Source organism: Kitasatospora sp. NPDC057500 (assembly GCF_042802195.1).
Lineage (GTDB): Bacteria > Actinomycetota > Actinomycetes > Streptomycetales > Streptomycetaceae > Kitasatospora.
The window spans coordinates 173,014-221,504 of the sequence record NZ_JBHVER010000001.1 but is presented as its reverse complement, the minus strand read 5'-3'; the positions used below and the strand labels follow the sequence as shown (position 1 = coordinate 221,504).

Annotated in this window: 48 protein-coding genes and 1 pseudogene (1 of these 49 running past the window's edge); 29 read left to right on the top strand and 20 right to left on the bottom strand. The window is 73.7% G+C overall.

Annotated elements, in window-relative coordinates; genetic code table 11:
• A partial coding sequence (locus tag ACFU74_RS00540) for a hypothetical protein (protein WP_380749429.1) occupies window positions 1-229 on the bottom strand: 229 nt, incomplete at its 3' end.
• Between the two features lie 263 nt (window positions 230-492).
• Here ACFU74_RS00540 and ACFU74_RS00535 point away from each other — a divergent pair.
• Window positions 493-1,128: a hypothetical protein gene (locus tag ACFU74_RS00535; protein WP_380749426.1), complete on the top strand. Its 636-nt coding sequence runs from the start codon at window positions 493-495 to the stop codon at window positions 1,126-1,128.
• A 6-nt stretch (window positions 1,129-1,134) separates the two neighbouring features.
• On the opposite strand, the gene ACFU74_RS00530 is transcribed toward ACFU74_RS00535, so the two are convergent.
• Window positions 1,135-2,202, bottom strand: a complete 1,068-nt coding sequence (locus ACFU74_RS00530) for a hypothetical protein (protein WP_380749423.1) — start codon at window positions 2,200-2,202, stop codon at window positions 1,135-1,137.
• Window positions 2,199-2,963 carry a Crp/Fnr family transcriptional regulator gene (locus ACFU74_RS00525; protein WP_380749420.1) on the bottom strand — a complete coding sequence of 255 codons (765 nt, stop codon included), beginning with the start codon at window positions 2,961-2,963 and terminating at the stop codon, window positions 2,199-2,201. Before ACFU74_RS00525 ends, ACFU74_RS00530 begins: the two co-directional genes overlap by 4 nt.
• A 224-nt stretch (window positions 2,964-3,187) precedes the next feature.
• Between ACFU74_RS00525 and ACFU74_RS00520 the strand changes: the two genes are divergently transcribed.
• From ACFU74_RS00520 to ACFU74_RS00510, 3 genes are all read left to right on the top strand, one after another.
• Window positions 3,188-4,762: a S8 family serine peptidase gene (locus tag ACFU74_RS00520; RefSeq protein WP_380749417.1), complete on the top strand. Its 1,575-nt coding sequence runs from the start codon at window positions 3,188-3,190 to the stop codon at window positions 4,760-4,762.
• Between the two features lie 677 nt (window positions 4,763-5,439).
• Complete coding sequence (locus ACFU74_RS00515) at window positions 5,440-6,783, top strand: FG-GAP repeat domain-containing protein (protein WP_380749414.1); 1,344 nt, start codon at window positions 5,440-5,442, stop codon at window positions 6,781-6,783.
• Between the two features lie 105 nt (window positions 6,784-6,888).
• On the top strand, window positions 6,889-8,229 hold the full coding sequence (locus tag ACFU74_RS00510; RefSeq protein ID WP_380749411.1) for an FG-GAP repeat domain-containing protein: 1,341 nt from the start codon (window positions 6,889-6,891) through the stop codon (window positions 8,227-8,229).
• A gap of 119 nt (window positions 8,230-8,348) precedes the next feature.
• On the opposite strand, the gene ACFU74_RS00505 is transcribed toward ACFU74_RS00510, so the two are convergent.
• Window positions 8,349-9,347: a LuxR C-terminal-related transcriptional regulator gene (locus ACFU74_RS00505; protein WP_380749408.1), complete on the bottom strand. Its 999-nt coding sequence runs from the start codon at window positions 9,345-9,347 to the stop codon at window positions 8,349-8,351.
• A 164-nt stretch (window positions 9,348-9,511) separates the two neighbouring features.
• On the opposite strand from ACFU74_RS00505, the gene ACFU74_RS00500 reads away from it, so the two are divergent.
• The 7 genes from ACFU74_RS00500 to ACFU74_RS00470 all read left to right on the top strand — a co-directional run bounded on the left by ACFU74_RS00500 (window position 9,512) and on the right by ACFU74_RS00470 (window position 14,872).
• Entirely contained in the window at window positions 9,512-9,868 is a 357-nt protein-coding gene (locus ACFU74_RS00500; protein WP_380749405.1) for a hypothetical protein, read from the top strand.
• A gap of 150 nt (window positions 9,869-10,018) precedes the next feature.
• Window positions 10,019-10,198 carry a hypothetical protein gene (locus ACFU74_RS00495; RefSeq protein WP_380749402.1) on the top strand — a complete coding sequence of 60 codons (180 nt, stop codon included), beginning with the start codon at window positions 10,019-10,021 and terminating at the stop codon, window positions 10,196-10,198.
• Window positions 10,199-10,434: 236 nt separating this feature from the next.
• Complete coding sequence (locus ACFU74_RS00490; protein ID WP_380749399.1) at window positions 10,435-10,668, top strand: hypothetical protein; 234 nt, start codon at window positions 10,435-10,437, stop codon at window positions 10,666-10,668.
• A gap of 307 nt (window positions 10,669-10,975) precedes the next feature.
• Window positions 10,976-11,782, top strand: a complete 807-nt coding sequence (locus tag ACFU74_RS00485; RefSeq protein WP_380749396.1) for a putative protein N(5)-glutamine methyltransferase — start codon at window positions 10,976-10,978, stop codon at window positions 11,780-11,782.
• 112 nt (window positions 11,783-11,894) lie between these two features.
• Window positions 11,895-12,758 (top strand): NmrA family transcriptional regulator, encoded by an 864-nt coding sequence (locus ACFU74_RS00480; protein ID WP_380749393.1) that lies wholly within the window; start codon window positions 11,895-11,897, stop codon window positions 12,756-12,758.
• A 160-nt stretch (window positions 12,759-12,918) separates the two neighbouring features.
• Window positions 12,919-13,689 (top strand): HAD hydrolase family protein, encoded by a 771-nt coding sequence (locus ACFU74_RS00475; RefSeq protein ID WP_380749391.1) that lies wholly within the window; start codon window positions 12,919-12,921, stop codon window positions 13,687-13,689.
• A gap of 58 nt (window positions 13,690-13,747) precedes the next feature.
• Entirely contained in the window at window positions 13,748-14,872 is a 1,125-nt protein-coding gene (locus tag ACFU74_RS00470) for an AraC family transcriptional regulator (RefSeq protein ID WP_380749388.1), read from the top strand.
• A 31-nt stretch (window positions 14,873-14,903) separates the two neighbouring features.
• Here ACFU74_RS00470 and ACFU74_RS00465 read toward each other — a convergent pair whose 3' ends face one another.
• From ACFU74_RS00465 to ACFU74_RS00445, 5 genes are all read right to left on the bottom strand, one after another.
• Entirely contained in the window at window positions 14,904-15,467 is a 564-nt protein-coding gene (locus ACFU74_RS00465) for a DUF1772 domain-containing protein (protein WP_380749385.1), read from the bottom strand.
• A gap of 96 nt (window positions 15,468-15,563) precedes the next feature.
• Window positions 15,564-16,154, bottom strand: coding sequence for a histone deacetylase (locus tag ACFU74_RS00460; protein WP_380749441.1), 591 nt, complete (start codon window positions 16,152-16,154; stop codon window positions 15,564-15,566).
• A gap of 163 nt (window positions 16,155-16,317) precedes the next feature.
• Window positions 16,318-17,283 (bottom strand): NUDIX domain-containing protein, encoded by a 966-nt coding sequence (locus ACFU74_RS00455; protein ID WP_380749382.1) that lies wholly within the window; start codon window positions 17,281-17,283, stop codon window positions 16,318-16,320.
• A 56-nt stretch (window positions 17,284-17,339) separates the two neighbouring features.
• The gene (locus tag ACFU74_RS00450; RefSeq protein WP_380749379.1) at window positions 17,340-17,831 is read right to left on the bottom strand and encodes a GNAT family N-acetyltransferase; all 492 of its coding nucleotides are present in this window, start codon (window positions 17,829-17,831) and stop codon (window positions 17,340-17,342) included.
• A gap of 104 nt (window positions 17,832-17,935) precedes the next feature.
• Window positions 17,936-18,349 (bottom strand): hypothetical protein, encoded by a 414-nt coding sequence (locus tag ACFU74_RS00445; RefSeq protein WP_380749376.1) that lies wholly within the window; start codon window positions 18,347-18,349, stop codon window positions 17,936-17,938.
• A gap of 228 nt (window positions 18,350-18,577) precedes the next feature.
• On the opposite strand from ACFU74_RS00445, the gene ACFU74_RS00440 reads away from it, so the two are divergent.
• Complete coding sequence (locus ACFU74_RS00440) at window positions 18,578-20,230, top strand: serine/threonine-protein kinase (protein WP_380749373.1); 1,653 nt, start codon at window positions 18,578-18,580, stop codon at window positions 20,228-20,230.
• Between the two features lie 569 nt (window positions 20,231-20,799).
• Here the strand turns inward: ACFU74_RS00440 and ACFU74_RS00435 are convergent.
• The gene (locus ACFU74_RS00435; RefSeq protein ID WP_380749370.1) at window positions 20,800-21,576 is read right to left on the bottom strand and encodes a methyltransferase domain-containing protein; all 777 of its coding nucleotides are present in this window, start codon (window positions 21,574-21,576) and stop codon (window positions 20,800-20,802) included.
• Between the two features lie 28 nt (window positions 21,577-21,604).
• On the opposite strand from ACFU74_RS00435, the gene ACFU74_RS00430 reads away from it, so the two are divergent.
• The 5 genes from ACFU74_RS00430 (at window position 21,605) to ACFU74_RS00410 (ending at window position 24,890) form a co-directional block, all read left to right on the top strand.
• The gene (locus ACFU74_RS00430; RefSeq protein WP_380749367.1) at window positions 21,605-22,042 is read left to right on the top strand and encodes a MerR family transcriptional regulator; all 438 of its coding nucleotides are present in this window, start codon (window positions 21,605-21,607) and stop codon (window positions 22,040-22,042) included.
• 215 nt (window positions 22,043-22,257) lie between these two features.
• On the top strand, window positions 22,258-23,022 hold the full coding sequence (locus ACFU74_RS00425; RefSeq protein ID WP_380749364.1) for a hypothetical protein: 765 nt from the start codon (window positions 22,258-22,260) through the stop codon (window positions 23,020-23,022).
• Between the two features lie 128 nt (window positions 23,023-23,150).
• The gene (locus ACFU74_RS00420; protein ID WP_380749361.1) at window positions 23,151-23,459 is read left to right on the top strand and encodes a GNAT family N-acetyltransferase; all 309 of its coding nucleotides are present in this window, start codon (window positions 23,151-23,153) and stop codon (window positions 23,457-23,459) included.
• Window positions 23,456-23,935 (top strand): OsmC family protein, encoded by a 480-nt coding sequence (locus tag ACFU74_RS00415; protein ID WP_380749358.1) that lies wholly within the window; start codon window positions 23,456-23,458, stop codon window positions 23,933-23,935. The genes ACFU74_RS00420 and ACFU74_RS00415 overlap by 4 nt, the downstream gene beginning before the upstream one ends.
• On the top strand, window positions 23,928-24,890 hold the full coding sequence (locus tag ACFU74_RS00410) for a pirin family protein (RefSeq protein WP_380749355.1): 963 nt from the start codon (window positions 23,928-23,930) through the stop codon (window positions 24,888-24,890). Before ACFU74_RS00415 ends, ACFU74_RS00410 begins: the two co-directional genes overlap by 8 nt.
• Window positions 24,891-25,260: 370 nt before the next feature.
• Here ACFU74_RS00410 and ACFU74_RS00405 read toward each other — a convergent pair whose 3' ends face one another.
• The 5 genes from ACFU74_RS00405 to ACFU74_RS00385 form a co-directional block, all read right to left on the bottom strand.
• Window positions 25,261-25,968, bottom strand: coding sequence for a WbqC family protein (locus tag ACFU74_RS00405; protein WP_380749352.1), 708 nt, complete (start codon window positions 25,966-25,968; stop codon window positions 25,261-25,263).
• Window positions 25,969-25,987: 19 nt separating this feature from the next.
• The gene (locus ACFU74_RS00400) at window positions 25,988-26,656 is read right to left on the bottom strand and encodes a YdcF family protein (RefSeq protein WP_380749349.1); all 669 of its coding nucleotides are present in this window, start codon (window positions 26,654-26,656) and stop codon (window positions 25,988-25,990) included.
• A 13-nt stretch (window positions 26,657-26,669) separates the two neighbouring features.
• Window positions 26,670-27,764 carry a hypothetical protein gene (locus ACFU74_RS00395; RefSeq protein WP_380749438.1) on the bottom strand — a complete coding sequence of 365 codons (1,095 nt, stop codon included), beginning with the start codon at window positions 27,762-27,764 and terminating at the stop codon, window positions 26,670-26,672.
• A 542-nt stretch (window positions 27,765-28,306) separates the two neighbouring features.
• Window positions 28,307-29,206 (bottom strand): phosphotransferase family protein, encoded by a 900-nt coding sequence (locus tag ACFU74_RS00390; protein ID WP_380749346.1) that lies wholly within the window; start codon window positions 29,204-29,206, stop codon window positions 28,307-28,309.
• 33 nt (window positions 29,207-29,239) lie between these two features.
• Window positions 29,240-30,628, bottom strand: a complete 1,389-nt coding sequence (locus ACFU74_RS00385; protein WP_380749343.1) for a tol-pal system YbgF family protein — start codon at window positions 30,626-30,628, stop codon at window positions 29,240-29,242.
• A 251-nt stretch (window positions 30,629-30,879) separates the two neighbouring features.
• On the opposite strand from ACFU74_RS00385, the gene ACFU74_RS00380 reads away from it, so the two are divergent.
• From ACFU74_RS00380 to ACFU74_RS00345, 8 genes are all read left to right on the top strand, one after another.
• Window positions 30,880-31,473, top strand: coding sequence for an ATP-binding protein (locus tag ACFU74_RS00380; protein ID WP_380749340.1), 594 nt, complete (start codon window positions 30,880-30,882; stop codon window positions 31,471-31,473).
• A gap of 128 nt (window positions 31,474-31,601) precedes the next feature.
• Window positions 31,602-32,075 (top strand): hypothetical protein, encoded by a 474-nt coding sequence (locus ACFU74_RS00375; RefSeq protein WP_380749338.1) that lies wholly within the window; start codon window positions 31,602-31,604, stop codon window positions 32,073-32,075.
• Window positions 32,076-32,362: 287 nt separating this feature from the next.
• Window positions 32,363-33,580 (top strand): methyltransferase, FxLD system, encoded by a 1,218-nt coding sequence (gene fxlM / locus ACFU74_RS00370; protein ID WP_380749335.1) that lies wholly within the window; start codon window positions 32,363-32,365, stop codon window positions 33,578-33,580.
• Window positions 33,581-33,628: 48 nt separating this feature from the next.
• The gene (locus ACFU74_RS00365) at window positions 33,629-33,808 is read left to right on the top strand and encodes an FxLD family lanthipeptide (protein ID WP_380749332.1); all 180 of its coding nucleotides are present in this window, start codon (window positions 33,629-33,631) and stop codon (window positions 33,806-33,808) included.
• A 98-nt stretch (window positions 33,809-33,906) separates the two neighbouring features.
• On the top strand, window positions 33,907-36,969 hold the full coding sequence (locus ACFU74_RS00360) for a lantibiotic dehydratase (RefSeq protein WP_380749329.1): 3,063 nt from the start codon (window positions 33,907-33,909) through the stop codon (window positions 36,967-36,969).
• Complete coding sequence (locus ACFU74_RS00355) at window positions 36,966-38,171, top strand: lanthionine synthetase C family protein (protein WP_380749326.1); 1,206 nt, start codon at window positions 36,966-36,968, stop codon at window positions 38,169-38,171. Before ACFU74_RS00360 ends, ACFU74_RS00355 begins: the two co-directional genes overlap by 4 nt.
• 15 nt (window positions 38,172-38,186) lie before the next feature.
• Entirely contained in the window at window positions 38,187-39,029 is an 843-nt protein-coding gene (locus tag ACFU74_RS00350; RefSeq protein ID WP_380749324.1) for a thiopeptide-type bacteriocin biosynthesis protein, read from the top strand.
• On the top strand, window positions 39,026-40,171 hold the full coding sequence (locus ACFU74_RS00345) for a hypothetical protein (protein ID WP_380749321.1): 1,146 nt from the start codon (window positions 39,026-39,028) through the stop codon (window positions 40,169-40,171). The genes ACFU74_RS00350 and ACFU74_RS00345 overlap by 4 nt, the downstream gene beginning before the upstream one ends.
• Before the next feature lie 201 nt (window positions 40,172-40,372).
• Here the strand turns inward: ACFU74_RS00345 and ACFU74_RS00340 are convergent, their stop codons facing one another.
• The 3 genes from ACFU74_RS00340 to ACFU74_RS00330 all read right to left on the bottom strand — a co-directional run bounded on the left by ACFU74_RS00340 (window position 40,373) and on the right by ACFU74_RS00330 (window position 42,971).
• Window positions 40,373-40,699: a hypothetical protein gene (locus ACFU74_RS00340; RefSeq protein ID WP_380749318.1), complete on the bottom strand. Its 327-nt coding sequence runs from the start codon at window positions 40,697-40,699 to the stop codon at window positions 40,373-40,375.
• Between the two features lie 84 nt (window positions 40,700-40,783).
• Window positions 40,784-41,386, bottom strand: a complete 603-nt coding sequence (locus ACFU74_RS00335; protein ID WP_380749315.1) for an EF-Tu/IF-2/RF-3 family GTPase — start codon at window positions 41,384-41,386, stop codon at window positions 40,784-40,786.
• Window positions 41,387-41,816: 430 nt separating this feature from the next.
• Window positions 41,817-42,971, bottom strand: a complete 1,155-nt coding sequence (locus ACFU74_RS00330; RefSeq protein ID WP_380749312.1) for a tyrosine-type recombinase/integrase — start codon at window positions 42,969-42,971, stop codon at window positions 41,817-41,819.
• An 89-nt stretch (window positions 42,972-43,060) separates the two neighbouring features.
• Between ACFU74_RS00330 and ACFU74_RS00325 the strand changes: the two are divergent.
• Window positions 43,061-43,225 (top strand): annotated as a pseudogene (locus tag ACFU74_RS00325) (pirin family protein); the annotation flags it as partial.
• Between the two features lie 92 nt (window positions 43,226-43,317).
• On the opposite strand, the gene ACFU74_RS00320 reads toward ACFU74_RS00325, so the two are convergent.
• Entirely contained in the window at window positions 43,318-43,518 is a 201-nt protein-coding gene (locus ACFU74_RS00320) for a hypothetical protein (RefSeq protein ID WP_380749310.1), read from the bottom strand.
• A gap of 559 nt (window positions 43,519-44,077) precedes the next feature.
• Here ACFU74_RS00320 and ACFU74_RS00315 point away from each other — a divergent pair.
• Both ACFU74_RS00315 and ACFU74_RS00310 read left to right on the top strand, forming a co-directional pair.
• The gene (locus ACFU74_RS00315) at window positions 44,078-44,296 is read left to right on the top strand and encodes a ferredoxin (protein ID WP_380749307.1); all 219 of its coding nucleotides are present in this window, start codon (window positions 44,078-44,080) and stop codon (window positions 44,294-44,296) included.
• Window positions 44,297-44,386: 90 nt separating this feature from the next.
• Complete coding sequence (locus ACFU74_RS00310; RefSeq protein ID WP_380749304.1) at window positions 44,387-45,592, top strand: cytochrome P450; 1,206 nt, start codon at window positions 44,387-44,389, stop codon at window positions 45,590-45,592.
• Between the two features lie 221 nt (window positions 45,593-45,813).
• On the opposite strand, the gene ACFU74_RS00305 is transcribed toward ACFU74_RS00310, so the two are convergent.
• Complete coding sequence (locus ACFU74_RS00305) at window positions 45,814-48,081, bottom strand: MMPL family transporter (protein WP_380749302.1); 2,268 nt, start codon at window positions 48,079-48,081, stop codon at window positions 45,814-45,816.
• A gap of 175 nt (window positions 48,082-48,256) precedes the next feature.
• Between ACFU74_RS00305 and ACFU74_RS00300 the strand changes: the two genes are divergently transcribed.
• A protein-coding gene (locus tag ACFU74_RS00300; RefSeq protein ID WP_380749300.1) for a sensor histidine kinase crosses the window boundary here: on the top strand, window positions 48,257-48,491 show its start. Its footprint extends 938 nt past the window's final position; 235 of the gene's 1,173 nt are visible here — the first part of the coding sequence; its start codon is at window positions 48,257-48,259; the stop codon falls past the right edge of the window.

The following is a 48,491-nucleotide window of genomic DNA, read 5'->3' as shown; positions in this document are numbered from 1 at the left end:
CTCCGGCGCCGAGCCGCGCCGCGAGGGCGGCGGAGGCGGCGCCGACGGCCAGCAGCGCGGCCGGGAGCAGCCAGCCGGCCGTGCCGTGCACGTACCGGCTGAGGGCCTCGCTCACCAGGTCGTAGCCGGGGTTGAGCACCTCCACCGCGGCCATCGCCAGGGCCCCGCCGCCGGCCAGGGCGAGCGGCACCCGTGCACCCGCTGCCGCAGCCGTGTTCGTCACCGTCATGTCGTCCTCCTCGATGTCGTTTCCGGTGATCCGGAATCTACGGAGGGGGAGGGAGCGGCCGCGTCGTCCCGATGCGGGCATCCGGCCGTACACCGAACGGTGTTGCCGTCCGGTCCGGCTGCACCGTCCGGTGTATGCGCCTGACCTCGGCCGGGACCCGTCTCGCGGGGGCCGAAGGGCCGGCCGGGTCGGGGCGTCGGGCATGATGGGTGCCGTACGAAGCGTCCGGACGGGGCGCGGGGCGGGCTGGGGAGGGCTGGCTGATGAGGCGTCTGGCGGGGGCGGTGGCCGTGGGTGTGCTGGCGGTGGCGGTGGCGGTGACCGGTTGCGGGAGCGTACGGGTCACCGAGGCCGGTGGTGGGGGCGGGGGGACGGTCGCCGAGACCACGGTGCCCGCCGAGCCGGATCCCGTCACCGACGCGGTGCGGCAGGGCGTCGCCGACCACGACCGGCTCTTTCCCGGGGTGGCGGCGCTGGGTTGCGCGTCGGTGACACCGAGCCCCTCCGCGGGCGGCACGGGCACCGCCGCCCCCGCCGCCCCGGCCGATCCGTGGGCGGCCAAGCACGCCGAGAACTCGATGTACAAGCAGATGGCGCCCCTCAGCGCGGTGGACCGCTGCCGGGGCGAGGCGCACAGCAAGCGGATCTCCGAGGCCGTGAAGGCCCGCGCCGCCCTGGGGCCGCTGACCGGGGACGACCTCCGCGGCATCCTGGAGTCGCTCGGCTATCCGCGCAACAGCGCGCAGTTCCAACTCGCGGGCGGTCAGGTGTCGTTCGATCTGACCATTCCCGGTGCCGGCCCCTGCGTCGGCGGTCGGGTGGCCGGTGGCTCCGTCTCCGTCGAGGCCCACGGGAACTACCTGGACGGCGGTTGCACCGAGCCGAAGGGCGGTCACTGACCCGGGTCAGTGGTGGGGCCCGTGCCACCAGTGGTCCGACGTTCCGTCGTTGGGTTCGTGGCCGTGGTGGCTCTCGTGGTGCTGCTGGTCGTCGTACGGGGTGCCGGGGTCCTCGCGGTGCGGGTCGTGGGGGTGCTGGTCGGCGGCCCAGGCGTCGGTGTCGTAGCCGTCGTGGTGGTGGTGCCAGTGGTCGGCGTCAGGTTGGTGGTCCGCGGGGTCGCCCGCGTGGTGCCCGTCGTGGCTGTGGTGGCCGTCGTGCCCGTCGTACCCGTCGTGGCCGTGGTGCCCGTGCCGGTCGTCCCCGTCCACGTCCGCGTTGCCGCCGTTGTGGTGGTGCGCAGGGTCGTCGTCGTGCTGGTGGTGCAGCGGGGTGGCGCCCAGGGCGGCGCCGGCCAGGGCGTCGCCGAGGCCGCGCAGCACTGCCGAGCCCGCCGTCCGGCGGCGGGAGCCGGCCGGGGCGGGCGGGGGCAGGGCCACCAGCGCGCCCGAGCGCGGCGTGGCCATCCAGGCGCGCGCCTCGAAGCGCTTGGCCGGGATCGCCACGGTGATCCTGGTGAACTCCTCCACCGGCACGCCGTCGCCGCCCGCCGCGAAGGCGTCGGTGAACAGGTCGTCGGCGACCACCAGCGCCAGGTCGGTGTCCCGCGTGCCCTCGAGGGCGGCGCGCGCCTCCTGGCAGTCCAGCAGCCGGCAGGCAGTCTCCACCGAGCGGGCCACGTAGCCGAGCGCCGCCCGCTGCACCCCGCCCTGGGCGAGGGCCGCGCGCACCCGTAGCCGCCCGGCGGTCCCGGGCGCCCGGTTGAGCGTGTACAGCGCGTCGCGCAGGCCGAGGACCAGGCCCGGCAGCGCCTTCGCCTCGTCGGCGTCGGGCGGCAGCAGGAGCAGCTGTCCGTCGCCCCGGTCCTGGGCCTCGCAGCGAGAGCGGTCGATGCCGGCCCGGCCGCAGGCGTGGTCCAGCGCGCGGTCCAGTCGTTCCTGGACCTTCTGCTGCACCGGGTACGGCCGGCCGCTGTACGCCTCGATGTCGACGACCAGGCAGATCCGGCGCAGCCGGGGGGCGACCTCGCCGCTCATGCCCGGCCACCGCCGTCCGGCGGGAGCGGAACGCCGGCCGCCCTGGCGAGCAACACCCGGTCACGGATGACGAGTTCGCGGTAGCTGGTGCGGACGGCGCCCTGGTCGCGCAGGGTGCGCAGCGAGCGTTCGACGCTGGCGGCGGAGAGCCGGGCGAGCGCGGCGAGGTCGGCGTGGCTGAGCGGGATGTCGATCCGCAGGCCGTCGTCGACGGGGGTGCCGTAGGAGCCGAGCAGGGTGTGCAGCGTGCGGGCGAGGCGGGCCAGGCCGGTGCCGTGGCCGGCGTCGACCCGGTGGCGGGTGGCCGAGCGGAGCTTGCGGGTGACCGAGCGCTGGACGGCGAGGGCGGCGGCCGGCCGGTCGGCGAGGAAGTCGAGGAAGGCCGGGCCGCCGATCTCGCGGGTGGTGCTGGTGCGGACGGCCAGGACGCTGGCCGAGCGCGGTTCACCGTCCAGCACGGCCAGTTCGCCGAGGAGTTCACCCGGCATCCGGACGGCGAGCAGGGCCTCTCCGCCGTCCTCGGTGGAGGCGACCACCTTGACGCAGCCGGTCAGCAGCACGGCGGTCCGGTCGCCCGGTTCGCCCTCCATCATCAGGGCCTCGCCCGGCGCGTAGACCCGCCGGGTGCCGAGCCGCCCGAGTGCCCGCAGGTCTTCGGCGTCGAGCCCGGCGAACGGCCCGCGTACGAAGGGGGCGGGCGCGGTGCCGCCGGGTCTGCCCGCCCCCTTGTCCGGTCCGGTGACGCGCTGCGCGCTCTGCATGGTGCCTGCCCCCCACCCGGTCGGCAACCCGCCCCAACGGGGCGATTCCGTACGGAAGATAGCGCACCGCCGGGTGCGGTGTCAGTCCCGGCGCGCCGCGTACCGCCGGTCCGCGCGGGCGCCGGGTCGGTCGTCGGCGAATCACAACAGCCGCTGGTTGTCAGGGATCTGACGATCAGTCAGGCTTTGGTGAGTCGATACCGACACCGGAAGGGGGCTGGATCATGGGTCCGGGGCAGTGGCTGCGCAGGGCCTGCGCGGTGCTCGGCACGGTCGCCGTGCTGTCGATCGGCGCCGGCGGGGCGTTCCCCGCCTCGGCGGCGGTCCCGGAGGGGGTCGTGCAGGGCGAGGGCTCGCCCGCCGCCGTCCCCGGAAGCTATCTGGTGGTGCTCGAACCCGCTGCGGCGAAGGCGGGTTCGGTGGCGGACGGCGCGGCGGCGCTGGCCCGCGCCTACGGCGGCACGGTGCGCCGCAGCTACGACGCCACGCTGCGCGGCTTCTCCGCCGACCTCACCGCGAAGCAGGCCCGCCGGCTCGCCGCCGACCCGTCGGTGGCACTCGTCTCGCAGAACCGCCGGGTGCGGGCCGACGGCGTGCAGACGGCGCCGGAGACCTGGGGGCTGGACCGGGTCGACCAGCGCCGCTTCCCCTACGACGACCGCTACGCCTACCCGGACACGGCGGGTGCCGGGGTGACGGCGTACATCGTGGACACCGGCGTGCGGATCACCTCGGAGGAGTTCGCCGGGCGGGCCTCCTACGGCTACGACGCCATCGACGGGGACACGGTCGCCGAGGACGGCCACGGCCACGGCACCCACGTCGCGGGAACGGTCGCCAGCAGCAGTTTCGGCGTCGCCAAGGCCGCGAAGATCGTCGCCGTGCGGGTGCTGAACGACGAGGGCGAGGGCACCACGGAGCAGGTGGTCGCGGGCATCGACTGGGTGACCCGGCACGCCGTGCGCCCGGCGGTGGTCAACATGAGCCTGGGCAGCGAGCCGGACCCGGTGCTGGACGCGGCGGTCGCGGGCTCCGTCGCCGCGGGCCTGACGTACACGGTCGCGGCCGGCAACCAGGGCATCGACGCGAGCGGGCACTCCCCGGCACGGGTGCCGAGCGCGATCACCGTCGGCGCGACCGACCGGGCCGACGTCCAGGCCTCGTTCTCCAACTACGGTCCCCTGGTGGACCTCTACGCCCCGGGCGTGGACATCACCTCGGTCTGGCATGTGATCGATTACGGCGGCATCGGGATCGACATGTCGGGCACCTCGATGGCCGCCCCGCACGCGGCGGGCGCCGTCGCGCTGTACCTGGCCTCGCACCCGTCCGCGACCCCCGCCCAGGTGTCCTCGGCGCTGACCTCGGCGGCGACCGCCGGCTCGCTGTACGGCCTCGGCCCGGGCTCCCCGGACCGCCTGCTGTACACCGGCACGGTGCCGAACCGGCCGCGCGGCCCGCTGTTCGCCGCGCCCGGCCCGGTGCCGTTCGACGGGGTCGGCACGGTGGAGTCGCCGCTCACCGTCACCGGGGTCTCCGGCAAGGCACCCCGCGACCTCGACATCGCCCTGGACATCTCCTACTGGTGGTCCGGCGACCTGAAGGTCGAACTGGTCGCCCCGGACGGCGCGGTGTTCCTGCTGCACGGCACCGACCCCGGGGAGATCCGGACGGACGTCGTCGGCGTCTACGGCGTGGACGCCTCCGCGCACACCGCGGCCGGGGTCTGGCGGCTGCGGGTGACCGACGTCGGCGGGTACTTCCCGGGCACGGTCAACGGGTGGTCGCTCCGGTTCTGAGCGTCCGCGCGGATCAGCGGCCCTCCGGTCGCCGGCCGGCATCCTCCTCCGCCTGCGGGCGGGGTCGGTGCCGGCCTTCGCGTTCCCGGGGTTCCCGCGCCCGTCCTCGCGGGGGCCTCCTGGCGCTTCGCGCCCCGCGCCCGGCGGGGCCTGGTATCGGCAGCCGACCACGGTGGACGGACCTGGCCAAGGACGGTTCGGGCCAGTGCCGGCCCCTGGTCCGGCCACCGGGCGGCAGGCAGGCTCTTACCCGACGGCAGCGACGAGCGGCCGTGAGGAACCGGGCGGCGTCACCGCGGGACGCACCGGGTCCGGACAAGACCCGTGTTGTGCACGCGCCCCGAAGGAGCCCCGCCATGTCCCGCTCTCGCAGTACGAAGGCCGCCGCGGTCGTCGCCCCGCTCGCGCGCCGGGTGGGCGCCGGCACCACCGCCCGCTAGCAGCGGCCCACTCCGGGCCCGGGCCCGGACGCCACCGGACCGGGGCGTCCCCGCGCTGCTACCGCTCCGTTCCCACCCCGCACCCCACGCGTGCCCGCCTGGGCCTGCCCGTGCCCGTCCGGCGGGCGGCCCACGGCGGTTGCCCCAGCACGTCCGAAACCGGTCGTGGCCCGACTCCCCGGCCACGGCACATCCGACCCGGCGAGCGAAGCCGCCAACGAAGGAAGCGTTTCTCCCATGACGAAGACCCTGCGCAAGGCCCTGCAACTCCTCGCGGTGAGCGTGGTCCTGGCCGGCGGGACGGTGGCCGCGGCCGGCCCCTCGTACGCGGCCCTGCCCGATGTGTCCTGCGGTACGGTCACCTCCGCCGACGCCACCGCCGCCGCCCAGCTGAACCAGCAGCTCACCGGCACCCTGCGGAACGCGATGACCGCGTACCGGGTGTCCTGCGCCCGGGCCATCGTCAACACCGTGCGGGCCATCGGAGTGCCGCAGCAGGCCGAGGTCATCGCGATCACCACGGCGATCGTGGAATCCACCCTGCGGAACAACCCGAACATGGAGGACCACGACAGCGTCGGCCTGTTCCAGCAGCGGGCGTCGTGGGGCAGCACCGCGCAGAGGCTCGACCCGGCGACGACGACCCGCAAGTTCATCAACGCGCTGCTCTCGACCTACCCGAACAACTCCTGGCTGAGCAAGCCGATCGGCGAGGTCTGCCAGGGTGTGCAGCGCTCGGCCTATCCCGACCGCTACCAGCCCCAGGTGGCCGACGCGCAGCGGATCGTCAACGCCCTCGGACAGGCCCCCGCGGCTCCGGTGGGGATGACGGGCTTCGCGTCGGCCGACTTCAACGGTGACGGAAGGACCGACCTGGTCGCAGTGGAAGCGGCCTCGGGGAAGATGTTCCTGTACCCGGGCACCGGTGTCGGCACCTTCGCCCAGCGGAGCCTGATCGGAACCGGGTGGGACACTCTCGGCAACGTGACGCCGGGCGACTTCAACGGCGACGGGAAGACCGACCTGGCCGCGGTCGCCGAGGGCAACGGGAACCTGTACGTCTACCCGGGCACCGGCACCGGCGTGTTCGGCACCCCGTGGTCGGCCGGGACCGGTTGGAACAGTCTGGACAACTTCTCCGCCGGCGACTTCAACGGTGACGGCAAGGCGGACATCGCGGCGGTCGGCACGGGTGACGGGAACCTCTACGTCTACCCGGGCACCGGGACCGGGGTGTTCGCGGCTCCGATCAACGCGGGCAACGGTTGGAACAACCTGGACCGCTTCATCGGCGGGGACTTCAACGCCGACGGCAAGGCCGACATCGCCGCGGTCGGCAAGGGCGACGGGAACCTCTACATCTACCCGGGCACCGCCACCGGCTGGTTCGCCGCCCCGGTCAGCGCCGGTACGGGCTGGAACATCATGCGCGACCTGATCGGCGGCGACTTCAACACCGACGGGAAGACCGACATCGCCGCCGTCCAGGCCCCCCGGGGCGCCGCCGGAAACATGTACCTCTACCCCGGCACCGGCCAGAACACCTTCGGCAGCCGCATCAACATCGGCACCGACTGGTAGCCGCTTCCCTCCACGCTTCCCCGCACACCATCCCGCACACCATCCCGCACGGGTCCCCGCACACCTCTCCGACAGCCACCATTCAGCAGATCGAGGTAGTCAGTCATGTCCAAGACCAGCCGCTTCCGCCGCGCGTCCCTGCTCGCCCCGCTGCTCGCCGCCATGGCCGCCGCCGGCCTGGGCGTGCCGCAGGCCCAGGCCGGATCCTCCCTCGGAGGCTCCATCAACCGGTCCGAGATCCTGCCGCGCGCCCAGTACTGGGACGCCCACGACGTCCAGTACAACCAGGGTGCGACCTACGGGGACGGCGACGGCCACTCCTACCGCACCGACTGCTCGGGGTTCATCTCGATGGCCTGGCACCTGTCGGCCACCGGACTCGGCTCGGCGACCACCCAGACGCTCGACAGCCGGTCGCTGACCACGCGCATCAACAAGAGCGACCTGCGTCCCGGCGACGCGCTGGACAACATCAGCGACCACGTCGTGCTCTTCGTGCGGTGGAACAACCAGGCGACCGGGGACTTCACCTACCTCCACCAGTCGAACTCGCGGACCGACATGACCTACGGGAGCGGGAACGTCTACAGCGGGAACATATCGAGCTACCCGGCGAGCAGTTACGTGGCCCTGCGGTACAACAAGGTGGTCGAGGACAACAGCACCCCGCCGCCGGCCACTCCGGTGGGGATGACGGGCTTCGCGTCGGCGGACTTCAACGGCGACGGGCGGATGGACCTGGCCTCGGTGGACGCGGCGACGGGGAAGATGTTCCTGTACCCGGGCACCGGTGTCGGCACCTTCGCCGAGCGGAGCCTGATCGGTACCGGCTGGGGCTCGCTGACCGACATGACGCCGGGTGACTTCAACGGTGACGGCAAGGCCGACCTGGCCGCGGTCGGCAAGAGCGACGGCAAGCTGTACGTCTACCCGGGCACCGGCACCGGCGTGTTCGGCAGCCCGTGGTCGGCCGGGACCGGTTGGAACAACCTGGACAACTTCTCCGGCGGTGACTTCAACGGTGACGGCAAGGCGGACATCGCGGCGGTCGGCACGGGTGACGGGAACCTGTACGTCTACCCGGGGACCGGGACCGGGGTGTTCGCGGCTCCGATCAACGCGGGCAACGGTTGGAACAACCTGGACCGTTTCACCGGCGGGGACTTCAACGGTGACGGCAAGGCGGACATCGCAGCGGTGGGCAAGGGCGACGGGAACCTGTACGTCTACCCGGGTACCGCCACCGGCTGGTTCGCCGCCCCGGTCAGCGCCGGTACGGGCTGGAACATCATGCGCGACCTGATCGGCGGCGACTTCAACGCCGACGGCAGGGCGGACGTCGCCGCCGTCCAGGCGCCCCGGGGCTCGACCGGGGACATGTACCTCTACCCCGGCACCGGCCAGAACACCTTCGGCAGCCGCATCAACATCGGCACCGACTGGTAGGCCTCGACGCGACACCCGCCGTGAGGGCGGGAACCCGCCGGTCCCCGGGACCGGCGGGTTCTCCCGTTCTCCCGTTCTCCCGTTCCCCCGCCGGACGACCGCGGGCGGCGGTCGGCCGGTCAGGTGCGGTGGGCGGGGAGCCAGCCGTTCTGGACGGCGCGGACGCCGGCCTCGAAACGGCTGCGGGCGCCGAGGCGTTCCATGAGGTCGGTGGCGAGGCGGCGTGCGGTGCGGGGGGAGACGCCCAGGCGCTTGGCGATGGCCTCGTCGGTGTGGCCCTCGGCGAGGAGGCGGATGCAGGCCGACTCCTGGGCGTTGAGCCCGTGCTCGTCGCGGCTGGCCTGCTCGCCGAGTGGCTGGGCGCCGGCCCAGACGCTCTCGAACAGCGCGCACAGGGCGACGAGGGTGCCGTGGCCGGTCAGGACCACGGCGCCGGCGGCGGTGTCGTCGCTGCGCACGGGGATGACGGCGGTGGCACGGTCGACCAGGATCATCCGGGTCGGCAGCGAGGGCACCGTGCGGACCCGGCCGCCGCGCTCGGCGAGCCAGTTCACGTACTCCACCGTGTGCGGGCTGTTGCGCACGCTGTCCAGGTAGACGGTGCGCATCCGGATCCCGCGGTCCAGCAGGTCCGTGTCCAGCGGCTTGGCGGCCTCGATGTTGTCCGGCTGCTGGGCTCCGTCCGGGGCGAAGGTCATCACCTCCTCGCGCACCTCGCGGGTGAGGGTGGCGAGGCGGTCGCGGATCCGGTCGAGCCCCACCAGGTGCTCGACACCGGGGTGGCCGGCGGCGGGGCGCAGCTGCGCGTACTCGGCGATGAGTTCGGCGGCGGCGGCGCGGGAGGCTTCGACGCGCATCTGCTGGGCGGCGAGCTCCGCCTGCTGGCGGGCCATCAGGATCTCCATGCCGATGTCGGGGGACACGGCGCGCAGTTCGCCCTGCCGTTCCGCGGAGGGGCGCAGCAGGGCGAGTTCGCTGAGTCGGTCGAGTGCGCTCCTGACCTGGTGCTCGTCCTGGCCGAGGCGGTGCGCGACGGCGGTCACGCCGTCGTCGGGATGAGCGAGCATCACGCGGTAGACGGCCTCCGCGGCGGTGTCCAATCCCAGTGCGGTCAGCACTTGTCCCCCCCCAGGGATGTTTCGTACACGCGTCCAGCGAATCATGTCACAGCGCGCTCCTCGGACGGACGGGTTACGGCAGGGACCGGACGCTTCCGGCCGGGGCCCGAACCGTCCAGGTCTGCCCCCTGCACGGGAATTGCCCGATTCGGCACGCTCGTTCCATGTACCTGGTCCATGTCTCCCTGCATGCCCCCGCCGGCCCTGCCGAGCTGCCCGAGGGCGCCCGCGAGCTGCTGCTGGCCGCCGCCGTCGCCGAGGAGGGGATCGAGCACGTCAGCGTCCACGCCGGCGCCGTGCCCCGTCCCGTGCTGGGGGTGTTCGTGCTCGCCGACGGCCTGGAGGACGCCGAGGAGCGTGCGCGGGCGTTCTGCCGGCGTGCGGTGGCCCTGGCGCCGGGCCTCGCCGGCTGGCGGGTGCAGGGTGCGCAGGCGCCCCTGGTCGCCGCCTTCTACGAGCGGCTGCTGGCCGGACCCGGCCCCGCTGGCCGGAACGGTCCAGGGACGATTCCGTCCACCTGAACCCTCTTTCACCCGTCCTGAGCTGCGGGGGAAGCTTATGACTGCCGCCGGGGAGCACCGCTTCCGGGCGGCGGACCGGACGAAGCGTCACCGCGGGACGCGAGCCGGATCCACATCGCCGTCACCCCTCCTCTTCCGAAGGACACCGTCATGCTTCGTACCGCCTTCGCCAAGGCCGCCGCGGTCACCGTCCTCGTCCTCGCTGCCGCCGCCGCGGTCTGCTCCCCGGCACTGGCCTCCGACAGCGACGGTGCCACGCCGACCGCTGTCACCACCGTCACCACCCCGCAGCCCACCACCACCCCGTCGGACAACATGATCTGGGGCTGACCGCCCGCAGCACCGTCCCCGGTGGAGGAGTGCGCGCCCGGCCGGAGCGCCGGTCAGGCCGACCGGCTCAGCGGTCCCGGACCGCGCGGGGCCGCCGCGCGCGGGCACCGGCGCGCGGCGCGGGGCCCGGACCGTCCGGGACACGCTCACCAACGGCGCAGCGTCCGGCCGGCGGCGCGGCGCGTGCGGTAGTCAGTGGCTGGTCCCGTCCCCCACCCGACAAGGGGTCCGCCCTCATGACATTCGCCAGATCCGCCGCCCGCGCGATCGGGTCCGCCCTGCTGCTCGCCGCCGCGCTGCTCGCCGTGCCCCTGGCCGCCGCCCAGCCGGCCGCCGCCCAGGGGCCGCGCAACGAGAAGGAGGCGGCGGTGTGCCGCCACGTCCTCGGGAGCCTGCTCGGCTTCGCCGGGCGCCACACGACCGCGGCCTGCGCCGTCCAGCCGCGGACCGCCGCCCCCGTGACCGGCTGAGCCGCCGCGCGCAACGGCGCCGCCCCGCTCCACCCGAGGACGGAGCGGGGCGGCAGATCCACGGCAGGTGCGGTATGGTGACGGACGCCGCAGTAGTACGCGTAGAAACGGGGAGGTGAGAACCCATGACCGCAGTGCCGGAACGGGTGCTCCCCGGCCGCGACCGCGACACCCTCGTGCAGGACCACGCCAGGCCTTAGCGCCGGCCTCCGTCCGGGCGCGCGGGACCGTCCGCCGTCCGGCGACGTATGCGCGGGGAGCCCCGGGTCGGACGACGTCCTCCCGAATCGTGCTCCGAGGGGTTCCCTTGCCTGTCCACCCGTCCGTCTCCCTCCGCTCCGCCGTCACCACCCGGCTGCGCGCCGCCGGCTGCGTCTTCGCCGAGGACGAGGCGCGCATCCTGCTCGCCGCCGCCGCGACGCCCGCCGTCCTCGCCGCCATGGTCCGCGACCGCGCCGCCGGCCGGCCGCTCGAACACGTCGCCGGCTGGGCCGAGTTCGCCGGCCTGCGGATCGCCGTCGACCCCGGCGTCTTCGTGCCCCGCCGGCGCAGCGAGTTCCTGGCCCGCTCCGCCGCCGCGCTCGCGCACCAGGACGCGCTGGTGGTCGACCTCTGCTGCGGCACCGGCGCCCTCGGCGCGGCGCTCGCCGCCACCGCCGCCCACCCCGTCCGGCTGTACGCCGCCGACCTCGACCCGGCCGCCGTCCGCTGCGCCCGCCGCAACCTCGCGGCGACCGGCGCCGAGGTGTCCGAGGGCGACCTCTTCGACGCCCTGCCGGCCGGTCTGCGCGGCCGGGTGGAGGTGCTGATCGCCAACGTTCCGTACGTGCCGACCGCCGACATCGCCCTGCTGCCGGCCGAGGCCCGGCTGCACGAGGCCCGCCCGGCACTGGACGGCGGCGCCGACGGCCTCGACGTGCTGCGCCGGGTGGCCGCCGACGCCCCGCACTGGCTGGCCCCGGGCGGCGCGCTGCTCTTCGAGACCAGCGACCAGCAGGCGGCCGCCGCGCTCGACGTGGTCACCGCCGCGGGCCTCACCGCCGCGCTCGGCTACGACGACGACCTCGACGCCACCGTGGTCACCGCCACCCGCACGCGACACGCCGTGTCGTAGCGGTACGGCGGTAGCCGTCGCAGCCGTGGCCGTCGCCGCCGTAGACGCGCGCACATGCGGCTGAGTGTGACGACCATGTCCGGGCGGCGGCGCGCGGAGTTGACTGGGGCCCATGAACGAGAACACCGACAGCGTCCAGCAGCCCAGCGCCTCCGCCAGCACCGCCGCCGCCCGGACCGTCCTGGTCACCGGCGGGACCGGCAAGACCGGCCGGCGGGTGGCCGAGCGCCTCACCGCGCTCGGCCGCACCGCCCGGATCGGCTCCCGCACCGCACCGGTCCCCTTCGACTGGGCCGACGACACCACCTGGGACGCCGCCCTCGACGGCGTCGGCGCCGCCTACCTCGCCTACTACCCCGACCTCGCCTTCCCCGGCGCCGTGGAGACCGTCGAGGCCTTCGCCCGCCGCGCCGCCAAGGCCGGGGTCGGGCGCCTGGTGCTGCTCTCCGGGCGCGGCGAGGACGCCGCGCAGGCGGCCGAGGCGGCGGTCGCCGGGGCCGGCACCGGCTGGACGGTCGTCCGCTGCTCCTGGTTCTCGCAGAACTTCTCCGAGAGCTTCTTCCTGGAGTCGGTGCTCTCGGGTGAGCTCGCGCTGCCGACCGGCGTCGCCGTTGAACCGTTCGTCGACGCGGACGACATCGCGGACGTCGCGGTGGCCGCGCTCACCGAGGACGGCCACGACGGCGAGGTCTACGAGCTGACCGGCCCGCGCCTGCTCTCCTTCGCGGACGCCGCCGCCGAGCTGTCCGCGGCGACCGGGCGGGAGATCCGCTTCACGGCGGTCACCGTCGAGGAGTACCGCGCGGTGCTGGCGACCGCCGGCCTGCCGGGCGAGTTCGCCGACCTGTTCACGACGATCCTCGACGGCCGCAACGCCCGTCCGGCGGACGGCGTCCAGCGGGCCCTGGGCCGGGAGCCGCGCGACTTCGCCGACTACGCCCGCGACGCCGCCGCGTCCGGCGTCTGGAACGTCTGAAGGCTTCCTGGAGCTACGCACGAAGCCCGGGGGCCCGCGTGCCGCACGCGGGCCCCGGCCCGGCCGCCGGGCCGCCCGGACGCCTCCCGGAGCCCTGCGCACGCGTACCGCCGCACTGCCCGCCGAACAGCCGTGCGACCAGGGCCGATAGGATCCGATGATGATCATTTCCAGCGCCCGCACCACGGTCTTCGACATCGACGGCACACTCTGCTTCGACGGAAGGACGATCGACGGCCGGATCCTCGCCGCCCTGGCGGCCTGCGAACGTGCCGGCCACCGGCTGGTCTTCGCCTCCGCCCGCCCGGTCCGCGACCTGCTGCCCGTCCTGGACGGCGCATTCGCCACCGCCACCCTCATCGGCGGCAACGGCAGCCTCGTCTCCGTCGGCGGCCAGGTCCGGGCACGGGCCGCGTTCGACGCCGACGACCTCGGCAAGCTGCTGGTCGAGGCCGAGCGGTTCGAGGCCGGCTACCTCGCCGACGGCCCGTGGGACTACGCCTACACCGGGCCCGCCGACCACCCGATCCTCGGCCGCGTCGACCAGGGCCGCCTCGCCCGCCGGGTCGACCTCGCCGACCTCCCCGCCGTCGTCAAGTTCCTGGTCGTCGACGCGACCGACATGGCGGCCCTCGCCGAGGCCGGCCGCGTGCTCGGGATGACCGTCAACCACCACCTCGACGAGTCGATCATCGACTTCGCCCCGGGCGCCACGAACAAGTGGGAGGCGCTGGCCTCGCTGGGCATCGAGCGGTACGACGCCTTCGGCAACGACATCAACGACCTCGACCTGCTGCGCCACGCGCGGCACGGCGTCCGGGTCGGCGCCCATCCGGGCCTGGACGGCGTCGCCGCCGTCACCGTCGCCCCCGAGCCGGGCGCCGTCGCCGCCGAGATCGCCCGGCTGGCCGCGGCGACACCCGCGGAGTGAGGCCGGGCCCGGTCAACTGCTCAAGGCACCCCGGGAGAACGGCTTAGGCTGACCGGTCATGGACACCCTGACGGGATTGCTCGACGGCCCCAAGGCCCGCGGCGCGTTCGTGCTGCGCTCCGTGCTCAGCACACCGTGGGCGCTGCGGATCGAGGACCGCGCACCGCTGACGCTGCTCACCATGCTGGACGGCGAGGCGTGGATCCTGCCCGACGGCGGGCAGCCGGTGCCGGTGCGGCCGGGGGACCTGGCACTGCTGCGCGGACCGGACGCGTACACGGTCGCGGACGACCCGCGCAGCGAGGCGGACATCGTCGTCGGCCCCGGGCAGATCTGCTCCCGGGACGGCGTCAGCGTCGCCACCTCGATGGCGCTCGGGGTGCGGACCTGGGGCGAGACCCGGCCGGGCGACGAGCGGCCGTCGGTGATGCTGACCGGCACCTACGCGGCCGAGCACGAGATCGGCCGCCGGCTGCTGGCCCACCTGCCGACCGTGCTGGTGCAGCGCGCCGGGGTGAACACCACCGAGGACACCCTGGTCCGGCTGCTCGGCACCGAGGCCACCCGGGCCGACCCGGGCCAGGAGGTCGTGCTGGACCGGCTGTTGGACCTGCTGGTGGTCGGCGTGCTGCGCGGCTGGCTCGCCGCTCCGGACGCCGAAGCGCCCGGCTGGCTGCGGGCCCAGGGGGACGAGGTGGTCGGCCCGGCGCTGCGGCTGCTGCACGACGATCCGGCCCGGCCGTGGACGGTGGCCGCGCTCGCCGCCGAGGTCGGGGTCTCCCGGGCCGGGCTGGCCCGCCGGTTCACCGCGCTGGTCGGCGAGCCGCCGATGGCCTATCTGGCGAACTGGCGGCTGACGGTGGCCGCCGACCTGCTGCGCGATCCGGGGCTCACCATCGCGGCGGTGGCCCGCCGGGTGGGCTACGGCGACGCGTTCGCGCTCAGCACCGCGTTCAAGCGGGTGCGCGGGCTCACCCCGCAGGAGCACCGCCGACCGGCCGCCTCGGCCGACGGCGCGTCGGAACCCGGTGGGCCGGAGACCGGCGCGCCCCGACCGGGAGATCCGGCGGAAGAGGCGGTGGAAGGGGCGGTGGAAGGGGCGGCGACGCACTCGGCGGCGACGGACGCGATGGCCCGGCCGTCCCGCCCGGAGCCGACCACGGTGGTACTGGCGGCCGGCTGAGCGGAGCGCGCCAACCGCCCTGCCGCGCCGCTCAGTTCGGCCCGATGTCGCAGTGCATCACCAGCGCCCAGCAGAGGAAGCCGAGCGCCGCCGTGGACAGCAGCGCCCGCGCCGCGCTCCACCGCACCCGGCGCGCGCCGGAGGGGTCGAACGGGTCCGAGTACCCGGCCCGGCCGGGGTCGCCGGCCTCCGCCAGCGCCTGGCTGAGCGGCAGGTTGACCGCCCTGGTCGCCACCAGCGAGCCGGTGTAGCAGACCAGTGCCCCGACCGCCGCCGGCAGCACCCGGTGCCCGTCGCTCGGCAGGTGCAGCACCACGGCGACGCCGGTGAACACCAGCGTGCCGACGAAGCCGAGCAGGTACCACCCGTTCAGGACGGCCACGTTGAGCCGCTGCATCACCTGGACGACCGCGAGGTTGTCGGCGGTGCGCAGGCCCGGTGTCACCGAGGCGTAGGTGTAGAAGAGTCCGGAGGTCAGTCCGGTGGTGATGGTCGCCGCCACCAGTGCGAAGACCCGCATCGCCTCCATGTCGCCCTGCCCCCGTTCCAGTCGGCCCGGCACCCGCTCGGTCGAAGCGGCCCGCCCGCCGATCATCCGTCATCGAACGGCCTTTTGCCCACTGAATTCGCCGACAGCGCAGCGATGATGACGAATGGTCATGTCTTGGCGGCCGGATCCCGCCGTGGAGGCTCAGGCTCCGCTCCGCCCGGTGAGCGCGGCGAGCAGGGCGTCGACGGTCCAGTGGCCGGCGGCGCCCGGGCGGGTGCTCAGATAGGCGGCGGTGCGGCGCGCCGACCAGCCGTGCGCGTCGGCCAGTCCGGCGGCGAGGTTGCGCAGGTAGCGGGCGCGCGGGGCGTTCAGGGTGGCTTCGGCGAGCGTCCAGGGGGCGGTGAAGGTCAGCACGGGGACGCCGTCCAGCGTGCCCGGGCACACCAGGGTCTGGTAGCGGCCCGGCCCCTGCGGGTCGCGCCCGGTCCGCAGCACGGTGGCCAGGTCGAGGTCGGCGCCCGGCCCGCCGCCCATCTCCTGGGCGGCGATGTCGCTGAACTGCCCGGCGGTCAGCAGGTAGGCGCGGGCGGGCGCGGTGCCGCGCCGGCGGGGATCGTAGAAGGCCATGCCGCCGCCCCAGGTGCGCGACTCCAGGGCGAAGTAGAGCAGCCCGGGCAGGCGCACCGGCAGAGCGCGCTCGGGCGGCCGGGCGTCGCGGCAGCCGGGGTAGTCCCGCTCGCCCTCGGGCGGTCGCCCGCCGCGCAGGTAGCAGGCGAGCCGCTCGGCGTGCATGTTCGAGCCGTACGCGGCGTACCAGATCAGCGGCGGCACGGCCGGCACCAGGCCGGGCCGCGGGCTGACGAGCGGTCGGATCTCCTCCACGGCCGGTGACGCTACCCGACCGGCCCGCCCGCGTCGGCCGGACACCCGGATACCCGGGCACCCGCCGGTCCGCTCAGTCCGTGGCCCCCGATGCTCCCGATGCACCCGACGGCCCCGACGGCCCCGACGGCCCCGACGGCCCCGACAGTCCCGGCGGGCAGGCGGCGGTGACGGTGCGGCCGGCCGCGCGGGCCGCCAGCGCCCGCCGTGCCGCGTAGCCCCGCTCCGCACCGGCGGCGGCGTCCAGCTCCCCGTCCGGGCGGAACCAGGCCCAGTCGGTGATCTCCCCGTCCGGGCAGCCGAGTCGGACGGCGGCGGGGTCGGCGGTGCCGAAGTCGTGGAAGAACTGGACGATGGGGTGGTCGGCGCCCGGCGCCGGATGCTGCCAGACCACCGCGAGCAGCGGCCCGGGCGGCCGGTCGAGCCCGGTCTCCTCGCGCAGCTCTCGGGCGGCCCCGGTCGGCGAGTCCTCGTGGGTGTCGAGCACCCCGCCCGGGAAGTTCCACCGCCCGGCGTCCGGCCGCCGGTCCGGCTCCCGGACCCGCGGTTTCACCATCAGCAGCCGCCCGTCCGGCGCGGTCACCACGGCGGCCGTGCACAGCCACGCGCGCGGCGTGGTGGCGAGCCACTGGGAGCGCGGCAGGTGCGGGCGGGCCGGGGCGTGCGCGCGCAGGAACCGCACGGCGGCGGGGGAGAGGCCGGGCAGGTTGTCGGTGAAGAACCAGGCGTGCGTCGCGTGTCGGCGGAGCACGAGCCGGTCCAGCGCGCCGGGCGCGTGCGCCACCGGCGCGAACACGTGCCGCCGCGCCGGCTCCGTTCCCTCCCCGAACGTCCCGACCGGCCGCAGCACGCCGGCGGCCACCCCGCACGCCTCGGCCAGCGCGCGCACGGCCGCCGCCTCCGGCTCCTCGGCCGGGCGGACGGCGGTGGCCGGCAACTCCCAGCCCCCGTCCGGCCGGCGCAGCAGCAGGACCCGGCCCAGCGGGTCGGTGACGAGCACGGCGGCGAGCGGGGCGAGGTCGGACGGACGGTGCTCCACCTGGAGCCTCCTTCGGTGAGGGGAACGACGGGGCTCCACGGCGCCGGGCTGCCGGGTCAGTGGCCGGGGCCGAGGTTCAGCCGCATGTACCCGTCCACCGGGCCGAAGCCGAGCGTCCGGTAGAGCGGCGCGCCCGCCTCGGTGGCCCGCAGCTCGACCGACCCGCAGCCGCGTGCGCCGAGCGCCTCGACCAGCGCCGCCGTGACGGCCCTGGCGTGGCCGCGCCGCCGGTGCGCCGGGTCGGTGACCACCGCGTGGATCCGCCCCCACCGCCCGGTCGGATGGCTCGGGCCCCGGTAGCCCCGGTGGACGATGCCGATCGCGCAGGCGGCGAGCCCGCCGCCGTCGGCCGGCACCACGTGGGCGAGCAGGTCGGGGTCGCGGCCCAGCCGCTCGCGCAGGTCGTCGCGGAAGGTGGTGCGCCACTGCTCGTCCAGCGGCCCGCCGTCCAGCACCGCGACCCGCAGCCGCAGCAACTCGTCCGCGTCCCCAGGCCCGGCCGGCCGCACTCCGGCACCCGGCCCGGCACCCGCCCCGTCCCCACCCACCCGGGCCACCTCCGTCCGTCCCCGCGCCGCCCCGACGTCGCTGCGAGCCCCTACCCGCCCGCACCCGCCCCGGAACCCCCGGCCCCGCCCCGCGCGGCGCACCCTCACACCTCCTGGGCGTCCGGCGGGGCGTCCGGCGGCGGGGTGGGGCAGGGGCGGGCGGGGCCGCCGGGCGGGGCGGGGTGGTCGAGCAGGGACCACAGGACCCAGCCCGTCAGCCCGCCGGGCACCACCACGATCCGGCTCCAGCGGGTGCCCAGCGGCGAGATCCAGGTGTCGACGATCTCGGCCCGCTCGCCGCACCGGGCCAGGCCCAGCACCACGCCGTCCATCGAGTGCTCGCGCCGTACGTTGGCCGCGCTCGCGGCGACCACCCAGCCCTGCGGGGGTTCCGGAGGCGGCGGGCCGGGGTGCCGCTCGGGAGGCGGACGGTGGCCGATCCCCACGGCCACCGCCAGGAGGACGAGGACCAGCAGGGACAGCGCGGCCCAGGAGGCCCTTCCGACGTGTGCAGACATACCGGGCACAACGAGCCGGCCGGGCGGGCGCGGTCGACGGCCCGCCCACGGCCACCCGGAAGGCCCTCCCGCCTCGCCCGGGAGAGTGCACCCGCCCCCGCAGACCGTAACCCGGACCTCGCCGGCCGCCGCTCGCCCAACTCCGGTACGGACAGGGCGTCCACGGAGCAACCGGCCGCCCGGGGCGGTCGCCGGACCCCCGCACGGCGGCCCCTACGATGGGGCGGCATGAACACTGGGGGGCCGGAGACACGGCTCATCGACAACCGCTTCGAACTGCTGGAACGCCTCGGCGGCGGAGGCATGGGCCTGGTCTGGCGCGCGCGTGACACCATGCTGCACCGCGAGGTCGCGCTCAAGGAGGTCCGCCCGCCGGACCCGGCCATGGCCGCGGCCGACCCCGCCGCCGCGCACGAGCTGCGCGAGCGCGTGCTCCGCGAGGCCCGCGCGCTCGCCCGCCTCCAGCACCCCAACGTCGCGGTGATCCACCACATCGTCGACACCCCCGGGCACCCCCACCCCTGGCTGGTCATGGAGCTGGTCGGCGGCGGCAGCCTCGCCGACCGGATCGCCCGCGGCCCGCTGAGCATCCCCGAGGCCGCCCGGATCGGCCGCGGCGTGCTCGCCGCGCTGTGCGCCGCGCACGGGGCCGGCATCCAGCACCGCGACGTCAAGCCCGGCAACGTCCTGCTGCGCCCCGACGGCACCCCCGTCCTCACCGACTTCGGCATCGCCGCGATGCAGGACTCCACCGCGCTCACCGCCACCGGCGCGCTGATCGGCTCGCCCGAGTACATCGCGCCGGAGCGGATCCGCGGCGAGGAGGGCAACCCGTCCTCCGACCTGTGGTCGCTCGGCATGCTGCTCTACGTCGCCGTCGAGGGCCACCACCCGCTGCGCCGCGCCACCTCGCTGGCCACGCTCGCGGCCGTCCTCGACGAGCCGCTGCCGCCGCCGACCCGCTGCGGGCCGCTGGGGCCGGTGCTGGCCGCGCTGCTGGCCCGCGACCCGGCGGTGCGGCCGGACGCCGCGCAGCTCGACCAGGCGCTCGCGGCCGCCGACACCGGTGCCCTACCCCTTCCGGTGGCCACGCAGCAGTACTGGCCGCCCGCGCCCCCGGTCGGTGCGCAGCCGGTCGGTGCGCCCCAGGTCGGTGCGCACCCGTCCACCGGCTCCGTGGACGTCACCGGGACCCAGTACCTGGGTGCGACCGACCCCGGCACGCCGCTCCCGCCGCCCGCCCGCCGCCGCACCGGCGCCGCGGTCACCCTCGCCGTCACCGGGGTCGCCCTGGCGGGCGTGCTCGCCTGGATGCTGCGCCCGGAGGGGACGGACGGCACGGCCGGCCCGGCCGCCGCGCCGACGGGCCCGGCGTCCGCCGCGCCCCCGGCGGCGGGCACCGCCTCCGCCGTCACCTCGCCCGCCAAGCCGCCGTCGAACGCCTCCAAGGACCTGCTGACCCCCGACGGCATCCGCACCGTCGTCGCGGCGATCACCGCGCAGAGCGGCGGCACCAAGGTCAAGCAGCTCGCCGTCTACCCGGGCTACGCGATCGCCCAGGTCCCCACCGCCGACGGCCGTGGCTACGACTCGTACGACTACCGGGACGGCAAGACCACCAAGCGCGTCGGCGGGCCGATGGGCACGGCCAAGCCGGTGGACCTCGCGCAGTACGACTGGGACGTCGTCCCGGCGCTGCTGAAGAAGGCCGATGAGACCCTCAACGTGAAGGACCCGACCAGCCGCTACCTGCTCATCGACACCTGGACGGGCGACGGCGTGGCGAGCATCCGGGTGTACCTCTCCGACGCCTACCACAACGGCGGCTACCTGCTCGCGGACAGCAAGGGCAAGGTGCGCCGCACCGTCGCCGCCGACTGACCCGCCGCGTCGTCGGCGGCGGGCCGCCCGGTCCTGGACCGAGCGGGATCGGTCCCGTCGACCGGTCCACCATCGCTCCGTCGACCGACCCGCCGCCGAGCGGGGAGCCGTCGAGCGAGGAGCCGTCGCGACCGGATGCGGGAACCGCCACGTCCTGCTGCTCGGCTTCACCGCCCACGCCGCCTGCCGGGCCGCCGCGTCGCCGGGCCGCCTTCGACGGGGCCGCGCACCTGCCGGGCCTGCGCCGGTCCGCGATCGTCGAGCGGCCGGCCGACGGCGCCCCTGGAGTCCCGGCCGGTGAGGTGTGCGCGGCGGGCGCGCCGACCGTCGGCGCGGGCGTGGTCGGGGGCCGGCACGGCCCTCGGCACCGCCGCCGAGGCCCGCCGCGACCACGAGGGCGGCGTCGGCCTGATCGTGCTCAACGAGGAGGGCGGCGGGGGCCACAGCCTGCTGACGACTCGGTCTCGCCGGGACCTCCCCGGCCCCCACCGACGACCTCGCCGCTCGCCACGGCACCACCCCCGCCGCCGCATCCCCGCCGCCGAGCAGTCGGGGAAGTCCGGGGAGGCTCAGCAGGGCGCGGTCGCCGAGGCCGTGAACACCGGCAGGGCGAGGAAGAGGCGGTCGGTCGCGGCGCGCTCGCGCTGTTCGGAGATCCAGCGGCCCGCCCGCTCGCGGGGGAGTGCGCCGGCGGCGGCCGTGGTCTCGGCGAGAGCGGTGACCAGGGGGAGCGCCGTCGGGCCGGTCAGGACGGCGGTGTGCACCTCGACCGCGACGTCCGCGAACCCGGCGTCCAGCAGCAGGGCGCGGTAGCCGCGGGCGGCCCGCGGGCGGGTGGTCAGGTCTGCGCGGGCGTGCACCAGGGCGCGGGTGAACGCCGGGTCGTCGGAGTCGACGACGACGGTGTCCCAGTCCTGGCCCAGCAGGACGATCCGCCCGCCGCCCACCAGGACCCGGCGGGCCTCGGCCAGCGCGCGCCGCGGGTCAGCCAGCTCGTGGAACACCTTGTCGGCGCGGTAGCCGTCCACCGAGCCGTCCGGCAACGGCAGTTCACCGGCATCCCCGACCCGCAGGTCCGCCGCCGGCCACCGCCGCCGCGCGACGGCGATCATGCGCGCGCTCGCGTCCACCCCGATCGCCCGGGCACCGCGCTCCGTCAGCTCCGCCACCGCCCGCCCGGCGCCGCAGCCGACGTCCAGCACGGTGCTGCCGGGTCCGGCGCCGAGCAGCGCGTAGGACCGGCAACGGAGCTGCTCGGCGCCGGGGAGGCGGTCGGCGGCGTCGAGGCGCGCGAGGAGTTCGTCGTCCGGCGTCGCGGAGGGGGAAGGGCTCGTCTCACTGGTCATGCACGCCATGCTGGGACTTAATGTCGACATGAAGTCAAACGAGCCCCGCACACCGGAGCCCGGCGAGGACACGCCGATGAGCATCGGCGCCCTCGCCGAACGCTTCGGCCTCGCCACGCACGTCCTGCGGCACTGGGAGTCGGTCGGCCTGCTCGCCCCGGCCCGCGACACCGCCGGCCGCCGCCGCTACGGCGCCGCCGACCGCACCCGCGTGGCCGTGATCCTGCGGGCCAAGGAGGCGGGGCTCTCCCTCGACGCCATCCGCGCCCTGACCGCCGCCACCACGGACGCGGCCCGGCGCCGGGACCTGCTGCACGCCGAGGCCGAGGCGCTCCGGGCCCGCATGGCGGCGGCCCAGGCCTCGCTCGACATCCTGGAGTGCGCGCTCACCTGCGACCACGAGGACGTCACCGGCTGCGCCCGGTTCCGGCACGTGGTGGCCCCGCACGCGGCGCCCCAGGGGTGAACCGCGCCGAGCAGGACCCGGCCCGCCGGGGCGCGGTGGTACAGCACCGAGCGGCCCGCCGCGCGGCGGCGAGGTCCATCGGCTCCGGACCGCCACCTCGCGGTCGCCACCGCGCTGCTCGCGCCGGCCTGCGGCGCGGCGCTGGGCGCGGGACTGACGGTGCGTCCTGCTAGCATCCGCGCAATCCGAACGAAGATCGATCAGGGTGGGGCACGGTGCAGGAAGACCAACTGCGGAAGCAGGACCAGCCGCAGGAGCAGGAACAGGCGCAGGAACCGGACGGGAGATCCGCGCTCCGGCGCCGCCGGATCGCCATCGGCATGGCGGCGGGCATGTGCACGCTCGCCCTGGTGGGTGCGAGCGCCTGGGCGATGAGCGGACCGGACGCCGCGGAGCCGGCGTCGACGGGCACACCGACCGCCTCGCCGTCGTCGGCGGCCCCGACGACCCCGGCGCCGGAGGTCCCGACGCCCACCGCCCCGGAACCGGCCCCGTCGACCGAGGCCCCGGTCGCCCAGCCCGTCCCGGCTGCGCCGGAGACCCCGCCCGCCGAGCCCGCCGCGCCCGCCGCGCCCGCCCCCGAGGCGGCGGCCCCGACGACGCCCGCCCGGCCCGCCTCGCGCCCGCCGGTCCCGGCGACCCCGCGTCCGACCACCCCGCCGAAGACGGCTCCGACCACGCCTCCGAAGGCCGTCCAGCCCACCCAGCCGCCGGCTCCGCCGGCCCCGCCCGCCCAGCCGCCCGTTCAACCGCCCGCTCCGCCGGCCCCGCCCGCCGAGCCGCCCGCCCCGCCCAAGCCGGCCCCCAAGCCGACCGTCGAGCCGCCCGCCGACCCGCCGGAGGGCCCCGGCCCGGGGGAGTGGACGGTCCCGCCGCGCCCGGTTCCCACCCTGCCGTCCCGCCCGGCCTCCTGCCCGCCCGGCCAGATCGCGTCCTGGGACGGCTGCCACCCGCTGCCTCCGCCGATCACGCTCTCCTGACCGTCCCGCCCCTCCTCCGGTCCCCTTGTGACCCAAGACCGCCCGGTTCGCGCCGGGCGGTCTTGATCTACGATTAGTTGAATGATAAATTACTTCCGATGCCAGGGCCCGACCCCCAGGAGGACGAGATGACGACGACCGCCGTTGCCGACAACCCCGAGAAGTCCCGCTACGAGATCACCTCCGACGGTGAACTCGCCGGCTTCGCCGAGTATCACCGCCATGGGGGCGAGATCGCCTTCATCCACACCGAGATCGACCCGCGATTCGGCGGACAGGGCCTCGGCGGCATCCTCGCCCGCGCCGTGCTCGACGACGCCCGGGCCGGCGACCTCGCCGTGCTCCCGTACTGCCCGTTCATCCGCGGCTGGCTGACCAAGCACCCGGAGTACCACGACCTCGTCCCGGCCGCCCAGCACGAGCGGTTCGGCCTGTGACCGCCGCGCCCGCCGGGGGAGTCCCGGACGCCGAGGCCGGCTTCGTCCGCGCCGCGGCCGCCGTCGCCACCAGCACCGCCGACGACTACCGCGTCGACATCCGCTCCGGCCGCCACCGACTGACCGCCGACGAGCCCGAGTCGGCCGGCGGCGCCGACACCGCCACCACCCCGGTCGGCCTGCTGCTCTCCGCGCTCGGCTCCTGCACCGCGATCACCCTGCGGATGTACGCCCAGCGCAAGCAGTGGCCGCTGACCACCGTGCGCGTCCACCTCGGCTACGAGAAGGGCCCCGAGAAGGCCGTCCGCATCACCCGGCGGATCGACCTGGTCGGCGACCTCGACGACGCCCAGCGCGCCCGCCTGCTCGACATCGCCGAACGGACCCCGGTCACCCGCGCCGTCTCCGCCGGCACCCCCATCGTCCCGGCCGCCCCGCGCGCCTCGACCCACGGAAACGGTGCCCACCATGGCTGAACCCGACCTCGCCACCCCGACCGTGCGCGGCGGCCGCGCCGACACCCCGGGCGGCCCCGTCCACGAACTCCTCGCCCCGCGCGAGACCGCCCTCGGCGGCAGCACCGTGGTTCGCCGGCTGCTTCCCAATCTGGGTCGTCGGATGGTGGGCGCGTGGTGCTTCGTGGACCATTACGGGCCGGACGACATCGCGGACGAGCCGGGCATGCAGGTGCCGCCGCATCCGCACATGGGCCTGCAGACGGTCAGCTGGCTGCACGCCGGCGAGGTCCTGCACCGCGACAGCCTCGGCAGCCTCCGGACCATCCGCCCCCGCGAACTGGGCCTGATGACCTCCGGCCGGGCGATCTCCCACTCCGAGGAGTCCCCCCGCCCCCACGCCCGCTACCTCCACGGCGCCCAGCTCTGGGTCGCCCTCCCCGACGCCCACCGCCACCGCGACCCCGCCTTCGAACACCACCCCGACCTGCCCACCGTCACCGCCCCCGGCCTGTCCGCCACCGTCATCCTCGGCACCCTCGACGGGGCCACCTCCCCCGGCACCACCCACACCCCCCTCGTCGGCGCCGACCTCACCCTCACCGCCGGCACCGCCCACCGCCTGCCCCTCGACCCCGACTTCGAGTACGCCGTCCTCACCATGTCCGGCACCCTCACCGCCGACGGCGTCCCCCTCGACCCCGGCGCCATGCTCTACCTCGGCACCGGCCGCCGCGACCTCCCCCTCCACGCCACCACCGACGCCGCCTTCCTCCTCCTCGGCGGCGAGCCCTTCGCCGAGAAGCTCGTCATGTGGTGGAACTTCATCGGCCGATCCGGCGAGGAGATCCTCCAGGCCCGCAACGACTGGGAGGCCGGCACCCGCTTCGGTGAGGTTCACGGCTACGACGGCGCCCGACTCCATGCCCCGGCCCTCCCCGACATCCCGCTGAAGGCCCGTGGGCGGGTGCGCTGACCTGCGAAGATGATTCGATGGTCGCCTTCGTGCTCGCCGCTTCCGGCAGGACTGTGTGGGCATCTGAAGGCCCATGGCAGAACGATTTCCGCTTCGCTTACTCGCCCCCTTGGGAGGCAAGGTGCAAAGCCTGTTGATTCTCAGGTCTACGCGCCTGTCGCAAGGTTTGCTCGTATCGATGCTGACCTTTTGCTGACTTTTCTGATTGCCCATCAGCTTGAAGCTGATTGCGGAGGAGAGGGACAGGGCCTCCGGCGGTTGGTGCTCGGCGAAGGGTCCCGCCAGGCGGCGCCGACCGGCTGATCAGGACATGGCCGGGGTCGCTCGGATTACCGGCGGCCAGTACCGGTGTCCGCCTTCCTCACCGCCCTCACCGCCAGGCGTCAGGTCCACGCCGCGCTGCGACACGGTGCCGGACAGCCGCCGCGCCGTGCACCATCAATGGGTGCACGGCGCTGACCGACCGCGCGTCCTCCCACACCCCCGAGGCCGGCACGGAGAACGGGCGGAGCTCGATCCCGGCATCTGCGAACAGCAACGGCTCCACGTACCTTGCCCCGCCGGTGCCGCACAGGTAGGAGGCGGCACCCACAGCCCGGCACAGGTCCACGAGCCGCCGGGTTCGCCCTGTGCCGGCCGCGAGTGTGCTGCTGCGCACCACGCGTCCCCTCCACCCGAGCACGTCGAGCAGCAGTCGGGTGGTCGCCTCCGCGATCTCCGCGAGTCGGTCGGTGCTCTCGAACAGCTCCAGGACCGGCTGGAGCCGCTCGGAGAGCAGCGGCCAGGCCGGGCTGGCCCGGTACCGCTCGTGGAGAACCCCTTCGACTCGGCGACGGCAGAGGTCCGCGTCGACTACCCGCGCTTCGCGGATCACCGTCGAGCGGCCGTCCGGCAGGTGGGTGGGGACGGTCAGCCAGCTGGCCCGGCTGCTGTCGGCGAGGGAGCCGAGCCGGGCCCGGTGCTGGTAGTCGCGGCGGGCGAACTGCACATTGTCCAGGACCACCCACACATCCGCGCCGGCCAGCTTGGCCACGGTGGACAGGCGCGGGAAGAAGTTGGGCTGGTGGATCGCGCACACCGGCCGGGCCGGCAGAGAGTCAGGGGAGAAGGCGGCTGGTGAATCCGTCGTCGATGAGCCGCTGGTAGGCATCGTGGACACTCCTGGGTACGTCCTGGGCGACGGCGAAGCCGAGCTTCGGGTATTCGATGACCCGCTGGAGGTCACCCACCAGGCTGTCGATCACGAGCCGGTCGTCGCCGATCGATTTCGCGTAGTCGTGCAGGTCCATCGCGCTGGAGGTGCACACCACGTCCACCTCCGGCCACACCCGGCGGCAGGTGGCGTACGCCCGCCGCTCCATGTAGGGCATCGAGACGAGCAGCACCGAGGACAACCGGACGCCTGCCTCGGCCAGGACCTTGCGGCTGAACTCGATGTTCTGCCCGGTGTTGCGGGCGTTCGGCTCCCGCAGGATCGCGGACTCCGGAACGCCGAGGGCCACGGCGTGCTCGGCGAAGTGCACGGCCTCACCGCGCGGGAACGCCTCCGGCCGGCTCGGGTTCGGCCCGCCGGTGAAGACGATCCGCTTCACCAGGCCGCGCAGGTACAGTCGGGCTGTCTCGGCGGCCACCCCGAGGTCGTGGGATCCCAGGCCGATCGCGACATCGCAGGGCCGAAGCTCGTGGCCCATCTGCTGGTAGTCCCACAGCAGCGCGGTGTCCGCCCACTGCTGGTCGGTGATCTCGCGCCGGGAAGTGCTCGTCACGTGCTTCTCCTGGTTACCTGAACGGGACTGCCGCACCTCCGCGGTCGAGGCTTCCTCGGATGCGTTCGATGGCGCGCAGCTGGTGGCTCATACCGTACGTGGCCGCCTGGGTGGCGGCCTCGTGCAGCAGGGCCAGCCCTTCGCCGACGCTCGCCGGGTCGGACAGCAGGATGTGGCCGCGCGCAGTACCCAGCCGCACCTGCTGCATGGGGGAGGACCCGCCGCCGGCCGACTGCGCGACCTCGATCATCCGGGCAGCCTCCCCGAGATCACCCGCGCCGCGGTGCAACAGCGCCAGCTTCTGGTGCGCGGTGCCCCAGTCCTCCGGCTCGGTCAAGGCGTCGAACCCCCGGATCGCCGCACGCATCAGCGGCACGGCCTCCTCGTGCAGCCCCTGCTTGTCCAAAGACGTGCCGACCCACAGCCCGGCCCGATGCCGATCGCGCAGACTCAGCCGGACGTCGCCGGCCAACTGCCCGTACGCCTCGGCCGCACCCGCCAGGTCACCGGACATCTCCCGGACCACCGCCAGCGACAGGTCCAACTGTGCCACCCGGCGCGGAACACCGAGCTGGTCGAACACCGACCGGGCCGCCGCGTACGACCGCGACGCCGAGAGCGGGCCGAGCAGCACCCCGCGGTCCCGCAGCAGATCGCCCGCGAGCGTCGTCGTCCGCGCGAACAGGTACAGGCCCCGGTCGTCCAACTCGCGTGCCGGCCAGCGTGTTCGCCACCGCTCCAGCAGGTTCTCCGCGAACGCGAAGTTCTGCCCGGACGCGGCGAGCACAGCCCGCTCGATGTCCTCGGCCCACGTCTCGTACTCCCACAACCTGGGCCCGCCCTTGGCCCGAGCCGCCACCGGCCGACCGCTCCCCGACAGGACCGCCTCGAAACGCAGCACGGCGGCCGAATCGAGGCGGCCCAGAGCCGTGTCCAGAATCGCCTGGGTATCCGGCCGGGGCGTCGTGCTTGCCCCCAGCCGCTCCCAGTTCGACACCGTGCGCACCGCGACACCTAAGTCCGAGGCGAAGTCCCGGACGCTGCGCCGGCTGGCCAGCCGTAGGGCTCTGGCCTCGACCCCGCTCCACTCGCTCACGGTCACGTGCATCACCTCCCGGATCGGCGACCATCGAAGCACTCACCGACCGGCCTGTGCGGCGGAACTGCCACGCAACTGCCACAACCGCTCATTCCCCACGCCGGCTGTACCCGGCACGCTGGAGGAACCGAGGCCCAGACGTGGAGGAGAGCGGCCGATGCTGACCGAACGACTGCCCGTACCGCTTCCCCTGGTTGTCGGACTCCTCAACTCGTCCGTAGCCACCTCCCTTCGTCGGAGACAGGCCCTGTCCGAGGTCCTTCGGAGCTTCTGCAGTGAGCGGGAGTTGGAGCTCGCGACGGTGATCACCGACGACGGAAGCGATCCCGAGGCGATCGTCACGTCCATCACCGGGAAGGGGCTGTACGCCGTGGTCCTGCCGACGGACGCACACCTCGGGACCAGGGGATGCGCGGACCGGCGTCGGCAACGCCTTCAGGCGGCCGGGATACGGCTGATGGTGGTGCGCGGACGGCAGCCGACCCGGCCCCGCCCGGCGCCGGACTTCGGTTCCTCGGACCTCGCGAGACCCCGGGCGATCGCGTAGCGGATCAGAGAATGTTCCACTCGATGTCGACCTGGCCAAGCCGCAGTCCTTCGACGCGGCGCTGGACCTCTTCAAGAGTCGAGCTGCCCGTCGTGGCGCGCTTCGCATTCGTGGTGATCATCCGCAACTCACGAAGGTCGCGCAGGACGGTATAGCCGCTCCAGGTGGTCACGTCGAAGCCGTACAGGTCGGCGAACCGCTGGTAGTGGCTGCGGCCGTAGCCGAACCGGCGGCAGTGGATCTCCACCGTGACGAGATCCAGTTCAGGAGGGCCGAAACAGGCCGTGTCCCAATCGCACAGCACCGCCGCTTCGCCCTGGTGAAGAGCGTTTCGGTGCTGAGGGTCGCCCTGGAGAAGTCCGGGACGCAGGACGAAGTGAACGTCGGCCAGCGCCGATTCGAGGTCGGACAACCGCTGCCGCAGAAACGCCGTGTCCGCAGGTGGCAGAGCCGTGATCGAAGCGATCGACCGACGGATCGCCCCGGCCGTGTCGAGCGGCCGGACCTCGAAGGGAGGAGGTGGGAGTTGATGCAGGGTGCGAAGGGGGACAGCGAGATGCGCGGCCGGCACGGGGTGGTCGGGTTGGGGGAGGTAGTGCCAGAAGGTGACGGCGTGCTCGCCGACGAGGACGGGCTGCTCCACCGGCAGCAGTTCGACGGTCGGGAAGGCGCGCTGGCTGAGCCACCGGACCAGCCGCACGGTGCGCTCGACGTCGCCCACGGGGGTACCCGCACGGGCGATCTTGGCCACCGCTCCGGCGGCCCGGAGCAGGAACACCGCGTTGGTGTGGCCGCGCAGCGTCTCGGCACCTGCAGGGTCTACTCCGATACGACGGCAGGCTTCCTCAAGGACGGCGCGCACCTCGGACTCGGCGAATCCGCCGATGACAACCGGAACAGTCATGCCCATAAGGCTGACGGGCGAGGGCTGTTCCTGTCACATCGTGCCGGTCGGGAGGGCAAGAACCTCGCCGAGATCACGGACCGCGCGGGTGGTACGCACGCGGGCAGGCAGTATGTTGATCACTTCCTGGGCGCGGACACCCAGGATTTCGGTCCGATGTGCCTCAGGGACAGCCAGCACGGTGTGACGGGCCAGTTCGCACGCCTCGGTCACGTCGTGCTCCTGGGCCAGACACATGGCGTGTTCAAGGGCCAGCAGGGCCGGGTCGATGCCGCCGTGGTCCGGGTACAGCGACAGGGCCTCGTCCTGGGCTTGGCGGGCTTCCTGCACGTCACCGAGTGCGGTGTGCGCGCCGGACAGGTAGAGGAGCAGTCGGCGCCGCGGGAACGCCCAGGCATCGTCAGGGGGCGAGGGAGGGCACCGGTCGAACAGGTCGTGGGCCTGCGCGATGGCCGTCCGGGCGCCCTCGATGTCGCCCTGCCGGGCCCGTGCGCGGGCTTCGGCGGCAGCGGCGAATGCTCCGGTGGAAGTTGCCCGGCCGCGGTTGAGCAGACGGGCTTCGCGGGTCAGGCTCACAGCGCGCTCCAGCGGGCCGTAGTAGTACGGCAGCATTGCGGCCTGCACCCGCACGCGGGCCCGAAGCTCCCCGCTTCCGCTGTCGTCGGCCGCCGAGCGCGCCGTTCCGTACCACAGCCGGGCCTGGTCCAACCGGCCCAACTTCATCAAGGCGTCCGCGACCAGGGTCGCCAGTACGGCGATCATCTCGGACAGACGGCTCTGCACCGCGGCCGGCTGCCGGTCAGCGGCAAGAAGCCGGACTTCCTCAAGGAGCTGCACGAGCCGGGCCACCATCTGGCTCGGGGGCGAGGCTACGTATGCCCGACGCAGGTCCATGATCTGCTCGTCCAGGACCTCCAGCTGGGTACCGCTGGCGGTCGTGCTGGCGAGCGTTCCCTCGACCTTACGGCGGTAGGAGTCGACCAGGTCGCGGAAGGGGTCGCTGGGTGCGCTCCAGGTGGCCGGGCGCGGTACCAGGAGGCTGCCGGGCCCTGGAGTCGGTACGGCTGCGTCGACTCCGGTGTGCGGTGTCGGTCGGTAGTCCCCTGCCAGGCCGAGTCCTTGAGCGTTGGACTCATACAGGCGGCAGAGCAGATCGATCGTTCCGCCTCTTGGAGTTCGGCCCGTCTCCCAAGCTCTCAACTGGTCCGGGTCCACGTGAGGCCGAGCCAACCCCCGCGTTTCGCACAGTTGGATCAGCTCATGCACCGCCTGGCGCAGCGTCCACCCCCGGCCAAGGCGATGGGCGCGAAGCCAGCTCGCCTCGCAGCAGTTGACGATCTCCGCCGCTGTGGCCTCGATCGTCCAACCGCTCTCCTGGGCGCGCGTTCTGATCCGCGCTGCGCAGGACGGCTTGTGCACCACTGTCCACCTCCCCAGCCGCTGACGAATCCTAGTCACCTGTTACTGACTGGGAGTGGAAAACCGCAACTAGTCACTGCCTTGCGGTCGCAGAAGCCACCAACCCGTGAGCTCGGCGGAGCACCAGTAACAAGTTCTGTTTGCCGCGTACGCGCCGTCCCGCGAATCTCTGTGGACACGCGACGGACGCGATGCCGTCTCCCATCGACGGCCCGGGAAGCCCTGCCGACACGCACACCCCCGGAGGACCTGCCATGATCCGCGTTGCCAAGTTCAGAGCCACGGTTACCCTCTCCGCAGTTCCCGTCTTTCGGGACCTGCTGGTCCGCAGCATCGCCAACCTTGACGGCTTCACCCTGGATGACGACAGGGCCTATGCGCTCAGGTTGTGCATCTCGGAGCTACTGGCCAACGGCGTCGAGCACGTGGGCCTCGGAGACAAGGCCGAACTGCTGGTTGAAGGCGACCTGGACAAGCCGCGCAGGAGGCTGCGGGTCACCGTCACCGACGGCGGCCTGACCCTCCCCGAGATGGACGGACAGGTTGAGGATCTGGACGCGACCAGCGGTCGTGGCCTCGCGGTCCTCGGCGGCTACGCCGACGACGTCGGCTGGGGCCAGCGCGCCAACGACACCGGCAGACCCATCGGCTTCTCGGTTTGGTTCGAACTCGACGTCCACCTGCCGTCGACGCCCGGCCGCGAGGCCGCGCAGGCGGAGGGGGAAGTTCCCTCATGCCCACTGGCCCGGGCGACGCTGGCACCGGGGCACGTACGGCCGACGAGCCAGCAGCAGGTGACCAGGGCGCGCGGCACCCGCCGGACCGGCAGGGGCCATCTGGCCGCTTGACCAGTCGGCCACTTCCGCCACCTCGCTGGTGACGGCCTCCGGGGCCGAGTGCGCAGACCGAGTACCGCAGTTGTTCCGTCAAGGCAGAAGGGCGAGCAGTCATGGCAGGCCGTGACCGACCTGGAGGGATGTCCGAGGCCGCCGTGCGTGGGGGCTGGTGGCTCGCGCAGGCCAGCGGTGACACCGCCCGCGCTCGACTGCTGTGGAGCCAGGGGCTGCTGGCCGAGATCCCGATCGGAATCCACTTCGACGTCGTCCGACTGCTGTCGCTCCAGCTGGGGCAGGCCGCGGTGGAAGACCTCCGGGCCGCCGGGCGCAGGCCCGGGCCGGTTCTGCTGGACCACGTCCGCCGGCACAGCTTCTGGCTGGTGGCGATCGAGCGCGGGGGGTGGGGCGTCCCGGAGGCGGAGCTGCTGAGCCGCCGTGCGGGCAGGCTCCCGCAGGCGATACCCGTGCCGGGAACCGGTGTGGGCCGGGTCGGCGGCCGGGAGTGGCTGGTCGAGCCGGACGGCACCGGGCTGCTCACCCGCCCCGGAGACCTCGCCGTCGCGATCCGCAGAGCCCGGGCCGCCTCTCGGTCGGCCTCCGGGTTCGTCCCCTGACAGCCGCCTTCAGGTCCGCCAGCTCGGCTCGAACTACCTCAGCAGAGTTGGACGGATCACCGTTCCACCGCTGCCCTACCTCGACGCCGTGGGCTGGGCACTCAGGCCTCCCGAGCCTCGGGCAGGCCAGCCTCCGGCGGCACCCGACTCCGATCGGGCGCCAGCCGCCCCGCCGGCCGACACCAGGTGTTCCCGAGGTGTCATCCGGTACCGGCCGCCGTCGTGTATCTCAGGGATTGACCGCCGCAGCACACGCAACGCGGCCCCTAAAAAGAGGAGTTGCCACCATGTCCACCTTGCCGAAGACCGACGAGCCCGTCGAGGAGCTGCGCTCGGCCATGGTCGAAGCCCTGCGTGCCGACGGGACGATCCGCACGGACCGCGTGGCCGCCGCGCTGCTGGCCGTGCCGCGGCACATCTTCGCCCCCGAGGTGCCGCTTACCGAGGCCTACGAGCCGGTGCGTGCCCTGGTGACCAAGCGAGACGAGCACGGCCTCGTGGTGAGTTCGGTCTCGGCGGCGCAGATCCAGGCCCTGATGCTGGAGCAGGCCGACGTCCGCCCGGGGATGCGGGTGGAGGAGATCGGATCCGGCGGATTCAACGCGGCCCTGCTCGCTGAACTCGTCGGTCCGGAGGGGGAGGTGACGACGGTCGACATCGACCCGTTCGTCACGGACCGTGCCTCCCGCTTCCTCGACGAGGCCGGCTACAGCCGGGTGAAGGTGGTGCTGGCCGACGCCTCCGAGCCCGTGGCCGGGGCGCCGTTCGACCGGATCCTCGTCACCGTCGGCGCGTGGGACCTGCCGCCCGCCTGGACCGTCGGCCTCGCCGAGGGCGGGACGATCACCGTGCCGCTGCGGATGCGCGGTCTGACCCGCTCGATCAGCTTCCACCGCGACGGCGGGCGCCTGGTCAGCGTGAGCGCCGAGGTGTGCGGCTTCGTCAAGATGCAGGGAACCGGCGCGCACGACGAACACCTGGTCCTGCCGCGCGGCACCAAGGAGGTCGGGCTGCGCTTCGACGAGCTCGACCGGCCGGACACCAGCCGGCTCGCGGGCGTGCTGGAGACACCGCGTGTTGAGCGGTGGACGCAGGTGACGGTCGGCAACCAGGAGCCGTTCGACTCGCTGTACCTGTGGCTGGCCGGTGCGCTGCCCGGATTCGGCCTGATCTCCGTCGACCGCACGCTCGACACCGGGACCGTCGCCCCGGCGAACAGGATGGCCTGCCCGCTCGTGGTGGACGGCGACAGCCTCGCCTACCTCGCGCTGCGCAAGATCGGCGACGACCCGGCGGTGTTCGAGTTCGGCGCCCACGGCTTCGGCCCCGACGGCGACCGCCTCGCCGACCTGATCGCCGAACAGGTCGGCGTCTGGACCCGCCGGCACCGCACCGGCGCCGGCCCCGTGTTCACCGCCTACCCGGCCGGCACCCCCGACGACCAGCTCCCGGACGGGCCGGTCATCGACAAGCGGCACGTCCGGCTCACGATCACCTGGCCGTGACCCGCGACCAGGCAGCCAAGCACCACCGACGAAACAGGAGGAACCATCGTGATCGGCACCCTTGAGGCCCCGCCCGCGCCCGTGTCCATGTCCGGCAGCGACTTCGACCTGGACGTGCGGATCGTGGAGGGCGCCGACCCCGTCGCCGCCCTGCTGCGCTCCACCGACGACAACTGCGGCAGCACCTGCGACGGCTCGGCCTGTGCCAGCGGCGGCGGCAACGTCTGACCCGTCCCGTCCCGTGTGACAGAGGCCCGGCGTGCGGCTGCTGTGCGGCCCCGCCGCACCCGGGCCTTGCCCATCCCGGATCCTGGAGGTGAATCCCCTTGTACCGCCTTGTTGGACCGGCCCTGATCCGCGCCGCGGCACGCCCCGCCGACGCCGCGCCGCAGTGGCCCGATCTCGCCGACCCCACCCCCGCCGGCGCGGAGGCGTGGCGATCCTGGCTCCGCTCAGCCTGGAGTAACCCTCAGCTGGAGACCGCGATCGAGGCTGCGGCCGGGGGCCGACTGGCCGACCGTGTGCGCGAGGTGATCGCGGGCCGTCCGATCGGCACCGCGCGGCTGCGCCGGCTGACGGCCACGGTGATGCGCTACATCCTGCGGGCGGAGGGCAGGGCGACCCCGTTCGGCCTGTTCGCCGGGGTGACGGCCTGCCCGATCGGGGACGAGGCGACGGCTCCGGTGTGGGACGCGGGCCGGGCGGTGGCCCGGGTCGACGCGCAGTGGCTGGCCGGCGTCATCGACCAGCTGGAAGAGTTGCTGGCCGACCGGCTGCCCGTGGTGGCCAACGGCCTTCGCGTGCTGCACGGGGAGCGGATCGTGCTGCCGGTTCAGTCGCACCCGGCGGGCAGCGCGCCGGTCGAGGTATCGGTGCGTGCCACCCGGGCGGTTCTGGCCGCCTTGGAAGGCGCCCGTGAGCCGGTGCCCCTCGGCGTGCTCGCCGACTGTCTGCAGCGGCAGTTCCGCGACGCGCACCCCGGGCAGGTCAGGGCGATGCTGGGTGAACTGGTCCGGCAGCGCGTGCTGCTGAGCGGCTTACGTCCTCCGATGACCGCCACCGATCCGCTCGGCGCCCTGCTCGTAGCCTTTGAGCAGGCCGGTGCGGACGACGTCCCCGAGGCCACCGGGATCACCGCCGACCTCCGCAGCCTCCACACCGCGCTGGAGCGCCACAACCGCCTCGACGACCCCGGGGAACAGCGGGTGGCACGGTCGGCCATCACGGCATCGATGGCCGGCGGTACGGAGGCCGGTCCGCCGCTGATGGTCGACCTGCGGCTGGACGCCGGGCCGCTGGCGCTGCCCGAGCGGGTCGTGCGGGAAGTCACCGGCGCCGTCGCGCTGCTGACCCGGGTCAGCCCGCACCCCGGAGGCAACCCGGCCTGGCTCGACTACCACGCCCGCTTCGCCGAGCGGTACGGGCCCGGGGCCGTGGTGCCCGTCACCGAGCTGGTGAACCCCGACACCGGACTCGGCTTCCCCGCCCGCTACCGGGACTCCCTGCTTCCCGAGACGCCGGCCAGGCTCGGGCGCCGCGACGCCCGCCTGCTCGCGCTCGCCCAGAAGGCCGCGATCGAAGGCTGCATCGAACACGTCCTGGGCGACCGCCTGCTGGAACAGCTGGCTTCCGCACCGGCTCCGGCGACGGTCCAGCCGCACGCGGAACTCACTATCCACCTGGCCGCCGCCGATACCGAGTCGCTGAACGCGGGCGCCTTCACCCTCACGGTGGTGGCCGCACCCCGTGCCGCAGGGACCAGCACGGGCCGCTTCCTTCACCTCCTGGACCGGGCCCACCAGGACGCCTTGGCGGCGGCGATCTCCGCAGCGCCGGCGCTCCGCGCGGACGCGGAGCCGGTGCAGGTCTCCGTGCCGCCGCTGTTCACCCGCGTCGAGAACGTTGCCCGGACGCCCGCGCTCCTGCCGGTGCTGCCGCTCGGCGAGTACCCGGGCTCCGACACCGGCCCGTTGCGCTTGGACGGTCTCGGCGTGTGCGCGGACGACCGGCGGATGTGGCTGGTTTCCCTCGCCGACTGCCGTCCTGTCGAGCCGCGTGTGCTGAACGCGGTGGAGTTCCGGGCACACACCCAGCCCCTCGCCCGGTTCCTGTGCGAAGTCACCGGTGCGTTCACGCCGGTGTACACCGGCTTTGACTGGGGCGTCGCCGGGAAGTTGCCGTTCCTGCCCCGGCTGCGCCGCGGACGCGTCGTCCTCTCACCGGCCCGCTGGAACCTCCCGGCCGCCGACCTGCCGCCCGAGGGAACGTCGTGGGCCGAGTGGGAGCACGCCGCCCGCTCCTGGCTGAAGCTCTACCGCACCCCGGCCAGGGTCTATCTGACCCAGCGCGACCTGAAGCTGCCCCTCGACCTGGACCTGCCCGAGCACCTGGTTCTGCTGCGCGACCACCTCACCCAGCAGACCACCGCCGCCCTTACCGAGGCTCCAGGCCCGGGGGCAAACGGCTGGTGCGAAGGCCGGGCGCACGAGCTCACGTTCCAACTCCACTCCACCCGGGCTCCGCTGCCAGCCACCCGCCGCCGGACCGTCCACGCCACCAGCCACCGGGACGGGCACCTGCCCGGGGCGTCCCGCTGGGTGTACGCCCGCCTGTACGGCAACCCGGCCAGGGCGGACGACATCCTGACCCGTGTGCCCGCCCTGTTGGGCCGCTGGGTCAACGACCCGGCCTGGTGGTTCCTGCGTCACACCGACCCCGAACCGCACCTGCGCCTGCGGATCGCGCTGCCGGGCCCGGAGGCGTTCGCCGTAGCCGCTGAGAGGGTCGGAGCATGGGCCGCCGACCTTCGCGCGGCCGGTCTGCTGACGCGCCTCCAACTGGACACCTACCAGCCGGAGAACGGCCGCTACGGCCGGAGCGCGGCGATGCGCCAGGCCGAGGAGGTGTTCGCCACCGACTCCCGCGCCGTCCTCGCCCAACTCGTCCACATCGAGCAGACGAAGGCCGACCGGACGGCCGTGACCGGGGCGAGCATGCTGCTCCTGGCCACCGGATTGCTCGGCGCCGATGCCGGACCGCGCTGGCTGCTGGAGCACGTCCCCCATCACACCGAGCAGGCCCTTCCCCGCGACGTCCGCTGGCAGACGCTCGCCCTCACCGGGCAACCGGGGACCTGGCCCGCGCTGGAGACCACCGCCTCCGGCCCGGCCCTGGCCAGAGCTTGGCACGAACGCGCTGAAGCCCTCGCGGACTACCGCCACCTGCTCGACCGACACAAGGACCCGAAGGCGGACGAGGTGGCCGGCGCGCTGCTGCACCTGCACCACGCGCGGGCGATCGGCATCGATCCCGACCACGAGCGGGCCTGCCACCGGCTCGCCCGAGTCGCCGCCCTGACCCGCATCCGGACCTCGGAGAAGCCCCGATGACCACGACCGCCGCCGCCGCTGACCGGGATATCCTCGCCGCGCTCACTGAGCCGCTCCTCACCCCGCCCGACAGCACCTCCGCCAAGTGGGGGCAGTCCCTGGCCAAGGGCGCCCCGGGCGTCACCCTGCTCCACATCACACGCGCCGCCACCGGAGCCGGCGACTGGAAGACGGCGCACGCCTGGATCGCGGCCTGCCTGCGCCGGCCGGTGCTCTCCACTCCCGGAACCGGCCTGTTTTTCGGCGCCCCCGCCGTCGCTCACGTCCTGCGTCAGGCCTCCACCGGGCCCCGCGACTTCGAGCGGCAGATCACCACGCTGGATGCCACTGTCGACCGGATGACCGAACGGCGCCTGGCCGCTGCCCACCGGCGCATCACCCAGCTCGAACGGCCGATCTTCGCCGAGTACGACCTCGTCTACGGCATGACCGGACTCGGCGTCACCCTGCGATCCCGGGGCGACAGCCACCTGCTGCGCGACGTGCTGACCTACCTGGTCCGCCTCACCGAACCCCTGCGCGGTCTGCCCGGCTGGTGGACCGACATTGCGCCCTCCGGCGCCACCTCACCCCACTACCCGGGAGGCCACGGCAACCTCGGCCTGGCGCACGGCATCACCGGCCCGCTCGCCCTCCTCGCCCTGACCTGGACCGACGGCATCCGGGTCCCCGGCCACCAAGAGGCGATCGGCCGGATCACCCACTGGCTCGACGCCTGGCAGCAGGGTACCGGCACCGGACCGTGGTGGCCCGAAGCCGTCACCCCCGCCGAAGAGCACGAAGGTCGAAGCCTCCAGAACGGCCCGCTCCGCCCATCCTGGTGCTACGGCACCCCCGGCATCGCCCACGCCCAGCACCTGGCCGCCCTCGCCACCGGCGACCACCACCGTCGGCAAATCGCCGAATACGCCCTCCTCACCTGCCTGACCGACCCGCAGCAGCTGACCGGGCTCACCGGCAACACGCTATGCCACGGCACCGCCGGTACGCGGCTGCTCACCCACCGCTTCGCCGCCCGCACCACCGACCCCGCCACCGCGGCCCGGCTCCGCACAGCAGCCGACGCGATCACCACCCTCACCGAACCGCTGGCCGAGGCGGGCCTGCTCGAAGGCACGGCCGGCACCGCCCTCGTCCTCCACACCCTGACCCCCGGCCGGCCCGCCACCACCAGGTGGGACAGCTGTCTGCTCCTCACCTGACCGGAGAACCCCGCGATGAGCGACGTCGAGAAGTCCCCGCCCCCGCTGCTCCAAGTCCACCTCCACCTGACCGAACCCGCCGCGACCGAAAGGCTCGCCGCCTGGCATCTCGGACCCGGTCTCACGGCGCTCACGCGCGCGGGAGCCATCACCGGCTGGCACTTCGTACGCAAGGGCGACCGATGGCGGCTGCGCTACCAGCCGGCCACCGCCGACAGCACCGACGCCGCCACGGCCGCCGTCGACACGGTCATGGAGGACTTCCGCACCACCGGTGCACTCAGCCGCTGGACCCCGGTGATATACGAGCCCGAGACGATCGCCTTCGGCGGCGACGACGCCATGGAGGCCGCACACCGGCTGTTCCACCTCGACAGCCACCACACCCTCGCCTACCTGCGCGCTGTCCACGCTTCCGAGGTGGACGACCAACGCCGCGAGTTGTCCCTGTTGCTCGGCACCGCCATGATGCGCGGCGCGGGCCTGGACTGGTACGAGATCGGCGACACCTGGGCCAAGATCGCGCAGCACCGTCCGACCGTGCCGGAAACCGACGGCGGGCGCCGACTCCACCAGACCGTCGCCGTGCTGCTCCAGGCCGACACCGGCCCCACCTCCGCGCTCCTCACGACCGGGCAGCTCGCCTTCGCCGCACCCTGGTTCGCCGCCTTCACCGCATGCGGCCGGGGCCTGAGGACCCTCGCCGACAGCGGCCGGCTCCGGCGCGGCCTGCGAGCGGTCCTCGCCCACCACCAGCTGTTCCACTCCAACCGGCTCGGCCTCACCCACGACCACCAGGCGCTGCTGGCCCACGCCGCCACCGCCACTGTCCTCGAACCCACCCAGGAACCCGCATGACGGCCGTCCTGCTCGCCGACGTGCTCCGCCGCTTCCCCCTCGTCCCGCGCAAGCGCGCCCTCGCCCTGCCGCTGGAGACCCGGGTCGCCCGGCTCACCGAACTCGCCGCATCGGCCGATGCCCACAGCAACCTCGTCGACGCCGCAGGCGTTCACAACCTCACCGCGCTCCTCGCCGCCGACCGCGGCCTGCCCGACCTCGCCCGAGCCCTGTGCCACAACCACGCCAACCTCCATCTCGCCGCCCGCCCGCTGCCGCCGGCATCGGCCTGCCTGGCCCTGGAACCCTTGGTCAACCTCGCCCTGCTGCACATCCGGGAGGCCGACGGCAACGCCGCCTTTACCCTCCTTGAGCAGCTGGCCCATGCCGTCGCCACCGACCACGATGCCGTTCTCTACGGGACGCCGGTGACCCTCCGCGGCCTGACCGCCCCGGGGACAGACCGGGGTGAGGTCATCGAGTGGCTGGACAACGTCCTCCTCTACGACGGCGCCCGCGCCCTCACACGGGCCGGCCGGTGGGTCGACTCCTACCTCCACCTGAAGCAGGCCGGAAGCATCGCCCGCCGCATGTTCGACGGCCGCCAGATCGCCGTCATCGCCATGGCCGCCGACGGCGATCCCGAACTGGCACAGAGCCTGCTCGCCGACAGCCCCACAGAAGAGCCGTGGGAGACCGCCGTCGCCGCCGCGCTGGCCGTGGCCTGCCCGCTCCTCGCCGGGCGGCCCTGTCCCGAGCAGACCGAGGCGATGCTCAGTGCCCACCGGGCCGTCGAGCCGAGCGACGGAACGCCGATCTTCGATACCCGTCTGGCCCTCACGGTCGCCGACCTCGCCGCGGCGGCCGGTGTCCCCGGACAGGGGCAGCGGCTCTTCCGACACGCCGTCGAGCGGGCACTCGCAGTCCCCGAGGGGTACAGCGCGCGTGACCTGCTCGCTCATCCCCGTGCCGTCGATCTCCCCGGCGCCCACCGAAAGCAGCTCGCCGCCGCCATGGCCACCGCAGGCCTGGGGATGCGCAGCCTGCCGACCGACCTCGACGACCGCATCGGAGCCGCTCTCGCTCTGGCCACCGCCGTCATCAGCCGCATCGGCGCCGCCACCCACCGACCCGTGCCCCATGCTGAACGGACGACCCGATGACCAGGAGATGGGTATCGGCCTGGCATGACGCGGCAGGGGACAGGCAGGCCATGATGTGCTCGCGGTCGGTCTGGTGAGCCCTCGGTGGCCGGCGTCGTGGGTGGCTGTTGCGCAGGGCATGCAGAACGTGCCGTCCCTCCCAGCGGCTGTCCCACTACGTCGGTCGGCCGCAGCTGCGTCAGGTGCTGGCCGGCGGCGGGGTCAGGCCCGGGCCGGCAGGGTGGGGTCGGTGGGGGCGGTAAGGGCGGGAGTTTTGATGCAGTACTCCTGTTTTCCGAAGATGCTGTCGCAGTACTGCCAGTACAGTGCGTGCCACTCGGGCCCCAGAACCGGGCACCAGTCACGGAAGCTGTGGGGGTGGCAGTTGAGCCACTGCCCCTCCGGCAGCTCCACGCCCTCGGGAAGCTGGGGAACGTCGCGTGAAGCGGTGCGGGCCTGGATCTGGCTCCGGGCCTGTGCCGGGGCCGTGACCAGGCCCGCCGCGAAGATCGCGGTGAGCAGGGTCGCGAGAGCGCGTCGTGCGAACATGCTTCGGGATTTCCTTCTCTGTAGGGCCCGTCAAGCCTGGTCCGGCCCGATGCCGACGGCCACGATGAGCGGGGGAGGGATGCGCTACTCGACGATCCGTGTGACCGCACCGGCGCCCACCGTGCGTCCACCCTGTCGGAGCCAGAACCCCGTCCCCTCCTCGACGGCGACCGCGACCTCCAGCGTCACCGTCACCCGGGCGGTGTCACCGGGTTTGAGGGCGTCGGTGCCCGCCGGTAGTTCGAGCGTCCCGCTGAACTCGCCTGTGTGCACGTGGAAGCGGGGCCAGCTGCCACCAGCGACCGGGTCCTTCAGGCCACCGGCCTCGGTGGCAAGCAGCTCGACATCCGCCTCGAACGCGGCATGCGCCTTGATACTGCCCGGCGCGGCCAGCACCTGGCCGCGCGCCAGCTGATCGGTGGTCACTCCGGTCAGCAACAGGCCCACCGCCTCACCCGCCCGCGCCTGCTCCAGCGCCTTGTTGCGCTGTTCGATCCCGACACAGGTCACCGTCCGGGTCCCGTCGACCCCGACGAGCTCGATCCCGCTCCCCGTGGTGACCGTGCCGCGATCGATCGTGCCGGTCACCGCGACGCCCCGCCCGGGAACGTTGAACGCGTCCTCGAAGGCGAACAGGAACGGCCCGTCCGCGTCGGCCAGCTGCCCGGCCGTCTCCGTCGCTGCCACTCGCACCAACTCCCTCCAATGGTCGCTTCCGGTACGAACCCTGCCCCGCATCACCCCGCGCCGTACGGGAACGCGCCGCTGCATCGCCCGGTCGAGTGAACTCGGACGCCAGTCCTGCGCCCGCGGACCCGGAGTCGGCGCGGACGCGCATACGGACGCGACGGTGGGTCGGTGGCGCATGGGCGGGTGCTCCGGCCCGTCGGGAGGCGGTCGTGGGCGGACCCGGATGTGATGATCCGATCGCACCGGCATGCGGTTCGCGGATGCTCTGAGCAGGTGCTCCCTGCTGGCGGGTGAAGAGGGATACGGATGACAGGACCTTGTCCGAGGTTCAGGCGTGGGTGAAGCAGCAGCGGCTGTCCGGTGGCTGAGTCCGTGGAACCGGTGTGCGGAGGCCCTGTCCCAGCACGGGAGCAGGGCCTCCGAGCGTTCAGGCGGCGAGGCCGAGGTCGAGGAGCTCGGCGGCGCGGCCGATGGAGCCGGGCATGAGGTGGCGGTAGATCTTGAAGGTGATGTCGATGCTCTTGTGGCCCATCCATTCGGCGACATCGGTGATGGGGAGGTTGTGGCCGAGGCAGTTCGAGGCGAAGAAGTGACGGAGGCCGTAGACGACCATGCCGTCGGGGATCTCGACGAGGCCGTCGTTCTTGATCCGCTTCCACTGGTTCGCGATGTAGTGGTTGGGCATCGGCTTGGTCAGGTCGCGCGGGTGCCGGAGGAGGTAGCCGTCGATGGTGCCGTAGGTGTCGGCGTACGACTCGATGGAGTGCCGGACGCGGGCGGCGAGGGGGACGTCGCGGTAGTCGCCGGCCTTGCGGTGCTTGAGGGGCGCGTAGGCCTTGGTGGTCTGGTTGACCTGCTCGGTGATCCGGTAGACGTCGTCGGCGACGATGTTGTTGATGTTGACGGCCAGGGCCTCGCCGTTGCGCATGCCGCAGCCGCTCATCAGGTCGGCGACGAGACGGAAGGTGTCGTCGCCGGCGGTGCGTATGTGCCGGACCTCGGCGGGGGAGGGGATGATGGCGCGCTTGGGGTCGTACTGGGGTGGCTTGACGCCGTCGAGGGGGCTGTCGTCGTAGAGGCCGAGCCGGTGAGCGTCGAGCAGGATCGACTTGAGCTTGTCGAAGGCGTTGGACTGGGTGGCGAGGCCGACGCCGTTGCGCTCCATGGCCTGGATGAAGGCCTCGACGACCTTGTGGTCGAAGGTGCCCATTCGGCGGCTGCGGAAGGCGGGGTAGAGGTGGTGGACGAGCAGTGAGTCGAGGTGGCGCAGGGAGCTGGGGCTGGGGTCGCGCTGGCCGGCCTTCCACTCGGTGACGTACTCGTGGAACTGCATCGGGCTGTACTGCTGGACGCGGGCGGCCTTGTGCTGGCTCTGCGGGTTGTTCTTGCGGGCCTGGTAGACCTCGGCGAGGCGGGACTTCGCCTTGTCCTGGGTGGCGAAGCCGGACTCCTCGGTCTGGCGTCCGGCCGCGTTGCGGTAGCGGATCTTGTACTCGTGCGGGCACCTCGGCCACCGGCTCTCGGGGTGCTCGTACTCCTTGAAGAAGCTGCCCATGCCGCGGACGAGGTTGATGGTGGCCATGGTGTCGACTCCCGGGCGTCTTGCTGACCTTTCGCTGACCCCGGATGGTCGATCAAGCCCCTGACCTGGGAAGAACTGTGAAACGTGGTATGTGGTGGAACTTCATCGGCCGCACCGGCGAGGAGATCCTCCAGGCCCGCAACGACTGGGAGACCGGCAACCGCTTCGGTGAGGTCCACGGCTACGACGGCGCCCGACTCCATGCCCCGGCCCTCCCCGACATTCCGCTGAAGGCCCGTGGGCGGGTGCGCTGACCTGCGAGAATGATGCCATGACGGCGTGTTCGGCGGTCGCTGTCGACGGGGGTCGGGTGGGCGTTCTCCGGGCCCCGTGGACGGGCGGATTCTCAGGTCAGGGCGTCTTGTCGCAGGGTCTGCTCGTACAGATGCTGACCTCTTGCTGACTCTACTGACGGATCATCGGTGGACGGCGGGCCTGGCAGCTCCTCGGCTGCCTCCACCACTGCCTGCAGAACCGCATGCTCTACGACTTCCGAACAGGCCTTCGCGCTCGCCGCATGACCGCTGAAGTCGACCTCCAGCAACATGAGATGCCGCCTCGGGGCCGCCCGAGGGCCTCGCCGGCCGACCGGCCGGACGCTCGCCCGGGAGGCCGGGCGGGGTGCCCGGGCGGGGCTGGTCCGGCCGGAACTGGTCGAGGTCGGCTTCGACGGCCCTCCAGTGCAGCCCCGTTACCCCGCAGGGCCGGCCCTGCCGGGCAGCCCCCGCTACCCCGTCGGGAGGGCCCCCGCTACCCTGCCGGGCAGCCCCGGCTACTCCGCGGTCGGCCCCGCGGTTCGCCCGGGTGGTGAGCTACCGGTCGGGCAAGGGCGCCGCCGGGTCCGAAACGGATCTCTCCGTACGGGAGTTGGCCACCGCTGAGGCTCGTGGGGCCGTCCGGGCGGCCGGGTCCGCCGATCCGTCCGGCGAAGTACCACGGGTTGGAACGCATTGCGCCGCAAGGGGGGTTCGCGCACAGGGCCGAATCAGCCATTCTCGATCCGGGCACCGTACCCCTCCGTGAGCCGACCGGCGGTGGCTAGGTTGACCGTGACAACGAGAGGCGGCCGCCGGGCAGTCGGCGCCGCCCTGGCGAAAGGTGCCGACATGCAGGTGAGCGTCGACCGGGACCGTTGCTGTAGCTCCGGCATGTGCGTGACGAACGCCCCCGCGGTCTTCTACCAGGACGACCGGGACAGTCTCGTGAGGATTCGTCAGACCGTCGTGCCGGCCGAGCAGTTCGATGACGTCTGGCTCGCCTCCGAGCTCTGCCCGGGCCGGGCGATCACCGTCACCGGGGACGAGCCCGCGCGGACCGGGGCCTGACGGACCCCGCCGCCGGCCCCGCAGGCCCCCGGGAACCTTCCCGGGCCCGAACCGCACGAGAACACCCGCGACGTGAGGAGACCCCCCGCCTTGACCACCGCACCCACCACCCCCGTCCTCCCGCTGCCGGCCCGGCACTCGGGCGGCTGCCCGTTCGGCCCGCCGCCCGAGTACGCCGAGGCCGCCGCCACCGGGCCGGTGACCAGGGCCGAGCTGCCCGACGGCGACCTCTGCTGGCTGGTCACCGGCTTCGCCGAGGTCCGCACCGTGCTGTCCGACCGCCGGTTCAGTGCCGACATACGCCACCCGACCTTTCCCCTGCTGATCGCCGGCGCTCGCGAGCTGATCACCGACAATCCGGACTTCCTGCGGCTCGACGACCCCGAGCACGCCCGCCAGCGCCGCATGCTCACCGGGGAATTCCTGGTCAAGCGGGTGGAGGAGCTGCGCCCCGAGATCCAGCGGATCGTGGACGAGGCACTGGACCGGATGACCACGGGCCGGACCGCGGCCGACCTGGTCACCGACTTCGCGCTGCCGGTGCCCTCGCTGGTGATCTGCCTGCTGCTCGGCGTGCCGTACGAGGACCACGACCGCTTCCAGCGGCTGAGCCGCACGATGCTCAACCAGGAGAGCACCGTGGAGCAGCTCCGGGAGGCCCAGGAGGAGGTCCGGGACTACCTGCGCGACCTGACGGCCCGCAAGCGCGCACAGCCGGAGGACGACGTCCTCAGCCGGCTCGCGGCGCGGGACGACCTGACCCCGGACGACGTGGCCGGCATGGGCGTGCTGCTGCTGATCGCCGGGCACGAGACGACCGCGAGCATGATCGCGCTGTCGACCGCGCTGCTGCTGGAGCACCCCGAGCAGATCCCCGGCCTGGCCGACCCGGCCACCCTGCCGGGCGCGGTGGAGGAACTGCTGCGGCTGCTGACCATCGTGCACACCGGCCTGCCCCGGGTGGCGCTGGAGGACGTGGAGCTCGGCGGCGTCACCGTCCGGGCCGGGGAGGGCGTGATGGCGATGCTCTCCACCGCCAACCGGGACGAGGCGGTGTTCGGCGGCGCCGGCCGTCGGGCGACGGACGAGCTGGACCTGTACCGGGACGCCCGGCGGCAACTGGCGTTCGGCTTCGGCGTGCACCAGTGCCTGGGCCAGCCGCTGGCCCGTGCCGAGCTCCAGATCGCCCTGGAGACGCTGTTCCGCCGGCTGCCGGGGCTGAGGCCGGCCGGCGAGCGCGAGTTCCGTACCGAGTCGTTCATCTACGGGATGCGGTCACTGCCCGTGACCTGGTGAGCGGGGCCCGATAGAGGAGGTGCCGCACCCGCCTGCGCAGGCGCGGCACCCCGCACACCGTCCCGGAGGCGACCGACAGCCGCGCCGCCCGCCTGCGCAAGGGCTCACGCGGCGGGCGGCCACCGGGCTTCGATGAGGAGCGGTACGAGGAGCGGCACGAGAAGAGGGACGAGAAGAGGTACGAGAAGCGCAACACCGTCGAACGCACCATCAGAACAAGGTCAACCACGCCCGAGCGGTAGCCGCACGGCGTCGGAGTCGTTGTCGTCGGTGTCGCCGGTGCCGACCGGGCCGCGGGGAAGCACCCGGTCCAGCCACTTCGGCAGCCACCAGTTGGCCCGGCCGAGGAGCGTCATCGTCGCCGGTACCAGCACCATGCGTACGACCGTGGCGTCGATGAAGATCGCGGCGGCCAGGCCGAGCCCGAACATCTTGGCGGAGGGGTCGTCGGTGACGGCGAAGGACAGGAAGACCGCCACCATGATGAGGGCGGCCGAAGTGATGATCCGGGCGGTGCCCGAGACACCCTCGACGATCGCCGTGCCGTTGTCGCCGGTGCGCAGGTACTCCTCGCGCACGCGGGACAGGAGGAACACCTCGTAGTCCATCGACAGCCCGAACAGGATGGCGAAGAGGAACATCGGGATGAACGACACGATCGGAACCGTCGCTTCCAGCCCGATGAGTGCGCCTCCCCAGCCCCACTGGAAGACCGCGACCATGATGCCGTAGGCCGCGCCGATGCTCAGCAGGTTCAGCAGGACCGCCTTGAGCGGTACGAGTACCGAACGGAAGACCAGCATCAGCAGCAGGAACGACATCGCCAGCACGGCGGCGACGAACACCGGCAGGCGTTCGCTGGTGCGTCGGCCCACATCGGACAGGCTCGCGGCGGCGCCGCCGACGTGGGCCCTGGCCGGGCCGTGCCCGATGGCCGTGGGCAGCACGTCGGTGCGCAGCCGGGCGATGGTGTCGGCCGTGGCCTTGTCCTGAGGGCTGGTGGTCGGGAACACCACGAGGGTCGCGATGCCGGTGGCCCGATCGATGTGCGCCGGCGCGACGGATGCGATGCCCGGATCCGCCGCGACCGTCGCGACGAGTCGGTCCAGCACTCCCGGATCACCGGTGGGGTCCGCGGCGATGACGAGGGGACCGTTGGTGCCCGGGCCGAACCCCTCGGCGACGAGGTCGTAGGCCCGGCGCTCGGTACGGCTGCGGGGCAGTGAGCCGTCGTCGGGCAGGCCGACGCGCAGGCCGAGCACGGGCAGCGTCGCGGTCAGGAGCAGCCCCGCCGCGCCGAGTGCGTACGGCACCGGGTGCCGGCCGACGTGCCCGATCCAGCGCCGCCACCCGGCGCCGTGGGCGGCGCCTGCCGACGGGTCCCGCCGCCGTGCGGGTCGGCCCGGCCTCCCGGTCCGCAGGGCCCGGCCGATCCGGCCGGCCCGGGCCAGGCGTGGGCCGGCGGCGCCGAGGAAGGCCGGCAGCAGCGTCACCGACGCGAGCACCATGGTCAGAACGACGATCGAGACGGCGAGCCCGCCCACCGTCATGAACGGCACGTTCGCGACCGCCATGCCCAGGATCGATACGACGACGGTGCCGCCGGCGAAGACCACGGGCCTGCCCGCCGTGGCCACCGCTCGCCCGGCCGCCTCGCGGGGATCGAGCCCGCGCGCGAGGTACTCCCGGTGCCGGGCGAGCACGAACAACGCGTAGTCGATGCCCACGCCGAGACCGACCATGCTGCCCAGGACCGGTGCGAAGGCAGGCACGTCCGTCACCCCCGCCAGGACCGTCATCGCGGCGACCCCGACGGTCAGCCCGAAGACCGCCATGCCGATCGGCAGCGCGGCGGCGACGAGCGAACCGAACGCCAGGAACAGGATCGCGGCCGCGGCGAGGAGGCCGATCAGCTCGCTCGCGCCGCCGTCGGGGTCGGAGAAGGCGTAGAAGAGGCTCCCGCCCATCTCGATGCGCAGGGGCAGTTCGGCGCGCAGCCGGTCGCCGAGTTCGACGAGGGCGTCGAGGTCCTCGGCCGACAGCCGGCTCTGGTCGGGGTACTGCACCCGGACGACCGCGATCCGCCCGTCGACCGAGACGAGGCCGCCGCGCACGGCGGTGTCCCCGCCCGCGTCGAGCGCCCCCGCCGGGTCGCTCGTGCCGAGCACGTGCGGCAGCCCCCGCACCTCGCTCTGCAGGCGCGTGAGAGCGGTGCGCGCACTGTCGTGGTCGAAGAACGTCGCAGCGCCGTCGAGGGGGGTGACGACCACTTGGGCGGTCATCCCCTCCTGGCCGGTGCCGGCCCGCTCGATCAGTTCCGCGGCCCGCTGGGAGTCCAGCCCCGGAACGGTCATCGAATCCGCATTCCGCCCGCCGACGGCGATCGCGGCGAGGACGGCGAGCGTGGCCACCACCAGCCATGCCGCGATCACCCGCCAGGGATGGCGGGCGGCGCTTGCGCCCAGGCGCAACAGGGCTTTCGAGAGCATCGGTTCCTCCAACCGCATCGGCGGCCGTCCTTGTGCGGCCGCCGATGCCGAGGTTCGTCGCCGCGGCGCTCCGCGGCATCGGCTCGCGGGCCGCGGATCCGTCGGCCCCGGGGCGGAGTGACGACCCGTCCTTTCGGCCGATGCGCGGCACGCCGCGGTCCCTAGGCTGAGAACCATGCTGCGAGAGGACCTGCGGACCCTGTGGACCGAACCCCGGCCGCCCGACGCGCCCGCCCGGGTGCGGTGGGATTGGGCGCTGCTCGCCGCGGGCCTCGCCGGTGTGGCGCTGGAGGCGACTCTGCGCGAGAACGTCGTGTGGCGGCCGGTGGCGGTGGTGTTCGCCGTATGGCTGTGCCTGCTGCCCCTGTGGCGCCGGACCCGCCCGTTGGCGACGGTCACGCTGGCGTTCG

Excerpts from the sequence above, each read along its gene's own strand:
- ACFU74_RS00535 (WP_380749426.1), top strand. The coding sequence starts at position 493 with ATGAGGCGTCTGGCGGGGGCGGTGGCCGTGGGTGTGCTGGCGGTGGCG.
- ACFU74_RS00530 (WP_380749423.1), bottom strand. The coding sequence starts at position 2,202 with ATGAGCGGCGAGGTCGCCCCCCGGCTGCGCCGGATCTGCCTGGTCGTC.
- ACFU74_RS00525 (WP_380749420.1), bottom strand. The coding sequence starts at position 2,963 with ATGCAGAGCGCGCAGCGCGTCACCGGACCGGACAAGGGGGCGGGCAGA.
- ACFU74_RS00520 (WP_380749417.1), top strand. The coding sequence starts at position 3,188 with ATGGGTCCGGGGCAGTGGCTGCGCAGGGCCTGCGCGGTGCTCGGCACG.
- ACFU74_RS00515 (WP_380749414.1), top strand. The coding sequence starts at position 5,440 with ATGACGAAGACCCTGCGCAAGGCCCTGCAACTCCTCGCGGTGAGCGTG.
- ACFU74_RS00510 (WP_380749411.1), top strand. The coding sequence starts at position 6,889 with ATGTCCAAGACCAGCCGCTTCCGCCGCGCGTCCCTGCTCGCCCCGCTG.
- ACFU74_RS00500 (WP_380749405.1), top strand. The coding sequence starts at position 9,512 with ATGTACCTGGTCCATGTCTCCCTGCATGCCCCCGCCGGCCCTGCCGAG.
- ACFU74_RS00495 (WP_380749402.1), top strand. The coding sequence starts at position 10,019 with ATGCTTCGTACCGCCTTCGCCAAGGCCGCCGCGGTCACCGTCCTCGTC.
- ACFU74_RS00490 (WP_380749399.1), top strand. The coding sequence starts at position 10,435 with ATGACATTCGCCAGATCCGCCGCCCGCGCGATCGGGTCCGCCCTGCTG.
- ACFU74_RS00480 (WP_380749393.1), top strand. The coding sequence starts at position 11,895 with ATGAACGAGAACACCGACAGCGTCCAGCAGCCCAGCGCCTCCGCCAGC.
- ACFU74_RS00475 (WP_380749391.1), top strand. The coding sequence starts at position 12,919 with ATGATCATTTCCAGCGCCCGCACCACGGTCTTCGACATCGACGGCACA.
- ACFU74_RS00470 (WP_380749388.1), top strand. The coding sequence starts at position 13,748 with ATGGACACCCTGACGGGATTGCTCGACGGCCCCAAGGCCCGCGGCGCG.
- ACFU74_RS00465 (WP_380749385.1), bottom strand. The coding sequence starts at position 15,467 with ATGATCGGCGGGCGGGCCGCTTCGACCGAGCGGGTGCCGGGCCGACTG.
- ACFU74_RS00460 (WP_380749441.1), bottom strand. The coding sequence starts at position 16,154 with ATGCACGCCGAGCGGCTCGCCTGCTACCTGCGCGGCGGGCGACCGCCC.
- ACFU74_RS00445 (WP_380749376.1), bottom strand. The coding sequence starts at position 18,349 with ATGTCTGCACACGTCGGAAGGGCCTCCTGGGCCGCGCTGTCCCTGCTG.
- ACFU74_RS00440 (WP_380749373.1), top strand. The coding sequence starts at position 18,578 with ATGAACACTGGGGGGCCGGAGACACGGCTCATCGACAACCGCTTCGAA.
- ACFU74_RS00435 (WP_380749370.1), bottom strand. The coding sequence starts at position 21,576 with ATGACCAGTGAGACGAGCCCTTCCCCCTCCGCGACGCCGGACGACGAA.
- ACFU74_RS00430 (WP_380749367.1), top strand. The coding sequence starts at position 21,605 with ATGAAGTCAAACGAGCCCCGCACACCGGAGCCCGGCGAGGACACGCCG.
- ACFU74_RS00420 (WP_380749361.1), top strand. The coding sequence starts at position 23,151 with ATGACGACGACCGCCGTTGCCGACAACCCCGAGAAGTCCCGCTACGAG.
- ACFU74_RS00410 (WP_380749355.1), top strand. The coding sequence starts at position 23,928 with ATGGCTGAACCCGACCTCGCCACCCCGACCGTGCGCGGCGGCCGCGCC.
- ACFU74_RS00395 (WP_380749438.1), bottom strand. The coding sequence starts at position 27,764 with ATGCACGTGACCGTGAGCGAGTGGAGCGGGGTCGAGGCCAGAGCCCTA.
- ACFU74_RS00390 (WP_380749346.1), bottom strand. The coding sequence starts at position 29,206 with ATGACTGTTCCGGTTGTCATCGGCGGATTCGCCGAGTCCGAGGTGCGC.
- ACFU74_RS00380 (WP_380749340.1), top strand. The coding sequence starts at position 30,880 with ATGATCCGCGTTGCCAAGTTCAGAGCCACGGTTACCCTCTCCGCAGTT.
- ACFU74_RS00375 (WP_380749338.1), top strand. The coding sequence starts at position 31,602 with ATGTCCGAGGCCGCCGTGCGTGGGGGCTGGTGGCTCGCGCAGGCCAGC.
- fxlM (WP_380749335.1), top strand. The coding sequence starts at position 32,363 with ATGTCCACCTTGCCGAAGACCGACGAGCCCGTCGAGGAGCTGCGCTCG.
- ACFU74_RS00355 (WP_380749326.1), top strand. The coding sequence starts at position 36,966 with ATGACCACGACCGCCGCCGCCGCTGACCGGGATATCCTCGCCGCGCTC.
- ACFU74_RS00350 (WP_380749324.1), top strand. The coding sequence starts at position 38,187 with ATGAGCGACGTCGAGAAGTCCCCGCCCCCGCTGCTCCAAGTCCACCTC.
- ACFU74_RS00345 (WP_380749321.1), top strand. The coding sequence starts at position 39,026 with ATGACGGCCGTCCTGCTCGCCGACGTGCTCCGCCGCTTCCCCCTCGTC.
- ACFU74_RS00340 (WP_380749318.1), bottom strand. The coding sequence starts at position 40,699 with ATGTTCGCACGACGCGCTCTCGCGACCCTGCTCACCGCGATCTTCGCG.
- ACFU74_RS00330 (WP_380749312.1), bottom strand. The coding sequence starts at position 42,971 with ATGGCCACCATCAACCTCGTCCGCGGCATGGGCAGCTTCTTCAAGGAG.
- ACFU74_RS00320 (WP_380749310.1), bottom strand. The coding sequence starts at position 43,518 with ATGTTGCTGGAGGTCGACTTCAGCGGTCATGCGGCGAGCGCGAAGGCC.
- ACFU74_RS00315 (WP_380749307.1), top strand. The coding sequence starts at position 44,078 with ATGCAGGTGAGCGTCGACCGGGACCGTTGCTGTAGCTCCGGCATGTGC.
- ACFU74_RS00305 (WP_380749302.1), bottom strand. The coding sequence starts at position 48,081 with ATGCTCTCGAAAGCCCTGTTGCGCCTGGGCGCAAGCGCCGCCCGCCAT.